Origin of the sequence: Sulfitobacter sp. 15WGC, assembly GCF_005068605.1 — a bacterium.
GTDB lineage: Bacteria > Pseudomonadota > Alphaproteobacteria > Rhodobacterales > Rhodobacteraceae > Sulfitobacter > Sulfitobacter faviae.
Window position 1 is genome coordinate 40,016 of sequence record NZ_SZNL01000003.1, and the last position, 55,215, is coordinate 95,230.

The window sequence follows — 55,215 nt, forward strand, 5'->3', positions numbered from 1 at the left end:
CGCCATGACGGCCTCCCACAGGGCGCCGGTGCCGAAAATCCGCGAGAAGAAGAGCAGCAGCACCACGCCGATATAGACGAAGGTGGCGGAGCGGGTTTGCAGGTGGTGCAGCATGGGCAGCAGCGTGGTGCCGCGATTGCGCCATGCGATAAAGCTGCCCACTGCCAGAGTCACGAGGGCGGGGTAGATCCAGAACCCATGTTGGATACGGTCGAGCGCGGCGTCATATTCGCGCAGGAACATGCAAGCGAAGAGCGTGGCCGCCAGCGTGAGATACCCCCGCATGCCCACGTGTTGATAAGCGCCCATCATGAAAACCCCAGCCGCGATGGCCAGCAGGGTGTTGTGCATATGTTCGGTCAGCGAGTCTTCGGTGACGCCCTCGCCCAGAACGGCCGTATCGAGGTAGACCGTCACAGGCACCAGCGCCACCAGCAGGCAAACCAGCGCGAATTCCGCGATCACCATGCCCAGAGACGGCAGCACGCCGCGGGCAGTTGTTGGTTTCGATGTGGTGGGGTGGTGATCTGGCATGAGGAAGGCCTTGCTTGAGCGGTTCGTTGGGGTGCGCGGGCGCGCGGTAAGGCGCGGTGTTACACGGCGCCTTGGGCGGTGAAAATAGCGCAAATGTGCGCGATGTCCAAACGCGGCAGGGCTGCCACGGTCGGGCTGAACAAGCGGCCTCGCCACTTTCCAAAGGCGTGAACCCTACATATAGTGCGGCTCAACAATATCCTGTCTTGAAGGGCAGGCGCGAAGGGACAGCAGTATGGCGCATATTATCGTCGTCGGTAACGAAAAAGGCGGCGCGGGCAAATCGACCGTTTCCATGCATGTGGCGACGGCCTTGGCGCGGCTTGGCCATAAGGTCAGCGGGCTGGACCTCGACCTGCGGCAACGGACCTTTGGGCGCTATATCGAGAACCGCAGTGCCTTCATGCGCGAGTCCGGCCTGACGCTGGCCAGTCCGACGCTGTGCGAATTGCCGGATGTGGAGGCCAGCAGCCTGCGCCCCGGCGAGAACATGTATGACCATCGTCTGAGCGCGGCGGTGGCGGCGCTGGAGCCAGACAATGATTTCATTCTGATCGACTGCCCCGGATCGCACACGCGGCTCAGTCAGGTGGCCCATTCGCTGGCGGACACATTGATCACGCCGCTGAACGACAGTTTCATCGACTTTGATCTTTTGGCCCATATCGATGCCAATGGCGAAAAGATCACCGGCCCCTCCGTCTATTCCGAGATGGTTTGGAACGCGCGGCAGCTCAGGGCGCAGGCCGGGCTGTCGGCGATCGATTGGATCGTGGTGCGCAACCGTTTGGGGGCGCAGCGCATGGTCAATAAGGAGAAGATGGAGCGCGCGATCAACAACCTCAGCAAGCGGATCGGCTTTCGCACCGCGCCGGGGTTCAATGAGCGGGTGATCTTTCGGGAGCTTTTCCCGCGCGGTCTGACCTTGCTGGACCTCAAGGATATCGGGGTGAAACAGCTCAATATCTCGAACATCGCCGCGCGGCAGGAGCTGCGTGATTTGATCAAGGCGTTGGAGTTGCCGGGCGTCAGCCCCGACTTTTGATCCTAGTGGCGCGGCAGCGGGGGAACGACCCGGCGGCGGCGCGACAGGGCGATGAGGTTCGACAGGAACAGCGCGCCCACGACGATCCCCCCGCCGATCAACGCATAGATCCCGGGGTCTTCGCCCAGCACCGCCCAGACCAGCAGCGGCGCCAGCACGGATTCCAACAAAACGAGCAGGCCCACTTCGGCGCTTGAGATATAGCGCGGGCCAAGCGCGATGAGCCCGGCGCTGGCGGCCATGAACGCCGCGTAGAGCAGAATCTGCGGCAGTTCTGCGGTGGGCATGTGCAGCGGCTGCGCCACGGGCAGCAGCACCGCCCCGGCCAGCAGATAGGCCAATGCCACCGCCGGCACCATCGACACCGCGCGCGCGTGGCGCGCCGCTGTCAGCGCTCCGGCGAAGATGGCCGAGATCGACAGGGCCAGCAGATCGCCTGTGCGCGAGGCATTCTCGGTCTCGCCCGAGCCGAAGGCGATCACGGCCAAGCCAGCGAGCACCGCCGCGATGGTAAAGAACATGCGCCGGCTGATCGGCTCGCCCAGAAAGACCCGGCTATAGATCGCAGCAAAGACCGGCAGCGAGGCGAGGATGAAGACCACATTCGCGACCGAGGTCAGGCGCACGGCCAGCACGAAGCCGACCCCGGCGCAGGCCACGCCGCCGATGTATATCGCGCTCGCCCATCCGGCGCGGCTGAGGGCGCGAAAGGGGGCGGTGCCTTGGGCCAGCAGCAGGCCCGCGCCAATCGCCATGCCCACGAGGGTCACCTTCCAAAAGGCGAGCGTCAGCATCGGCGCGTCGATGACGCGCACGAAAAGCGCTTCGGGAACGATGCACATCACCCCAAGAAAGGTGAGCAAGAGGCCTTTGGTCTGATCGGTCATGCGCCATCGGTGGCGGTTTCCACGGGCTAAGTAAAGCCCCCCTGCCCCACATCCGACAGCTTGAGCAGCGCCCGCCGCAGCACCGCCGCCTCGGCAGGGTCGAGCGCATCCATCAGCGCGGCATTGTAGCGCTGCGCCACGGCGCGCAGATCGTCATAGGCCGCTTGGCCCTGCCGGGTCAGCGACAGATGCTCCACCCGCCGATCCTCTGGGTCGCGGCTGCGGGTGACGAAGCGCCGCTCGGTCAGGCGGTGCACGGCGCGGCTGATCTTGGTCTTATGCATCCGCGCGCGCTGGCCGATTTCGCTCGCCGTGAGTTGCCCATAGAGCCCGAGGTGGAACAAGACCCGCCATTCGGTGCGCAGCATGCCATAGCGGCTTTTGTAGATCTGCTGAAACTCAAGCGATGACGCCTCCGCCGCTTGGTTCAGCAGGTAGGGCAGGAAATACTGAAGCTGAAAGTCACCGTCCGCCATGCTGCGCCGCTTGTTAGTTACAAATTCAACTATTACGCTTGTAACAGATTCTGCAAGGGGGCACAGATGACCAGCCAGTCCAAGCCATCGACGATGACAACCGCGGCCACCACATCGGGCACGCATCCGGGCTATATGCCGGGTTTCGGCAATGATTTCGAAACCGAAGCCCTGCCCGGCGCCCTGCCGCAGGGCATGAACTCCCCGCAGAAATGCAACTACGGCCTCTATGGCGAACAGCTTTCCGGCACGGCTTTTACCGCGCCCTCTCATCAGAACGAGCGTACGTGGTGCTACCGCATCCGGCCCTCGGTCAAACATTCGTCGCGCTACACGCGGATCGACCTGCCCTATTGGAAGTCCGCGCCGCATCAGCCGCAGGATGTGACTAGCCTTGGCCAATACCGTTGGGATCCGGTGCCGCATTCCGACACGCCGCTGACTTGGCTGACCGGCATGCGCACGATGACCACGGCGGGGGATGTGAACACCCAAGTCGGCATGGCGAGCCATATCTATCTGGTGACCGAGAGCATGGTGGACAGCTATTTCTACTCTGCCGACAGCGAGCTTTTGATCGTCCCGCAGGAGGGCTGCTTGCGCTTTTGCACCGAGCTGGGTGTCATGGACATCGCCCCGCAGGAGATCGCCATCATCCCGCGCGGGCTGGTCTACCGGGTGGAGGTGCTGGACGGCCCCGCGCGCGGCTTTGTCTGCGAGAACTACGGCCAGAAGTTCCACCTGCCAGCCCGCGGCCCGATCGGCGCCAACTGCATGGCGAACCCGCGTGACTTCAAGACCCCCGTGGCGGCTTTTGAGGACCGCGAGGTGCCCTCCACCGTCACCATCAAGTGGTGCGGCCAGTTCCACGAGACCCATATCGGGCATTCGCCGCTCGACGTTGTTGCATGGCATGGCAATTATGCGCCGGTGAAATACGACCTGAACACCTATTGCCCCGTGGGCGCGGTGCTGTTCGATCACCCGGACCCGTCGATCTTTACCGTGCTGACCGCGCCCTCGGGCGTGGAGGGGACGGCCAATATCGACTTCGTGCTGTTCCGCGACCGCTGGATGGTGGCCGAGGATACATTCCGCCCGCCGTGGTATCACAAGAACATCATGTCCGAGCTGATGGGCAATATCCACGGCCAGTATGACGCCAAGCCCAAGGGCTTCGTTCCCGGCGGCATGAGCCTGCACAACATGATGCTGCCGCATGGGCCGGACCGGAACGCATTCGAGGGCGCGTCGAATGCCGAGTTGGCACCCCATAAGCTCGACAACACAATGTCCTTCATGTTCGAGACCCGCTTTCCGCAGCATCTGACCGAATTCGCCGCCCGCGAGGCGCCGTTGCAGGACGATTACATCGACTGCTGGGAGAGCCTTGAGAAGAAATTCGACGGCACCCCGGGCAAGAAGTGACCGCTGTCCGCGAAAGGACCAAAATGACCCTGATGACCTCTTGGGTGGAAAGCGCCAATTCGGCCACCACCGATTTCCCGCTGAACAACCTCCCCTACGGCGTCTTTTCGACCAATCAGCTTGAGGCGCGCTGCGGCGTGGCCATAGGCGATCAGATCGTGGACATGGCCGCGCTTGAGGAAGAGGGGCTGATCACCCTCGCCGAAGAGCCGCTGTTCGATGTGCCCTATTGGAACGATGTGATGGACCTTGGCCCCACGGCTTGGGCTTCCTTGCGCTCCCGGCTGATCGAACTCCTCAGCGCCGATGCACCGGATCAGGCGGCTGTGGCGCCCCATCTGGTGCCGATGGGCGCAGCACAGTTGCACATGCCGATGATGGTTTCCGAATATACGGATTTCTACGCGGGCAAGCATCACGCCACGAATGTCGGCACCATGTTTCGCGGGGCCGAGAACGCCCTGCCGCCGAATTGGCTGCACATCCCCATCGGCTATAATGGCCGCGCCTCCACCGTCGTCGTCTCGGGGACCGAGATCACGCGGCCCAACGGCCAGCTAAAAGCCCCCGAGGCCGAAGCGCCGCATTTCGGCCCCTGCCAGAAGCTCGATATCGAGTTGGAGATGGGCGCGATCGTCGGCACCTCAACCGAAATGGGCCAGCCGATCCGCATCGACGCGGCGGATGAAATGATCTTTGGCTATGTCCTGCTGAACGACTGGTCGGCGCGGGACATTCAGGCGTGGGAATACCAACCGCTCGGCCCGTTTCAGGCCAAGGCATTCGCCACCTCGATCTCACCTTGGATCGTGACCCGCGACGCGTTGGAGCCCTTCCGAACCTCGACGCCCGCGCGGGAGAAAGACCTGCTGCCCTATCTGCGCGAGAGCAAACCCGGCCTTTTTGACATCGACCTGTCGGTGATGCTCCAGCCTGAGGGCGGCGAGGCCGAGGAAATCGCCCGCACCAATTATCGCGAGATGTATTACTCCGCCGCGCAGCAGTTGACGCATCATGCCTCTTCGGGCTGTGCGATGAACGCGGGCGATCTGCTGGGTTCCGGCACGATCTCCGGCCCCGAAAAATCGCAACGCGGGTCGCTGCTGGAACTGTCATGGGGCGGCAAGGAGCCGATCACCCTCGCAGACGGCAGCACCCGCAGCTTTGTCGAAGACGGCGACACGCTGACCCTCACCGGCCACGCGCAGGGCGATGGCTTTCGCGTGGGTTTCGGCGCCTGCACCGGCAAGGTCCGCCCGGCAATCGACTTTTCCTGAACAGACCGCGCATCCGCGCTGGCGAAGCAAGACAGAAGGACAACACATGGCCAAGCAATTCGCATCCCAAGGCGATATGACCGAAAAAGAGATCTCTTTTACCGAGGTGGGTGAGGGTCTCTACGCTTTCACCGCCGAGGGCGATCCGAACTCCGGCGTGATCATCGGCGACGACAGCGTGATGATCATCGAAGCGCAGGCGACACCGCGACTGGCGAATAAGGTCATCGAATGCGTCCGCTCGGTCACCGACAAGCCGATCAGCCATCTGGTGCTGACCCATTACCACGCCGTGCGCGTGCTCGGAGCCTCCGCCTTTGGTACCTCGCAGATCATCATGTCCGAGAAGGCCCGCGCCATGGTCGCCGAACGCGGGCAAGAGGATTGGGACAGCGAATTCGAGCGTTTCCCCCGCCTCTTCGAAGGTCACGAGAGCATCCCCGGCCTGACGTGGCCCACCACTACCTTCGACGGACGGATGAGCGTCTACCTCGGCAAACGCCGGGTCGATATCATGCAGCTGGGTCGCGCCCATACGGCCGGTGACGCGGTGATCTATGTGCCCGATCAGAACGTCATGTTCACCGGTGACATCGTGGAATATCACTCCGCCTGCTACTGCGGCGACGGGCATTTCCACGACTGGCCCGACACGCTGGAACGCATCCGCGCCTTCGACCTCGACGCCATCGCGCCGGGCCGGGGCGACGCGCTGGTGGGGCGCGAGATGGTTAATGCCGCGATCGACAGCACCGCCGATTTCGTCCGCTCCACCTACCGCCCGGCGGCCCGCGTGGCCCTGCGTGGCGGCACGCTGAAAGAGGCTTGGGACGCCGTGCGCGCCGAATGCGACCCCAAGTTCGGCGATTATGCAATCTATGAGCACTGCCTGCCCTTCAACGTCGCCCGTGCCTATGACGAAGCGCTCGACATCGACACGCCGCGCATCTGGACGGCGGCGCGCGACAAAGAGATGTGGGAGGCGCTGTCGGACTGATGTCCCTGACCGCGCTTCTTCCTGCCCTGATCGTGCTGGCGCTGGCACTCTGGTTCTATCTGGTCTTCGCGCTGGTGATGGAGCACCGCCGCCATGCGGCGCGCCGCAGCGGGCAGCCCTACGCCGGGCTGCGCGATGCGGCGCAGGTTTGGTCAAAGATGCTGCGCGCGCCCGAATATCGCGGTGCGCGCCGCCGGGTGGCGCTGGTGACACTGGCCTTGCTGGCCCTGCTGATCTTGCGCGCCCTTCTCTGAGGATACCGCCATGGCCTATGCCTACACCCCCTTCCCCTACAGCCCCCCACCCGGCCTGACCGCGCCCGAGCCGCGGCACCCGGTGGTGATCGTAGGCGCTGGCCCTATCGGCCTGTCGATGGCCGTGGACTTGGCCCTGCGCGGGGTCAGATCGGTCGTGCTGGATGACAACAACGTCGTCTCCCTCGGCTCCCGCGCGATCTGCTGGGCGAAACGGACGCTGGAGATTTTCGACAGGCTCGGCATCGGCGAGCGGATGTTGGAAAAGGGCGTGACGTGGAAAGTGGGCCGCCAGTTTCACGGGGAACAGGAGGTCTACAACTTCGACCTGCTGCCCGAGCCGGGGCATAAATATCCGGCCTTCGTGAACCTTCAGCAATATTACGTTGAAGAGTATCTCATTGAACGCGCGCAGGAGTTCCCCGATCTGATCGACCTGCGTTTTCTCAACAAGGTGACTGATCACAAGGGCCACGCCGATCATGTCGAGTTGACGGTCGAGACGCCGGATGGCCCCTACCGGCTTGAGACCGACTGGTACATCGCCTGCGATGGCGCAGGCTCGGCCACGCGCAAACGGATGAACCTGCCCTTCGAGGGGCAGACCTTTGACGAACATTTCCTCATCGCCGATGTAGAGATGGAGACCTCCCCCTTCGGCGACCATGACACGCCCGAGCGGTGGTTCTGGTTCGCCCCACCCTTTCACAACGGCCAATCCGCCCTGCTGCACAAACAGCCCGACAACATCTACCGCATCGACCTGCAACTGGGGCCAGAGACCGACCCAAAAGCCGAAGCGACCGAAGAGAAGGTCGTCCCCCGCCTGAAACAAATGCTGGGCGATGCGCCGTTCCGGCTGGATTGGATGAGCGTCTATAAGTTCCGCTGCGCGCGGCTGGAGGGGTTCGTGCATGACCGCGTCGTCTTTGTCGGCGACAGCGCCCATGTGGTCAGCCCCTTCGGGGCGCGGGGCGGCAATGGCGGGGTGCAGGATGTCGACAACCTCGGCTGGAAGCTGGCGGCTGTTGTGCAGGGCGAAGCGCCGCCAAGCCTGATCGAAAGCTATGACATCGAACGCGGCCATGGCGCGGATGAGAACATGCGCAACTCCGCCCGCGCGACCAATTTCATGACGCCGAAATCCCCCATCGAGACCCTGTTTCGCAACGAGGTGCTAAACCTCGCAGCAAAGCAACCTTTCGCGCGCAAACTGATCAACTCAGGCCGGTTGTCGCAGCCCTGCACGCAGGCCCATAGCCCGCTGCAAACCGCAGGCGACGCGCCCCTGCGCCCCGGCAGCGCATTGATCGACGCGCCATTGGTCGGGCCTGCGGGGGATTGCTGGCTGTTGGGCGCGGTTCAGGGCCAGTTCGCCCTCCTCGCCGTGGGCGAGATCACCGCCCCCGACCTCCCCGGCCTTGCCCGGATCGGCATCGATCAATCCCATGATGCTTACCCCTGTTTTCAGGGAAAGGACGGCCACGCGCAGCGGCGCTATGGCAGCGGGTTCCTCTATCTGCTGCGCCCCGATGGCCATGTCTGCGCCGTCTTCGACCGGCCCGACAGCGCCGCGATTGCCCGCGCCTATGACCGTGCGAAAGGAGCCACCGCATGATCCTCGAAGACAACCTCGGCGCCGAGGGCGACAGCGTCTATGCCGCCCTCATGGCCGCCCACGAAGGGCTGACCGAGGCGGAAAGCCACGCCCTCAACGCCCGATTGGTTCTGATGCTGGCCAATGAACTCGGCGATCCCTCCCGGCTTGCGGCGCTTTTCAAAGCCGCGCGCGATCTGGTCTAACCCGCCAGCTTCACAACACTTTTCCCCCACGCCCGCGCTTGCCGGGCCGCTTTCCTGCGCTAGCTTGCTGCTCAACTTCCCGCGACAGGCTTGACGCAACGCGCCTGATCGGCAGACTAAACACCCCGCGCCCACCTCAAGAGGCGACAAAAGCAGGTTAACTGCATCACCTGCCCCACCGTGAAAAGTGGGGATTCGCGATGGCCCGGCCAACGCACCAACAGAGAGGAAAATCATGGAATTTTTGACACGCACCGGAAAACCGCTGCCGCAATCCGTGCTGAAATCAGCCGAGAACGCCAAGAAAGACCCCGTCAGCAGACGCGAGTTTCTGGCGATTGCGAGCGCCTTCGGGGCCACGTCCGCCACAGCCTACGGGATGCTTGGCATGGCCGCGCCCGCGCGTGCGGCGGCCCATGCCAACCTCAAGGAAGGCGGCACCGTGCGGATGCAGATGGAGGTGCGTGCCCTGAAAGATCCGCGCACCTATGACTGGTCTCAGATCGCCAACTTCAGCCGCGGCTGGCTGGAATACCTCGCCATCTGGGAGAATGACGGCACCTTCACCCCCGGCCTGCTGGAAAGCTGGGAGATCAACGACGACGCCACCGAATACACGCTGAACGTCCGCAAGGGCGTGACATGGAACGACGGCACCGCCTTCACCGCGCAGGACGTGGCACGCAACATCGAAGGCTGGTGCGACAAGTCGCTCGAAGGCAACTCCATGGCGGGCCGTTTCGCCACACTGGTGGATGAGGAAACCGGCAAGGCCATCGAAGGCGCGATCGAGGTGGTGGATGACCACACCGTCAAGCTCACGCTCCCCAAATCCGACATCACGCTGATCCCCGGCATGGCCGACTACCCCGCCGCCATCACGCCCGAAGGGTTCGACCCCGACACGATGCTGGAAAACCCCAAAGGCACCGGCCCCTACCTGCCCGAGTCGCTCGAAGTTGGCGTGAAAAGCGTGCTGGTCAAGAACCCCGATCACACATGGTGGGGCACCGAGGTCTTCGGCGGGCCCTACATTGATCGTTTGGAATATATCGACTACGGCACCGATCCTTCCGCATGGATCGCCGCGGCCGAGGCCGAAGAGGTTGACGCATTCTACTCCATGGAAGGCGAATATATCGACGTGATGAGCACGCTGGACGGCTGGGTCGAGAACGAGATCGCCACGGCGGCGACCATCGTGATCCGCCCCAACCAATTAGCCGAAGTCGACGGCATGAAACCTTACGAGGACAAGCGCGTGCGCAACGCGCTGCAACTCGCGGTCGACAATGCCGTGCTGCTGGAACTGGGCTACGCCGGGCGCGGCCTCGTCGCCGAGAACCACCACGTCGGCCCGATGCATCCCGAATACGCCGAGATCGAGCCGCCCAAGACCGACCCCGAAGCCGCCCGCGCGCTGATGGAAGAGGCGGGGATGGCGGATTACGAGCATGAGCTCTTCTCGATCGACGATGCATGGCGCAAAGACACCACCGATGCCGTGGCAGCCCAACTGCGTGACGCGGGCATCAAGGTCAAACGCACCATCCTGCCCGGCTCCACCTTCTGGAACGACTGGGTGAAATATCCCTTCTCCTCCACCAACTGGAACGCGCGGCCTCTGGGCGTGCAAATCTGGGCGCTGGCCTATCGCTCGGGCGAGGCATGGAACGAGTTCGGCTATGCCAACCCTGAGTTCGACGCCCTGCTGTCAGAGGCGCTGGCCACGGCGGATGTCGAAGCACGGCGCGAGATCATGGCGAAGGGTGAGAAGATGCTGCAAGACGATGGCGTCACGATCCAGCCCTACTGGCGTTCGCTTTACAACCACACCCGCGAGGGGCTGGTGGGTGCCGCGCATCACATCGGGTTCGAATACCACCCGGCCCGGATGGCTTGGGCGGAAGAATGATCTGCCGCTAAGTAGACACGCGAAAGGGCCGCAGCGATGCGGCCCTTTTTCTTGGCGAGGCGGTGCGGTTAACCGCCGATCAACTCTTTCGCCATCATCATATGCACGCCCTTTTCACGGTTCACCGTCTGGGTGATCCGCAGATCACCGGCCAGCGAACAGAGCACATAGGCATCCTCGCGGCTGATCCCCGCGCGTGCTGAGACCAATGCGATCATCTCGCGCAGGGCCATCTCCGCGCAGCGGTCGAGGTCGGGGGCCATGCCCATGGTGATCACATGGGTCGGCGTTTCGGCCTGCGGATAGCTGACTGTGCGGTCCTTTAACACGGTCAGACGGAAGCGCCCCTGTAGCGCGGTCTCAATCGCCGTGACGCAGACCTCCCCATCGCCCTGCGCGCCATGCCCATCCCCGCAGGAAAACAGCGCCCCTTCGTTGAAGACCGGCAGGTAAAGCGTGCTGCCCGCCACCAGTTCCTTGTTATCCAGATTGCCCCCATGCTTGCGCGGCTCGATCGTCGCGATCCGGCCCCATTCGGGCGGCGGCGCCACGGCCATCACGCCAAAGAACGGGGCCAAGGGCAGTTCCAGCCCCCAAGGCAGCCGGGCGACGCCCCGCTCTGCATCCAGCGGGATATTGCTGTGATAGGTCTCGGGGAAATCCTGCGGCAGCGTGCCTGCCAAGGGGCGGATGAAGTTATACCCCCAGTCCTGCCGCAGCGCGACATCAAGGATTTCGACCTTCAGCACATCGCCGGGCATCGCGCCTTCGACGGCGACCGGCCCGGTCAGGATATGGCCAGGCATCGGCGGCGGACCTGCCTTGTGGATGTCGTAGAGTTCGGGGGGGACGTGGAAGCCCTCGGGCGGCAGGCAATTGGGCGCGCCAGAGACCGTGTTGATGATCACCTCTTCGCCGCTTTGGATCGTCAGCGCAGGCGGGCGGCTGGCCTCGAAATAGCCCCAATGGCAGGTCTCGGGCGAAGATTGCAGCGTGGCGGTCATGACTGCACCCCCCGGTTGGCCAAGATGCCTTCGATCAGTTCTTGCACCCGCAGCGCTTCCTCTGGCGTGGCCAGACGGCTGGGCTTGCCCGCCATCAACAGCGCCATGTCGTCAAGCTGCGCCTTGAGGCTGGCGGCGCGGGTGTCGGCGGGGGCGTCGCTGGTCGGCGCGAAATTCCCACCGGTCGAGACGGTGTCGATAGAGAATTCCGAGATGCGGCGGCTGGCCTTCGCGCCTTTCACCGTCACCTCCTGCCGGTCCGGCTGCGCGCCGCCGACAGAGCCGAGGATCGAAACCGGCAAGCCCTCCGAATTGACCAGCCGCGCCGCCACATGGGTCTCGCAGAGCTTGTCGTCGGGGTATTCCGCATGGGCCCATTGCAGGGTCAGCGGCCCCAACACCCGCTCGCTCAGGAACAGGAAATGCGAGATCACCTCGCGCGTCATACCCCCCTCAGCGGCAAAGCGCAGCCAATCGGCATCCACCTGCCACGCGCGGGGCCATGCCGGATAGGTCACGATGATGTCGATGCCGCAAAGATCGCCAAGCGCGCCCTCTTGGATCGACCGCGTCAGATCGGTCAGCGCCGCCCCCGCCGCTTGGGTAAAGTTGACCGCCGCCGGAACGCCTGCGGCCTGCAACTCGGCCACCAAGGCACGGCTCTCTGCAATGTCCACACCAAGCGGTTTTTCGAGAAAGATCGCCTTGCCCGCTGCCGCGGCCTCAAGCGCATAGGCTTTGCGCGGCACCGGGGGGCAGGCGAGGTAAACGAGATCGACATCGGCCATCGCCTCGGACGCGGTGGCGGAGACAACCGCTTCCGGCGCGACCTCCTGCGCGGCGGCGCAGGCCGCGGGGTCGGGATCCCACATAGTGGTGACCGTGAAGTCAGGGTGCAGCACCATGTTCTCGGCCATGCGCCGGCCCATGATCCCCAATCCGATTACCGCAGTCCTGATCGTCATCTTCGTCTCCCTCAATGTGCTGCGCGATAAGACGCTGCAATCGGGGGAACTTCAACTGCTCGCGGCGCAATTGCCTCAGGCGAGGTCGGCGCGGACCAAAGGTTTGATCACACGAGCCAATTCTTCGGGCGCGGATTGGCTTTTGAACACATCCGCGATGGTGAAGACGCAGGTGAAAGACCCTTCGAAACACAGCACCCCATTCTGCCGCGCCTTCATGCCGAAGGTGATGGATTTATTACCAAGCCGTGTTGGATAGGTTTCGCACATCAGCTTGTGCCGCGGGGTGACCGGGCTGCGAAAATCCATCGACAGGTTGACGAAAGGCGTGCCGATATTGCGGTCGATCTGAAGCTGAAACCAGCCGTCACCGTCAAAATGCGCCTCCCACCACGCGTTGATCGCATCCAGCGCGAAATAGGGCAGCCGCGCGGTATAGGCGATCTGCGCCGGGTCACAATCGCCCCAAGTGACGTTGATCTCGTGAACGAAGTTTTCCGTGGTCATAAGGCTGCTTTCATCTGCTCAAACCCGCGCGGGGCATGGGCTATCTTCTATCCCTTCCAGCCCCATGCGCAACCCAAGCGCGGCGCGCACGCAGCAGAGCTGACGCCGGATGTTCATCTGAAACAAAGGGGGGAGGATGGTGGCGTTACCTGGATTTGAACCAGGGACCTAACGATTATGAGTCGTTCGCTCTAACCAACTGAGCTATAACGCCGTGGCGCGTCGGATAAGGCAGCTTGGCATTGGGGTCAAGGGCGAAATCTGGATGATTTCACTTTTGCCGCAGAAAACTGCCGCCCGCCCTCAATGCGCGGGGGCCGAGACCACATCAAGCAGCGTGCGCCCGCCGTCGATGGTCATGATCTCGCCCGTCATGAAGCCCGAACTTTCAGCGGCGAGGAATTGCACCGCCTCGCAAAGCTCATTCGGCCCGGCGATCCGGCCAAGCGGCGTATGCGCGCGGATGTCGTCCCGCCAGTCGCGGTTTTCGGCCACGGCAGCGCGGAGGGACGCGCTCATCACCGAACCGAAAGAGATCGCATTCACCCGTATCCGATGCGGCGCCAGCACCAGCGCCAGAGAGCGGGTCATCTGCTGCACCGCCGCCGAGGCGATGGCATAGCCCATCATATCCGGCTGGTGGCGCTGTGCCGCGATAGAGCTGAGGTTGATGATCGACCCCACCTGCCCCTCGGTCTGGCCCTCGGCCTGTTTGATCATCCGCCGCGCCACCTGCTGTGACAGTTGCAGCGCCGTCATCAGGTTTTGCTGCAACAACGTCTCGACCGAGCCATCCTCCACATCCAACGGATCGGTCGGCATCACCTGCCGCGAGGCATTCACGAGGATATCGACCTGATCGTAAGCGTCGATCGTGGCCGAGACGAGGTTGGCGATGGTCAGCCGCTGGCGCAGATCACCGGCAAAGACGCGGATATTGCCGTCGTCCGGCGTGTCGCCCAACTCTTCCATCAGCTTTTTCTCGTTGGAGTCGGCGCACATCACATTTGCGCCCCGGTCGGCCAGATGCCGCGCGATGGCAAGGCCGATCCCGTCCGCCGCGCCGGTGATGATGGCTGTTTTACCTGAGATCGAGAATGACATCGGGATACCCCCTTAAGGCTCAGCGGCGCCGGGTCAGCGGGCGTGTAGCGTGGAACAGTTTGAACCGCGCATCGCCTCCAAGCTCGGCCACCTGAGCAAAGCGTTTCTTCAGTTCCGCCTCATAGGGCAGATGCCGGTTGGCCACCATCCACAGATCGCCCTGCCCCGAGAGGATCCGCGCGGCCGCGGCGACAAAGGCCTGACCGATCTGCGGCTCAGCAGCGCGGCCTGTGTGGAAAGGCGGGTTCATCACCACGGTATCCATCCGGTGCGGCGGCTGCCATTCGGTGGCATCCTCCCAATGGAACACGGCGCGGTCATCGGTCACGTTATGGCGCGCGCATTCCAGCGCCATATGCCCGGCCTCGACCAAATGCACCGTCTTCACCTTGGGCCGCGTCAGAACATGCGCTGAAAGGAACCCCCAGCCCGCCCCCAGATCGGCCACTTCGGCCCCGAGGTTATCGGGCAGCACATCCACCAAAAGCGCCGAGGCCAGATCGACCCCATCGGCAGAGAACACCCCCGGCGCGGTCCAAAAGCCGCCTTCCGTCTGGGCCGGACCAGCCTCCCAATCGGTGAAAAAATCGCTCGCGCCCGCGTCGATCCAGTAAAGCTTGCCATGCGCCTTGGAGATCGGCCCCTGCACCGTCACCCGCGCCCGCATCTCGCGCAGGATGGAATCTGCGCCATCGGTCTTTTGCCCGTCAACCACCACCGGCCCGTCGCTCACGGCGCAGGCTTGGGCCACCAAAGCGCGGGCCTCATGTTTGGCACGCGGCAGGCAGACGATGGCGGCAGCATAGCGCCCCTCGATCGAATGCGCCGCCTCATAGCCCCGCGCCGTCCACGCGTCATAGGCAGGTTTGAAATCGTGAATGATCTTGCAACGCTCGGGCGGAAGACCGGCCAGATCCGCATCCACAGGGGGCTGAAAAACAGCGATCACCCCAGTTTCGGGCAGGTCTAGCCCACCGCCGTTCAGGGCCAGTTCCAGGCGCGGATCAATCACGTGTTATTCTTCTTTTTCCATGGTGCATTGCAGCGGATGCTGGTGACGCCGGGCAAAATCCATCACCTGCGCCACTTTCGTCTCCGCGATCTCGTGGCTAAAGACGCCAACCACGGCGAGCCCCTTCTTGTGAACCGTCAACATGATCTCGAACGCCTGCGCGTGGTTCAGGCCGAAGAAACGTTCCAAGACATGCACCACGAATTCCATCGGGGTGAAATCGTCGTTCAGCAACATCACCTTGTAGAGCGGCGGGCGTTTGGTCTTGGGGCGGGTCTTGGTCAGCAACTCGCTGTCGTCGTCATCCTTGGGGCCGTCGGCCATCATCCACGCGCCCGGCGCGGACCGGCCTGCGGGCTGGATCGTCCAATCTGCTTTCACGTCGTCACGGTGCATTGCTGCTCCTGCGGCTGGGGGTAGAGCTTGTTCGTCGTGCAGCCGTCTATATAACCCCTGAACCAATTTAGGAAAGAGGCAGCACATATGGGCGGGGCACTCACCACCATCGGTTTCGATGCGGATGACACATTGTGGCATAATGAACGCTACTTTGCACTCTCTCACGACCGTTTTGCAGCCCTTCTCGCCGAACATAGTGAACGCGACCACCTGATGGCCCGGCTGCTGGAGGCCGAACGGCGCAATCTGCCGCATTACGGCTATGGGATCAAAGGCTTCACCCTGTCGATGATCGAGACCGCGATCGAGGTGACCGAGGGCAAAGTCCCCGCCGAGGTGATCAACGATCTGCTCGCCGCCGGGCGTGACATGCTGGACCACCCCATCGAACTGCTGCCCCATGTCGAAGACGTGCTGGAAAACCTGCGCGGCGCCTACCGGCTCATCGTGGTGACCAAAGGCGACCTGCTGGACCAAGAGCGCAAACTGGCGCAATCGGGCCTGCGCGACAGGTTCGACGCGGTCGAAATCGTCTCTCACAAGACCGAAGCCGCTTATCGCCACATTTTTGAGCAGCATGGCCAAGGTGCCGAACGGGGGCTGATGGTTGGCAACTCGATGGCCTCCGACGTGCGCCCGATGATCGCGGCAGGCGGCTGGGGCGTCTATGTGCCGCATGACCTCATATGGGCGATGGAACATGCCGAAGCACCAACCAATTCCCCCCGTTTTGCCGAGATCAGCGACCTCTCAGGCCTCCCAGAAACGATCGAAAAGATCGTGTCGGGGTGACTCGCCCCCGCGCCTGAGTCGTTCTGACACATCGCCAAAAATGCCGCACTGCGGGCCAATTTCCGCCCAATTCTTGCCTTATTCGCGCTTATAGTGGGTAGATGTGTGCAAGCCTCTACATATTGGAGGAGAGATCCGCCCCTTTTTCCCCTGTTCACTGGATTCGACGGCTTCCGCGATGCGGCGTCCTATGCTAGCCTCGAACCAATTAATAAATGGTCAGCCAGAAATCGGCGACCTGAGGCAGTAAAAGGCAGGCAAATATGAAGGCTCGGCGCATTCAGCCGGCCCGTTACGGGCTATTTCTATTCGCAGCACTCTGGGTTCTGGTTCTCCTGCCCCTCAGCGCGATCGCTGCCCCCTACGCCGCCTATGTCATCGACGCCCGCACCGGCAAAGAAATCCACGCCGAGAATGCCGACACCCGCCTGCACCCGGCTTCCCTGACCAAGATGATGACCCTCTATATCGCCTTCCAAGCGGTGGAACGGGGGGAAATCTCTCTCGATACCCAAGTGACGATCTCGAAAAACGCGGCCTCCGAGCCGCCCAGCAAATTGGGCATGCGCCCGGGCCAAAAGATCGCCCTACGCTATCTGATCCGCGCCGCCGCCGTAAAATCCGCCAATGACGCCGCCACCGCGATCGGCGAGGCCATCGGCGGTTCTGAGGCCGCCTTCGCCCGCCGGATGAACCGCACCGCCAAACAGCTTGGCATGACGCGCACCACGTTCAAAAACATGCACGGGCTGACCGAAAGCGGCCACCTCTCCACCGCCCGCGACATGACCCGCATGGGCCGACACCTGCTCTATGATTACCCGCAATACTACAACCTCTTCTCGCGCATCACCGCCGATGCGGGCGTGCGCAAGGTCTCCCATACGAATCGCCGGTTTCTGGGGTCCTACAAAGGGGCGGACGGCATCAAGACCGGCTACACCCGCGCCGCTGGCTTCAACCTCACCGCCTCGGCCGAACGGGGCAATGAGCGCATCATCGTGACCGTCTTCGGCGGCAAATCCACCGCCTCGCGCAACGCCAAAGTGGCCGAGCTTATGGACCTCGGCTTCCGCCGCGCGCCCTCCTCCGCGCCGCTGAGCAAACCGGTCCCGCCCGTCTATGCCGATGTGGAAACCGCCCCCGGCGCCGCAGGCAAAACGATCCGCCTCGTCGGCGCCGTCACCACCTCCAAACGCCCGCAACTGCGCCCCCGCAGCGATGTCGTGGTCGTGGCCACCGCCGCCGCGCCCGAAGCAACGAGCGTGGTCTCCAACAGCGATATCACCGCAGCGCTGCGCGAAGCGGTTGAGACGGCACCAACCCCGCCCGCCGCCGCGCCCACCCCAGAGGCCAAGGAGGCCGAGCTCGTCATCGCCACCGCCAAAGCCTCCCCCCGCCCCGAACCGCGCCCCAAGGACGTGACGCTGGCGGTACAACAGGCGGTAGAGCAAGAGATCGTGACCCGCGTCTCCACCTCCGGCGGGCGCCACTGGGGCGTGAACGTGGGCCGTTTCCCCAGCCGCTACGCCGCCGAGAAGGTCCTGCTGAAAACCGCACTGGCCGAAATGTCGACCCTTGACGGCACGCTGCGCAAAGTCGTGCGCCGCCCACAAGGCTTTGACGCGAACTTCCTCGGCATGTCCCGCGAAAGCGCCGACCTCGCCTGCCGCCGTCTGGCCGCGCGCAATGTCAGCTGCTTCATGATCGGCCCCAGCGAAGGCTAAACCACCACCGGGCGGCCAAAGCGCCACCAAATCAACTTCATCCTTTAAAAAATACCGCGGGGGAATCGCGCCCCCGGCGCGATGGGGGCAGCGCCCCCCCTACCCTCTCCGCAAATGCAACGCCCGCTTACCCTGCCGCCTGCAACAGGTTCCGTGTGTATTCCGTCTGCGGATTGTCATAAAGCGCGTCGACATCCCCATATTCCACCACGTCACCGCGTTTCATCACCATCACCTTGTGCGACATCGCCCGCACCACTTTCAGGTCGTGGCTGATGAAGAGATAGGCCAGCCCGTATTTCGCCTGCAAATCCCGCAAAAGATCAACAATCTGCACCTGCACGGTCATGTCCAATGCCGAGGTCGGCTCGTCCAGAACCAGCAGTTTCGGGCGCAGCACCATGGCGCGGGCGATGGCGATGCGCTGGCGTTGACCGCCGGAAAACTCATGCGGGTAGCGGTCCATCGTCGCGGGGTCGAGGCCGACTTCGGTCATGACCTCGGCGACCAACTCGCGCTTGTCGCGCCCCTTGTCGATGTTGTGGATCGCGAGCCCCTCACTGATGATTTGGAAACAGGTCATCCGCGGGCTGAGCGAGCCGAAGGGGTCTTGGAAAACGATCTGCATGTCGGCGCGCAGCCGGCGCAGCTTCTTGGTCGACCATTTGCGCAGGTCCTCGCCGCGGAAGGTCACCTCGCCTTCCGAGCCGATGAGCCGCATGATCGCCAGCGCCGCCGTGGTCTTGCCCGAGCCGCTTTCGCCCACGATGCCCAAGGTCTCGCCCGCACGGATCGACAAGCTGGTGTCGTTGACGGCCTTCACATGGCCCACGGTCCGGCGCAGCAGGCCCTTCTGGATCGGGAACCAGACCTTGAGGTTGTCGGTGCGCAGCACTTCGGGCGCATCCTCGGCCACGGGCGCGGGCGCACCGGTGGGCTCGGCGCCGAGCAGTTTGCGGGTGTAGGGGTGCTGCGGGTTGTCGAAAATCTTCGCCGTCGGGCCTTCCTCGACCACCAGCCCCTTTTGCATGACGAAGACCCGGTCGGCGACGCGCCGCACGATGCCGAGGTCATGGGTGATGAACAAAAGCCCCATGCCCATCTCGTCTTTCAGATCCTTCAACAGGTCGAGGATCTGGGCCTGAATGGTCACGTCGAGCGCCGTCGTCGGCTCGTCCGCAATCAGGATGTCGGGCTTGTTGGCCAGCGCCATGGCGATCATCACGCGCTGCCGCTGCCCGCCTGACAACTGGTGCGGATAGGCGCCCATGCGGCTTTCCGCGTCGTTGATGCCGACCTGCTGGAGCAGTTCCAGCACCCGCGCCCGCGCCGCTTCTCCTTGCAGCCCCTGATGCAGCGCGAGCGATTCCGCCAATTGCTTCTCGATCGTGTGCAGCGGGTTGAGCGAGGTCATCGGCTCTTGGAAGATGAAGGAGATGTCGTTGCCACGCACGTCGCGCAACAGCTTGTCGTCGGCCCCGATCATTTGCTGGCCGTTGTAGGTCACCGACCCGCTCACCTCAGCGCTTTCGCCCAGAAGCGACACGGTCGACAGCGCCGAGACCGACTTGCCCGAGCCGCTTTCGCCCACCAGCGCCACCGTCTCGCCGCGGTTGACGGCAAAGCTCACCCCGCGCACCGCCGGGATCAGCTGCCCGTCCTGCCGGAAGGAGACTTGCAGGTCTTTGACGTCCAACAATGCAGTCACGAGAAGGTCTTTCTGGGGTCGAATGCGTCGCGGATGCCCTCGAAGATGAAGACCAGAAGCGACAGCATGATGGCAAAGGTGAAGAAGGCCGCGAAAGCAAGCCACGGCGCCTGCAGGTTCTGCTTGGCCTGCAGCGTCAACTCGCCCAGCGACGGGGCCGAGGACGGCAGGCCGAAGCCGAGGAAGTCGAGCGTCGCCAGCGTGGAGATCGTGCCAGTGATGATGAAGGGCAGCATGGTCAGCGTCGCCACCATGGCATTGGGCAGCATGTGGCGCAGCATGATGGTCCCGTTGCCCACGCCGAGCGCCCGGGCCGCGCGGACGTATTCGAGGTTGCGCGCGCGCAGGAACTCAGCCCGCACCACGCCCACCAATGCAGTCCATGAGAACAGCACCAGCAGCACGACCAGAAGCCAGAAACTTCGGCCCAGAATGGCGAACATGATGATGATCACGTAGAGCGACGGGGTCGAAGACCAGATCTCGATGATGCGCTGGAAAATGAGGTCGAGCCAGCCGCCGAAGAAGCCTTGCACCGCGCCCGCGAGGATGCCGATGAGCGAGGCCGCCCCGGTCACGATCAGGGTGAAGACCACCGACAGGCGGAAGCCGTGGATCACGCGGGCCATGACGTCGCGCTTGGTGCCGTCGGTCCCGAGCCAGTTCTGCCCATTGGGCGGCAGGGGTGCGGCGCCGGGTCGGTCCACCGCGGTGTCGTAGGAATAGGGGATGACAGGCCAGAGTGCCCAGCCCTTCTCGATCGCCTCGCCCTCGATCTCGCCATCCTCGGCGTCGAGGATGTAGCCCTCCGGATCGTCGAAACAGAGGTCCAGCCCGCCGGTGGCGATGAGGCATTGCACCTCCGGATCGCGGTAGGCGGCCTCGGTCTGGAAATCGCCGCCGAAGGCGGTCTCGGGGTAGAAGTTGAAGATCGGCGTGTAATATTCGCCGCGGTAGCTGACGAGGATCGGTTTGTCGTTCGCCACGAACTCGGCCAGCAGCGAAATCCCGAACAGGATGGCGAAGATCCACAGCGACCAATAGGCGCGCCGGTTCGCGGTGAAATTGCGCCAGCGGCGCTGGTTCAGCGGAGAGAGCGCCATCAGCCTTCCCTCTTCTCGAAGTCGATGCGCGGGTCGACGAGCACATACATCAGGTCCGACAGGATGCCGACGACAAGGCCGATGAGGCCGAAGATGAAGAGCGTGCCGAAGACAATCGGATAGTCCCGCGCCACCGCCGCCTCAAAGCCCAAGCGCCCCAACCCGTCGAGGCTGAAGATCGTCTCGATGATGATCGACCCGCCGAAGAAAACCGAGATGAAGACCGCCGGGAAGCTCGCGATCACGATCAGCATCGCGTTGCGGAAGACATGGCCGTAGAGGACCTTGCTCTCGGACAGGCCCTTGGCGCGGGCGGTGATGACATATTGCTTTTTAATTTCGTCCAGAAAGCTGTTCTTGGTCAGCAGCGTCAGCGTGGCAAAGGCCGAGATCGTGGAGGCCAGCACCGGCAGGGTGATGTGCCAGAAGTAATCGGCCACCTTGCCCAGAGGGCTGAGGCTGTCGAAATTATCCGAGGTCAGGCCGCGCAGGGGGAAGATCTGCCAGTAGGAGCCACCGGCAAAGAGCACCAACAACAAGATGGCGAACAGGAACCCGGGGATCGCATAGGCCGCGATGATCGCGCCCGAGGTCCATGTGTCGAACCGGCTGCCGTCGCGCACCGCCTTGCGGATGCCCAAGGGGATCGAGACCAAGTGTGCGATCAGCGTCGACCAGAGACCTAGCGTGATCGAGACCGGCAGCTTTTCCTTGATCAAGTCGATCACGCTGATGGCGCGGAAATAGCTCTCGCCAAAATCCAGCCGCATGTAGTTCCACAGCATGTGAAAGAACCGCTCCACCGGGGGTTTGTCGAAGCCGAATTCCTTCTCCAATTCCTCGATCAACTCGGGCGGCAAGCCGCGTGCGCCGACATAGGTGCTGTCGGACCCGCGGGCCATGGTATCGACCCCGGCATCGTTGTTGCCCCCGGCGAAACCGCCGAAGACGTCACCGCCGCCCTGAATCCGGGCGATGGCCTGCTCCACCGGGCCACCGGGCACGAATTGCACCAGTGCGAAGTTGACCAGCATGATGCCGAACAACGTCGGGATCACCAGCAAAAGCCGTCTGAGGATATAGGCACCCATTTGGTCGCCTTACCGTAAGGCGCCCGAGGCGCGCAACTGCTGGGCGGCCTCTTCGTCGTACCACCAGAAATCGAGGTATCCCAAAGCATAGGGCGGGATCTCGGGGTGGTCGTATTGGTCGTAATAGGCCACCCAGTAGCTGTCGTTGTACCACGTCGGGATCATGAAGAACTCGTGCCGCAGCGCCCGGTCGAGGGCCATGAGGGCGGCGTCTTCCTCTTCAGCCGTTTCGGCATCGAGCGATGCCTCGATGATCGCGTCCACCAAGGGGCTAGCGAGGCCTGCCGGGTTGAAGAGTGAAAACTCCGCCGCCTCCGAGCCATAGCGCTGTGCCAGACCGGTGCCGGTGCCGAGGAAGGCCGCATAGGCGTCATAGATCATGTCGTAGTCGCGGTCGCGCTCGCGGGCGGTGTATTGCGAACTGTCCACCTTCTCGAGCCGCGCGTCGATGCCGATGGACGTGAGGTTGCCGACGAAGTTCTCGATCACTGCCGAGATCGTCGGCGACCCGGCGGAATTCATCAGGAAGTTCAGCCGCAAGGGCTCGCCCGCCTCGTTGACGCGCATGCCGTTCTGCACGGTCCAGCCCGCCTCTTCCAGCAGCTTGGAGGCGCGGCGCGCGTTGCGGCGGTCCAACAGGCGCGCGGGGTCGGAGCTATGCGGCACCACGGCGGGCTCGGTCAGCAACGCGTCCGGCACCAGATCGCCGAGGCTCTCCAGAAGCGCCAGCTCGGCCCCCTCGGGCGTGCCCTGCGCCATCAGCGGCGTGTCCTGCGTGAAGGAGGCGCGGTGGTTGAACAGCCCGTATTGCAGCGACTCGTTGGTCCATTCAAAGTTGAACATCAGCGCCACGGCCTCGCGCACGCGGCGGTCCTGCAGCGTCTCGCGACCAAGGTTGAAGATGATGCCCGAGGGCGTGGGCGGCGAGCCGTCGGGCAGTTCGGCCTTCACGATGGCACCGTCGCTCACCTTGGAGAAGTCATAGCCCGTGGCCCATTTCTTGGAATCCCCCTCGGCGCGGAAGGTGTATTCGCCGGCCTTGAAGGCCTCGAAAGCCGAGGTGTCGTCGCTGAAGATTTCCAACCGGATACGGTCGAAGTTCATGCGGCCACGGTTGATCGGCAGGTCCTTACCCCAGTAGTCCGGGTTACGTTTCAGCACGATGCGCTTGGTCAGATCGACGCTTTCGACCATATAGGCGCCCGATCCGGGGGGTGGGTCCATCCAGCTGTCTTTGAGGGTATTGCCGGTCTCTTCGAACCAATGTTTCGGCCATGCGGGCACGCCGCCCACCGTCTCGATCAGGCTGCGGCGCGAGATGCCGTCGGCGAAGTAGAACTTCACCGTGTGATCATCCAGCGCCTCAACCTTCGGGATGCGCTTGCGCACCGCGTCGGCGTAGGACTTCAGCCCCTCGTCCAGCAGCAGGTTGTGCGAAAACACGATATCATGCGCCGTTACCGGCGTGCCGTCCGAGAAGCGCGCCTCGGGACGCATGTGGAAGGTGACCCAGGATTTGTCCTCGGGGTATTCGAGGCTCTCGCAGAGCAGGCAGTAGCTCTCGCCATAGACATCCGCCGGCAGCGGCTCGCCCGAAGGGGCCTCGCCCAGCAGGCTCTCAAAGCCGAAGATCGAGAACAGATGCGCGCGGCCCTTGCCGGAATAGGGGTTCATCGAATCCAGCGTGCCGACGAAGGGGATCGAGATCTCCCCGCCCTTGGGCGCATCGGGGTTCACATAGTCGAAATGCTTGAAATCTTCCGGATAGGTCAGATCGCCGTAAAAGGAATAACCGTGGCTTTTGATGATCTTCTGCTCCTGCGCCGCGGCGGCACCGGCCAGCAGGGCCGCCACCATCAGCGTCAGCGTCGCGAGCCAGAGCGGCAGGTCATCAATGACCGAAGGACGGGTCGCGGCGCGGGTCTGGGCACGGGGCATAGGTCACTCCTTGGCGTGGCGTAGTCCGGATAGGCGTCATCTAGGCTAACGCTGTGCGACGCCAAGATACAAGTTGCGAATATGTAAGGTTGCCCCGCACGGGCGGTCCACCGCAAAACAGGCCCCGTGGATTGGCGGTTTCCCCCGCCCCGCTCGCGACAAAGTGTAGCCCGCTGCCCCTGTATCTTCGCGGCCCAGCCCGTTTCTCGCCCTAAAGTTAACAGATTCTTCACTCAGGTTAACGATGCGTAAACTGGAGCTGAGCATGAGAACCTACCCGATTCCCTTTAACGAAGAAGCCCGTCTGCGCGCCGTTTTCGATGTGCCCGGCCTCACCGCCGAGAACGAAGCACTGTTCGACACCATTTGCGAGGCCACGCGCCGCCTGCTTGACTGTCCGATCGCACATATCAGTGTCGTGGAGGCAGATACCCAGTGGTACAAATCCGTGGTCGGCTACCCGCTGGGGCCGATGCCGAAAGATACCGGGTTTTGCAGCCATACAATCATGTCCGACGCGCCGCTGGTGGTACCAGACCTCAGCAAAGACCCCCGGTTCGCACGACACCCCATGGTCGCCGAGGGCGGCCCCGAGGCGCGCTATTACTGCGGTGTGCCGCTGATCCTGTCGTCGGGCCACCGCTTCGGCAGCCTGTGCGCGCTGGACCTGCAACCGCATGAAGCGCCCTCTGAGAAGCAGATCGCCCTATTGGAAGATATGGGCCGCATGGTAGTCGCGGCCCTTGAACGCTCCCAGCCGGACGCGTCCGGGCAGGAGGCCGACAACAGCGCCGAAGCCACTTTCCTGACGCTGGTGGGCCACGAACTCCGCACCCCGCTGACGGTTCTTTTCGGCAGTCTGCGCATGTTGGAGGCCAAAGCCGAACAGGGGGTCAATCCGCTGCTGATCCGCTCGGCCCGTCGGTCTGTCGACCATCTGAGCGCCCTGATCGAGACGATCATTTCCTACAGCAATGTCAGCACCGGCGAGCTGCGCCTGAACGAGCGGAAATGCAACCTGAGCGACCTTCTGCAATCGGTCTCCGCCCTGCATTTCGCCACCACGGATGCGACGGCCAAAACCATCACGCTGCGCGACAGTCTCCCGCTCGAAGAAATGCACATCGACGGCGACCAGATCGAATTGGCGGTCACGGCACTTGTGTTGAACTCCGTCCTGCATGGCGGCAGCGAGATCGCCTTGGAGACGTTCAAGGACGCCGAGGGCAATATCGAGATTTCGATCATCGACAACGGCTCATTCGACGGTCACGTCGATCTGGCCGAGCTTTACAAACCCTTTGTCGTCGGCGGCATGATGGAGCACCGCAGCACGAAGGGCGGGCTCGGCCTTGGGCTGCCGCTGACCCGTAAGCTGATCGAAATGCACGGTGGGGATTTCGAGGTGCATGTGGAAGCGGGCCAAAGCCGCGCCGTCATCCGCCTGCCCGCTTGGCGCTGCGACATCGGCGGGATCGCCGCCGCGAATGCCACCGCCCCGGTGATCGCCGCTCAGTAAAGTCGAAACGGGGCGCGCGCTATGTTGCGCCCCGCGTCCAATCACTGCCCGTCGACCGTACGGATCAGCGCGTTGATCTCATCCGCCAGCACGCCGGGGTGATCCTCCGGCGTGAAGTGTTTGCCCCCTTCGATCCGGCGCAGAGGCGCATTCAGGTCTTTCGCCAATCGCTCGCCATATTCGATCTTCTGGAAGTCATCCGCAGCGCCCCAGACGATCCGCGCGGGGATGTTAAGCGTGGGCAGCTTGTCCGCGATGGCTTTCGTGTCTTCCACGTCCAGCGACTGCGCCTGCCGGACAAAGGCTTCGGCCTCTCCGTGCTGCGCGTAATGCGGCGCGTGGGCGTCAAAGGCCGCCTCGGCGGCAGCGTCGGTCTCATGCCCTTTCGAGAACATCATCTTCAGCAACTGGTGGAATGAGCCATCGGGCGCATGTTTCGCCACGCCGCCGGTCTTGGCCACCGCGCTGACCAGCGGAACGGGCCACGAATCATAGCTGATTGCATTGGTCAAAAGCAGCCCGCTGACCATCTCAGGGTGACGCACCGCCGCAATCTGCGCGACCCCGCCGCCGAGGTCATGCGCCGCGAGGATCGCGCGGGTAATGCCCTGATCGCGCATCCAAGCGACCAGATAATCCGCCTGTTTGGCGACCGAGATATCGCGGCCCTCGCCCTGCGGGATTGAGGCCCCATAGCCCGGCATCTCCCAAGCGAGCACCCGACGGCCCGTAATCTTGGGCGCGACATCCCGCCAAAGCGCGGGACAGGTGGGAATGCCGTGAAGCAGGATCACGGGATCCCCCGCCCCCGTCTCTTCCCACCGCATTTCGATTCCATCGACCGTGGTTTTGTGGCTTTGCATGGCGCGTCTCCTTTCGGTGTGGACGTTTCATGGCCCAACACCTGCACGGATAAGACGTTCCACCCCGCCCAAACGCAAAAGCCGCCCCCGAGGGGCGGCTTTCTCTCATGCGATGGCGCGGGGTATCAGTTGGAAACGCTTTGCAGGTAAGCGATCACGTCGGCGCGATCTTCGACCTTACGCAGACCGGCGAAGCCCATGGTGGTGCCGGGCGCGTAGCCTTTGGGGCTTTCCAAGAAAGCGCTCAGCTCTTCCGGGGTCCAATCCCCTTCGAGCGAGGTCAGCGCGCCGGAATAGCCAAAACCATCAACCGCCGCGATGTCACGGCCAACGACACCGTCAAGGTGCGGACCAACGGCGTTGGTGCCGTCAACCTTGTGGCAAGCGGCGCATTTGCGGAACACTTTCGACCCGCTGTCGGCATCGGCTTCGGCCATCACGGCTGCAAAATCGATCTCTTCGCCGCCATCGTCACCACCGGCGTCGGCCACTTCGATGACATAGGACGCTTCCCCATGTGCATCGGCGTGGTAAATCTCTTCACCCGCCCATTTGCCCAGCAGAAGTACCAACCAGGCGCCGAATACGCCGGCTGCGATTTTGGTCAGGGTCATTGTATCGAACATGCGTCAGGGTCCATCACTTGGTATTGGCACCATGGGCGGGCCATGGTTCTTGGCATCGTTGCCCGCGTATCTATTGCTTTCCCTTGGCGCAGGCAAGGTGTAGTTACCGCGACCAATTGCCCTTCTCCGCTCCTTTTGCAGCAGGATACGATCCATGACCGCCCAGACCACGCCGCGCATCGCCTTCCAAGGGGCCCTTGGCGCCTATAGTCACGAGGCCTGCCTTCAGGCCTGCCCCGACATGGAACCGGTGCCCTGCCAATCGTTCGAAGGCGTGATCCGGGCCGTGAACGAGGGCCGCGCCGAACTGGCCATGCTGCCGGTCGAGAATACGACCTATGGCCGGGTGGCCGACATTCACCGCCTGCTACCGGAAAGCGGGCTGCATATCATCGGCGAAGCCTTCGTGCGGGTGCGCATCGCCCTGATGGCCCGCCCCGGCGTGGCATTGGAAGACATCAAACATGTCCGCGCGCATCTGGTGCTTTTGCCGCAGGCACGCAGCTTTTTGCAGCAACATGGCATCACCTCTGAACCCGCCGCCGATTCCGCCGGGGCCGCCGCCGAACTGGCCGCGACCGAGGGCAGCGCCGATGGCGTGCTGGCAGGCGAGGTCGCGGCAGAGATCAACGGCCTCACCGTGTTGGCCCGCGACATCGAGGATATGGACCATAACACCACCCGCTTTCTGCTGATGGCGCCCAAGATCGACCTTTCGCGCCGGGCCGAGCGGATGCTGACCACCTTCGTCTTCGAGGTGCGCAACATTCCCGCTGCGCTTTACAAGGCGATGGGGGGCTTTGCGACCAATGGCGTCAACATGACCAAACTGGAAAGCTATATGGTCGGCGGCTCCTTCACCGCGACGCAGTTCTACGCCGATATCGAAGGCCATCCCGAAGACCCGGCGGTGAAACGCGCGCTGGATGAACTGGGGTATTTCACCAACAAGCTGGAAATTCTCGGCGCCTACCCCGCCCATCCTGGCCGGGGCGCGCCGACCGGGATGTGAGGCGGGGCGCGCAGGCTCAGACCTTGACGCCGCTGGCGTAGCGTTCTTCCATCCCGCGGGCATATTCCGCCACGCGGTCTTTGTATTTCTGGGTCAGCGTGGTCTTGGCCAGTTTGAGCGATTGCACCCAAAGCCGCGCCGACAGGGTCAGCGGCTTGACCTCAAGCGCCACCAAGACACGCGTGCTGTTGCGCGACAGGGGCATCAATTCAAAGGACATCTGCCCCGCCAACCCCTGCGACATGCTGTCGATCACCATCTCGTTGGGCCGGTCGAAGGTCACCATCTCTAGCGTCAACTCGCGCCGCTTTCCGCGCAGGGGAAAGACCGCCTTCCATGTCATCCCGACGCCGGGCTGATGCAGGGCATCGGCGCGCTGCACCTCGGCCCCGCGCCGCATCGCTGCCCGCTCAAAGCTCTCAAAATCGCACAACATGTCAAAGACCGCCTCAATCGGCGCTTCGACGTCTTCTTTGGTGGAGAATTTCATTCGGTCCGTTCCAATTCTTCTGCTCGCATTTGCCACCCGCGCCGCTTTGTCCGGGCCCGTCAGCGCGGTGTGTCAGGTCAGTCTATCCGCAAGCCAGTTTTCCAGCAAGAAATGCGCGATGGCACCGCGGCGGGCGGGCAGAAGCCGCGGATGGCTTCCGGCAAAGGCCTCCATCATCTCTTCGCGGGTAACCCAAAGCGCGTCTTCGATCTCAACCGGGTCGATGGTCAACTCCCGGCTCAGCGCCTGTCCCGCACAGCCCAGCATGAGGGACGCCGGAAAGGGCCATGGCTGGCTGGAGAGGTAGCTCACCGCGCCGACCTGCACGCCCGCCTCCTCAAAAACCTCGCGCCGCACGGCGGCCTCTACCGTCTCACCCGGCTCGACAAAGCCCGCCAGCAGGGAATACATCCCCTCGGGCCAACCGGGGGAGCGGCCCATGAGGACCGAGTTGCCGTGGGTGATCAGCATGATGACCACCGGATCGGTGCGCGGGAAATGGGCGCCGCCGCAATCGGGGCAGACCCGTTGCCAGCCACCCTGCGCCAGATCGGTGGCGCCGCCGCAGCGCGCGCAATGGCGGTGGGTCTCGTGCCAGCCGAGGATCGCCTTGCCGCTGGCCGCCAGTTCGGCACCGCGCGGATCAAGCCATGTCATTACCCGCCGCAATTCGGCAAAGGCCATGTCATCGCCCAAAAGCGGATGGCGCTGTTCGCTGGGGTCAAGGAACGCGCCCAGTTGCGATTGATCCAGATCGGCGGGTTCCCAGCTCGAGATATCCACGGCAAAGCGCGGCGCCCCATCCTCACGCCCCAGCAAGATCGCCGTGCCTTCGGCCTCTTGCAAGACGGGGTGATCCATCGCCAATCGCGCCAAAGCGGCGGGGCGTTCGGGCGCGATCAGCGGCTTACCGCGCCAAAAGACCACCGCCCGGGCCGCCGGGTCGGCGCGCAACTGCGCCAAGGCTTCCGGATTGCCGCGTATCTCCCCCGCCCGATCAAGGGCCGAGCCTCCAAAGGTTACCGTCTCCGCGTGACGCATGGCGCTCTCCCGATACAGGCCCGATACAGGCTTTTGGCGTTTTGCCCAGCCATGCCACGGCGCATGCGAGATTGGCAATCCCAAGCCCCCTTGCCAGATCGGTTGAAATCTGGTCATATCAAAACATCTTTAAGTTGCAAAATTTAACGAGTACTTACCTTTTCGGTGAACAGGCGCAGCACATATGCCTCGACCGGTGTCGTTCCCCCTGAGGGTGGCATCCCGGCCGAGGCACGTCTGCGCATACTGGCCACGACGGATCTGCATATGCAGATCGTGGGGCATGACTATGTGGGCGACCGTTCGGTGGGCCATCACGGTCTGGCCGGAATTGCCACCTTGATCCGCACCGCCCGGGCAGAGGCGGCGGAACAGGGGGCCGCCTGTATCCTGCTCGACAATGGCGATTTGTTGCAGGGCAATGCCTTGGGCGACCAACTGGCGCAGATGCCGGTCACCCATACGCATCCGCTCGTCGCCTGTGTGAACCATCTGCATTATGACGGTCTGGGATTGGGCAATCACGACCTTGACCATGGGCTGCCCTATCTGCGCGCCGTGGCCGGGGCGCTGGACATGCCGCTGATCTCGACCAATCTGCATTTGACCGAACCCGGCCCGCTGCGCCGTTGGGCCGTCGTCTCGTGTCTGCTGCCTGCCGTTGCGGGGCATCCCTCTTCCCGGCTGCGGGTGGGCCTGGTTTCCGTCCTGCCGGGCCGAACCGCGATCTGGAACCGCGAGGTTTTGGAGAATGAGGCCGAGATCATCTGCCCGCTCGAAAGCCTGCGCAGCGCCGCACTGACGTTGCGGGCAGAGGGCGCCGATCTGACCGTGCTGCTGGCCCATATGGGTATCGCCCATGAAGGTGAAATTACCACCGAAGAAGACATCTGCACTTTGGCCAAGATCGACGGGATCGACGCGGTGATCACCGGCCACACCCATCTTCGTTTTCCCGGAGAGGACCACGGCCCGCGCGAGGGGGTCGACACGCAGGCCGGCACGCTGTCCGGCCGTCCGGCGGCGATGCCGGGCTTTGGCGGGTCCGATTTGGCGGTGCTGGATCTGGCCCTTGAACGGGATGCGCAGGGGCGCTGGACGGTCTCGGGCCATCAAAGCCACCTGCGCGACAACAGCACAAAAACGCTGGCCGATCCCACGGTGCTGAGCGCGGCCCGGGTGAGCCACATTGGCGTGCGCAGGCATCTGGAGGAGGTGGTCGGCCATACCGACATCGCGCTGCACAACTACTTTGCGCTCGCCATGCCCACCCCCATCGACGCGCTGAGCGCCCGCGCGCAGGCCGAGGTGATCCGCCAAGGGGTCGCAGGCACGGCGGATAGCAAGCTCCCGATCCTCGCCGCCACGGCGGCACATACGGCAGGCGGGCGCGGCGGGCCGGGGCATTTCCTGCATATCCCGCCGGGCGCGGTGCAACGCCGCCATATCGCCGGGCTGCTTCCCTATCAAAACGCGGTCTGGGCGTTGCGCCTCACCGGTGCCGACCTGCGGCGCCGTTTGGAAAAAGCGGCAGAGGTGTTTGCCCCGCTCGGCAGCACCCCGGGCCCGCTACTCGACCCCTGCCGCCCGCCGTTCCACTGCGACACGATTTTTGGCGTCACCTATGCCATCGACCCCTGCCGCCCCCGCGGCAGACGGATCACTGCGCTGTCATGGCAAGGGGCACCGGTGAGGCCGGACCAGAAGTTTCTACTCGCGACCAACCAGTTCCGCGCGGCGGGCGGCGGCGGGTTTGACCGCGCGGCGAAGGATGACGTAGCTCTGCGCAGCCCGCTTTCGCTGTCCGACGCGCTGATTGCCGCTCTCGCTACGCTGCAGGCGTGTCCATGGGCCGACGCGCCGCCGTGGCGCTTCGATGCGGCGGGGGCGCAGGCGGTTCTCTATACCTCGCCCGAGGCCCTGCCCTTCTTGCAAGACATCGCCCATCTGTCGCCCACCCCGCGAGGGATGACCGCCTCGGGCTTCGCCCAAATCACGATCCGCTTGTGAGGCTTGCACTTCGCTCCATGCCCTCCTATATGGGCCTTGAGAGGTTGGTGCGGGCAAGCGCCTCGCCAACCCGGTCAGATCCGGAAGGAAGCAGCCGTAACGAGCCCCGCTTGGGTCGTTATCAGCCTCTCACCACCGTTGCATTGCGCAGCAATGCAACGCCCCGACAGTCGCTTCGCAGAAGCGATGAGAGGGGTAGCAGACATTTTTGAATTATACCGACATTCTGGGATGCGCCCGCCCGTGGGCACCACGGGCATCGCCCTCCCTCCCCCCGGAGGGCGATTTTGCAGCGCTTCAAATGATTACACTGTAAGCGTTTGCAGGACCGAACCGGCAGCCAGACCCGGAGCATCGCCCCCCAGGGAGGGCGCTGCCCTTTGCGTCTTATAGCCGATCCGCCTCAAACGTATCACAAGCCGCGATCTGACCACTCTCAAATCCCCGCTCAAACCACCGCGCGCGCTGCTCTGACGTACCATGGGTGAAAGTATGCGGCTGCGGCACCTGACCGGCCTGCCGCTGCAAATGATCATCCCCGATCATCCGCGCCGCATTGAGCGCTTCCTGAAGGTCGCCCTTATCCATCAGCCCTTCGACATTCGAGGCCCAAATCCCCGAAAAACAATCGGCCATCAGTTCAAGCCGTACGGTCAGGGCATTCGCCTCAACCTCGGAAGACTGCTGCCGCATCCGGGCGACCTGCGGCAGAACGCCGATCTCGTTCTGGACATGGTGCGCGACCTCATGGGCAATCACATAGGCCGCCGCGAAATCGCCCCCGGCACCAAGACGCTGGTCCAACGTGCGGAAAAACGCGGTGTCGAGATAGGCCATATTGTCCGCCGGGCAGTAAAACGGTCCCGTCGCGCCCGAAGCCCCGCCGCAGGCGCTTTGGGTCACATTCTCAAAAACCACAAGCTTGGGCGGCGTATAGGTTTCACCCAATTGCTCTTGAAAAATCCGGCTCCAGACCTGTTCGGTCGTAGTCAGCACGCGGGCGGCGAAATCGACCTGCGGATCCTCGCTGTCGCTTAGCGGGCGGGACTGCTGGACCTGACCGCCGCCCTGGCCGGTCAACAGCGGCGTCACATCGATCCCGGTGAAATAGCCAATCGCCATGACTGCCAGAACGCCGACCAATCCAAGACCCCCGGCCTTGCCGGCCCGTCCGCTGCGGCGGATGACATTCTTGCTCCGCCCAATTCCACCCAACCGCATGAACCGTCCCTCGTTATGTCAAAGCCTATTGCCACATGAACGCGCAAGGCGCAGTTTGGTTCAATGAGTGATAAGAATGACCTGGCCGAAGACCGCACCGACTGGGCCGAGGATCGCACGATCCTTGCCAATGAACGCACCTTTGCGGGCTGGATGCGCACCGGCATGGCCGCCGTCGCCGTGGCCATCGGTCTGCGCGCCGTTTTCGGTGAGTTCGAGCCGACATGGGTGGCGAAAGCCGTGGCCTCGGTCTTCATTTTAGCCGCGCTTTACGTCTATTGGGCCGCGCAAGCCTCGGCGGCGAAAACCCAAAAGCGGCTGAGCGACCATCACGCCCATGCCCAGCCCAACAGCCGCATGAAGGTTCTGGCGGCGATCCTCGCCTTCGCCTCAGCCGGGGTCGGGGCGATCCTTTGGATGCTCTGAGCCTTCCGCAAGCACGGTAGACGCCACGGCGCGGAGCGCATAGTTTACGGCCTTGACCGAATCCGACTTGGGGCACCATGACAGATACATCCGCCTACCGCGTTCTGGCCCGCAAATACCGGCCCGAAACCTTTGCCGATCTCGTTGGCCAAGACGCCATGGTGCGCACGCTGAAAAATGCTTTTGCCGCCGACCGGATCGCGCAGGCCTTTGTGATGACCGGCATCCGCGGCACCGGCAAGACGACGACGGCGCGGATCATCGCCAAGGGGATGAACTGCATCGGGCCGGACGGCAACGGCGGGCCGACGACCGATCCCTGCGGCGTTTGCGAACATTGCACCGCCATCATGGAAGGCCGCCATGTCGACGTGATGGAGATGGACGCGGCCTCGAACACCGGCGTCGCCAACATCCGCGAGATCATCGATTCGGTGCATTATCGCGCCGCCTCGGCCCGGTACAAAGTCTATATCATCGACGAAGTGCACATGCTCTCGACCGGCGCCTTCAACGCGCTCCTCAAGACGCTGGAAGAGCCGCCGGAACACGTCAAATTCATCTTCGCCACCACCGAGATCCGCAAGGTGCCGGTGACGGTGCTGTCGCGCTGTCAACGGTTCGACCTGCGCCGGATTGAGCCAGAGGTGATGATCGCGCTCCTGCGCAAGATCGCCACCGCCGAGAGTGCCGAAATCACCGATGACGCGCTGGCGCTGATCACCCGCGCCGCCGAAGGCTCGGCCCGCGATGCCACCTCGCTCTTGGATCAGGCAATCAGCCACGGCGCGGGCGAGACCGGGGCCGAACAGGTGCGCGCCATGCTGGGGCTGGCCGACCGTGGCCGGGTGCTGGACCTCTTTGACATGGTGCTGCGCGGCGATGCAGGTGCCGCGCTGACCGAACTTTCGGCGCAATATGCCGATGGGGCCGACCCGATGGCGGTGCTGCGCGATCTGGCCGAGATCACCCATTGGGTCTCGGTCGTGAAGATCACGCCCGATGCCGCCGAAGACCCCACCATCGCGCCTGAGGAACGCGCCCGCGGCCAGCAGATGGCCGAGACCCTGCCGATGCGGGTGCTGACGCGGCTCTGGCAGATGCTGCTGAAGGCGCTGGACGAGGTCGCAGCCGCGCCCAACGCGATGATGGCCGCTGAAATGGCCGTGATCCGCCTCACCCATGTGGCCGATCTGCCCTCGCCCGAGGAACTGGTGCGCAAGCTGCAAAACAGCAGCCCGCCCCCGCCCCCCGGCCCCGTTGGCGGTGGCGGCAGCGGCGGTGGCAATGGGGCGGCACAGGGCAGCACCGGCGCGCAGGCCGTGCAACAGGCGCAGCAGCGCATGGCGTCCAACCCCGGCCCGCAGGGGCAGACCACAGCACTGGCGCAAGACCTCAACGCTGCGCTGGCCCGCTTTCCGACATTCGAACATGTCGTCGAGTTGGTCCGCGTGAACCGCGACGTGAAGCTGCTGGTAGAGGTCGAGACCTGCGTGCAACTCGCCGCCTACCAGCCCGGCCGCATCGAGTTTGTCCCCACCGACGACGCGCCGCGCGATCTGGCGCAGCGGCTGGGACAGAAACTGCAACTCTGGACCGGCAACCGCTGGGCCGTCTCACTGGTGAACGAGGGCGGGGCCGAGACCATCGCGCAGGTCCGCGATGCGCGTGAACTGGCGCTGAAGAAACAGGCCGAGGACCACCCGATGATGCAGGCGGTGCTGGCGCAGTTTCCCAAGGCCCGGATCACCGCGATCCGCACCCCCGAAGACATCGCCGCCGCCGCTACGGCAGAGGCGCTGCCCGAAGTCGAAGACGAATGGGATCCGTTCGAGGACGGTTGATCCCCCGGCCCCCGCGCCACATATAAACGACAACGCAACAAGGAGACCCAGATGCTCAAGGGATTAGGCGGCCTCGGCGATATGGCCGGGATGATGAAAAAAGCGCAGGAAATGCAGGGCAAGATGGCCGAACTGCAAGAGGAGATGCACAACATCACCGTCGAAGGTGAATCCGGTGCGGGCCTCGTCAAAGCGACCTGTAGCGCCAAGGGTGAGTTGAAGGGGCTGGATATCGACCCGTCGATCTTCAACAAAGACGAAAAGGAAGTGGTCGAAGACCTGATCCTCGCCGCCATCAAAGATGCGCAGAGCAAAGCCTCGGAACGCGCACAGGCCGAGATGAGCAAGCTGACCGAAGGCATGGGCCTTCCCGCGGGCATGAAACTGCCCTTCTGATCCCGGTGGGGCGGGCCGGTCCCGCCCCTCTTTCAACGCCCATAGGTGCCATTCTTGAGCTCTACCCGCGATATTGACGCCCTGATCGAGCTGATGGCGAAACTGCCCGGCCTTGGCCCCCGCTCGGCCCGGCGCGCGGTGCTGCACTTGATCCGCAAACGGGCGCTTTTGCTGACGCCCCTGTCCGACTTGATGCAGACCGTCGCCGCCACGGCACGCGAATGTCTGAACTGCGGCAACGTCGGCACCGCCGACATCTGCGACATCTGCACCTCGGAAAAACGCGCGAACGGAGAGCTTTGCGTGGTCGAAGACGTGGCCGACCTCTGGGCGATGGAACGCTCTGGCGTGTTCAAAGGGCGCTATCATGTGCTGGGCGGCACGCTCTCGGCGCTCGACGCCATTGGCCCGCAGGAATTGCGCATCCCGCGCCTTGTGGACCGGATTGATACCGAAGGGGTGACAGAGGTGATCCTCGCACTCAACGCCACGATCGATGGGCAGACCACGGCACATTACATCGCGGATCAATTGGAAGACCGCGTGCGGCTGACGTCGCTCGCCCAAGGCGTGCCGATCGGCGGGGAGTTGGACTACCTCGACGACGGGACGATCACCGCCGCGATGCAGGCCCGCAAGTCTCTTTAACCCCCAGAATCAAAGCGGGCCGCCCGCTCCTCCCAAAGCAGACGGCCCTTTTCCGGGGCGACGCAGATCGTGCTGTCAGAGCACGATCACATCAAGCGGCGGAAATCCGTTAAACCCAACCGAACTGTACGAGCTTGTGTAGGCTCCGCAAGCACGAATCATCACTTTATCGCCATCGCGCAGAGCCAAAGGTAGGTGGATCGGGCGTTTTTCGTAGAGAATATCCGCCGAATCGCAGGACGGACCGGCCAGAACGCAGGGTCCGGTCTCTTCCCCGTCATGCGGTGTGACGATCTGATAGCGAATCGCTTCGCCCTCAGTTTCGGCCAGACCCGAGAAACGACCGATATCCAGATAGACCCAGCGGTGCAGATCATCCGCGGATTTGCGGCTGACCAGCATGACTTCGGCAGCGATATGCCCGGCTTCGGCCACCAGACCACGGCCCGGCTCCGCCATCACCTGCGGGACATCGCCAAAGCGGGCTTTGACCGCGCGCATCACAGCGGCAGCATAAGCGCGGGGCGCTTCGATGCTTTCGCCGTAAAAGGCCGGGAAGCCGCCGCCGAGGTTCAGCAGTTGCAGGTCATGGCCATCCGCACGGGCGGCGTGCCACAGTGGCGCCACCTGATCCAGCACCGGGTTCCAAAACTCTGCCTTGCGGGTTTGCGAGCCGACGTGGAACGACAGGCCGAAGGGCACGAGGCCCACCGCAACCGCGTGGTTCAGCAGCGCTGGCAGCGCCGAACCGGCACAGCCGAATTTCCGGCTGAGCGGCCAGTCGGCCATGGAGTTTTCGACGATCAACCGCAGATAGACCCGCGCGCCCGGCGCATGGGCGGCGATCTTGTCCAGCTCGGCTTCGCTGTCGGCTGCGAACAGGGTCACCCCCGCCGAATGGGCGAAAGCGATGTCAGAGGCGCGTTTGATGGTGTTGCCGAAAGAGATATTCCCGGGCTTCGCCCCTTGGCTCAGGCACAGCTCGATCTCGGCCCGCGAGGCCGCGTCGAAGCCGGAGCCTTTCTTAACCAGCAGACGAATGATCTCCGGCGCCGGGTTCGCCTTCACCGCGTAGTGGATATGCGCCGCGCCCAAGCCCTTGTGCAGCGCGTCATATTGCGCGGCCACACGGTCACGGCTGATCACCAGTGTCGGCTTGTCAAAGCTGTTGGCGGCGATATAGGCCGCAGCCGGGTCGGCGTGAAAGGACGGTGCGGCGCGCAGGGCGCCGGGGACTGTAGCATTCATGGTCATCTCCAAAGAGCAGGTGGGGCTGGTTCCCCGCGTGTCGTTTCAAGAGACGTTACCGTCGCTACATAAACGCGGGTCAGTCAGAGTGGGAACTGACCGGCCAGAGGCGCGTGCGTTGGCGTCTGTAACGCGCCACATACGCCGTTTTTGGATTCGTACAAGGGGTAAAATTGCCCCTAGGGCAAATTGTTAGTTTTCCTCGTCTTCCCAATCGCTGCCGATGGGGTCGCGGTCTCTTTTCCGTTCTTCTTTGATCATATTCTTGGCCTCCCGCTCTTCTTCGGGGTCGGTTTCTTCGGGGTCGCTCTCGGCGGCTTCGGTCTCGGCCATGGCGAGGACGAACCACATCGGGAAGTGGTCCGACCCGATCTTGTCCAAGCGGTCCATCTCTAGCAGACGAAACTGCGGATCGTGGAAAAGGTGGTCCAAAGGCCAGCGCATCCAAGGCATCGTCGCGCTGAATGTGTTGTACATGCCGCGCCCCACCCGCGGGTCCAAAAGGCCCGAGAGCCGCTGAAAGCGCCGGGTCGTGGTCGACCAAGCCACATCGTTCAGATCCCCCGAGACCACGGCGGGCAGCGGGTCCTTCTCAGCCTCGATACCGACCAAGGCGATCTCGCTGTCGCGCCCTTTGGTGTCATGTTCGATCACGGGCGGTTCGGGGTGGACGACGTAGAGGCGGAAATCCTCCCCCACCGGCAGGTGCACACGGGCGCGGATGGAGGGCACCTCTTCCGTGACCAACTCGCGCACCTCGACCTCCGACAGCGGCAGTTTCGACATGAGGCAAAGCCCATAGCCATTGTCGAGCGGCACGTCGACGCGATGCTCGTAGTTCTTGCCCAGACCGTCATCCAGTGCGTCGATCCAAGCCTGATCCACCTCGATCGCCATGAAGATATCTGGCACCCGCGCCTCGGCCAGTGCAATCAGCTTGCCATAGTCACGGTTGGACATTTTGACATTGGCGGCCAGCAGGCTGAAATGCCGGTCCGTCGCGCGGCGCAACTCGGGCGAGGCCGCCAAAGATTGCTTGCGCCACAGCGGGGTAAACTTGGTGATGTAAAGTGCGTGAAGCGCTGCGACCCCCAGCATCAACGCGATCCCGGCCATGCCCGAGGGTGTCATCACCCCCTGCGACAGGGCGAACCCGATTGCCAGCAACAGTGCCAAGCCGAGGAATTGTTCCCGAGGAAAGGCCAGCCCGCGGATCGCCCCGAAGGGCAATTTGCTCAGCGGCAGCAGGCTGCCCAGTATCAGCACCCCCGCCAGTCCCCAGATCACCAAGTCCAATGCCGTTTCCAAATCCATCCCCCGGCGCGCCGCGCCTTTTTTACAAAGCAAAACAGGGCGCCGGAAAACCCGACGCCCTGTCATTCTAACACATCTTTACGGCGAAAGTTCCTTTCGCCACACCGCCTTGAGGGGGCTTAGCCCTTGGCTTTGTCTTCGTCCTCATCGTCTTCATCGGTGCTGTCGGGCAGCGAGAAGAAGCTGTCGGCGTCGGAGTAATCGCCCTTGGTGTGGCTCTCTTCTTCCTCGTCATCCGTGCTGTTGCCGGAGAGGGTGAAGGTTTCCAGCCCTTCGATGGCCGTGGGGATTTTCGGCTCGCTCTCCATGCCGAGGCTCTGCTCGGTCGAGACGAGTTTGCGGCGCTCATCGTCGTTCATCACCTCGCCCGCGGCAGCCTTTTTCGCGGCAGCTTTTTGCACGGCGGCATCAAGCTCGGACTGTTTGCACAGGCCCAGTGCGACCGGGTCGATCGGTTGGATGTTGGCGATGTTCCAGTGCGTGCGCTCGCGAATCGCTTGGATCGTCGGCTTGGTGGTGCCCACCAGTTTGCTGACCTGACCGTCGGACAGTTCGGGGTGGAACTTGACCAGCCACAGGATCGACGCCGGGCGGTCCTGACGTTTGCTGAGCGGGGTGTAGCGCGGGCCGCGGCGTTTCTCTTCGCCTTCGGCGGCGGCGTTGAACTTGAGCTTCAGCTTGTGCAGCGGGTTGTCCTGCGCCGCGTCGATCTCTTCCTGCGTCAGCTGGTTGTTGGCAACCGGATCAAACCCCTTCACCCCCTGCGCCACGTCGCCATCGGCGATGCCCTGCACTTCCAACTCATGCATGCCGACGAAATCGGCGATCTGCTTGAAGCTGATGGTGGTGTTGTCCACGAGCCAGACGGCGGTGGCTTTGGCCATAATCGGTTTTGCCATGTCACTCTCCTAAAAACGCAATTTTCCCGTCGCCTGAAAGGCTGTCCTGCTTGGCAGAACGGTCTCCATTGTCGGGGAAGTTGGCGGCTGTATACTGGCTTAAACGTCATAAGGGAAGACCCAATGCGGCCACTGCGCGCCTGTCTGCTGATCCTCGGGCTGATCGCCCCCACCGCCACGCTGGCCGAAGGGGAGCGTTCGGGCGAATTCGACTACTACGTCATGTCCCTGTCATGGTCGCCCAATTGGTGCGAATTGACCGGCGACGCGCGGCAATCTCCGCAATGCGACGCCGCGAAAGACCACGGTTGGACCCTGCATGGCCTCTGGCCCCAGTTCACACGGGGATACCCGTCCTATTGCCAAAGTGGCCGTCGCCCGCCCAGCCGTGCCCAGACCGGGGCGATGGCCGATATCATGGGCACCGGTGGCTTGGCATGGCACCAGTGGAAGAAACACGGGTCTTGCAGCGGGTTGGACCCGGCGGATTATTTCGCCCTCTCGCGGGAGGCCTACGCCCGCATCAAGCGCCCCGAGGTCTTTCGCAAGCTCGACCGTACCGTGTCCCTCCCCGCCGCGGTGGTGGAAGAGGCCTTCCTCAAAGCGAACCCGGACCTGACCGCGCGGGGGATCACCATCACCTGCAAGCAAGGGCACATCCAAGAGGCGCGCATCTGCCTGTCCCGCGACCTTGAGTTCATCCCCTGCGGACCGGACGTTCGGCGGGACTGCACGCTTGATAACGCGCTGTTCACCCCTCTGCGCTAGACCCATCCGAGCCGATAGTCTGGCGAAAGCGGGAGAGGCGTAATTTCCTCCCCCGCATTCAATGCCTTTCGGCTCTCTCTCCAACACGGGTGGTCAGCGTCCCGGCCACCCGTGCCTTCAGTAAACGAATTACTGGTTAACAATTCGTTACTGTCTCAAGTTTTACTGATCTTCTTCACCCTGCAGTTCACCGCCCACCTTCAGGACGATCTTGCCGATATGGCCGCTGGCTTCCATCCGGCGGTGCGCGTCATTCGCCTCGGACAGATCATAGGTGCTGTCCATCACCGGCGCGACGCGGCCCTGCTCCAACAGGGGCCAGACATTCTGCAAAAGCTCCTCTGCAATCCGGGCCTTGGCCAGATCGCTCTGCGGGCGCAGGGTTGATCCGGTCATGGTCAGGCGGCGGGTCATCAGCGTGACAAAGTTCACCTCTTGCTTGGCCCCTTGCAGAAACGCGATTTGCACCAGCCTGCCGTCCTCGGCCAAGGCCTTGAGGTTGCGGTTGATATAGCTGCCGCCCACCATGTCGAGGATCACATCCGCGCCGCCCTCGGCCTGCACAACATCGACGAAATCCGTGTCCCGGTAGTTGATCGCCACCTCGGCCCCCAGCTTCATACAGGCCGCGCATTTGCTATCGGTGCCCGCGGTCACGAAGACCCGCGCGCCCAAAATGCGCGCCAGTTGAATCGCCGTGGTGCCGATCCCGGAAGAGCCGCCGTGGATCAGCACTTTCTCCCCGGCCTTCAGCCCACCGCGCATGAAAAGGTTCGACCAGACGGTAAAGAAGGTCTCAGGCAGGCAAGCGGCATCTTTCAGCCCCATGCCTTCGGGAATGGGCAGGCAATGCGCCGCGGGGGTGGCGACATATTCGGCATAGCCGCCGCCGGGCAGCAGGGCGCAGACCAGATCGCCCGGGGCCAGTGTCGTTACCCCCGGCCCGACTTCGACCACCTCGCCCGAGGCCTCCAACCCCGGCAGATCGCTGGCGGTGGCAGGCGGCGCGTAGCGGCCCGCGCGTTGCAGCGCATCGGGGCGGTTCACCCCGGCATAGGCGACCTTGATGATGACCTGACCGTGTTTCGGCTGGGGCCGCGGGCGGGTGGTGCCTTGCAGAACGTCCGGACCGCCGGGTTCGGTGATTTCGATTGCACGCATGGTCTCTGTCATGTCTGAAGTATCCTCGGGTCTGGTTTCGCCGCAGCCTAACGGGCGGCCCCGGGGCGTGCACCCGGAATTTGAGAGCCGACGGAAGAGGGAGAGGCGGATGCGCGGGCAAGACAGGTTCAAATGGCATGAGGCCGCGCGGCTTTATGCAGGGGAGCGCGAATTGCCCCGCGCACCCGAAGGCCAGCACAACAGCTTCCGCGCCCTGCCCGCCACTCCGGCCTTCGACGCGCTGGCGGCCCTAACCACAGCGATCACCCAGCAGGCCCCCTTTTGCCTCAGCGACCGGCCCCTGCCCGATGACATCGCCTGCCCGCCCGCTGCCTTTCTCACCCTCACCGGCGGCGCGTCGGGGCGGCCCAAGGCGGTCCGACGCAGCCAAGCCTCTTGGATCGCCAGTTTTGAGGTCAATGCTGACCGTTTCGCCTTTACCCCCCGCGACAGCGTCGCCGTGTTGGGGCAGCTCAGCCATTCGCTATCGCTCTATGCGGTGCTGGAAGCGCTGCATCTTGGCCTCGACGCGCATGTGCTGGCGGATCACGCCCCCCGACGGCAGGCAGAGCGGATCGCCGAGGCCGGGGCGACGACCCTCTATGCCACGCCGACCCAGCTGCGCCTGCTTGCCCGCGCTGCCGCCACCCCGCTGCCATCGCTGCGCTTGGTCCTTTGCGGCGGTGGCGCGCTCGATACGGCAACCCGGGCGGTGCTGGGGCGGCTCTGCCCCCAGGCGGCGGTGCATGTTTTCTACGGCGCGGCGGAGACGAGTTTTATCACGCTGGCCGATGCCAATACGCCCGAAGGCGCGGTGGGCCGCCCCTACCCCGGTGTCGAGCTGCGTTTGATGAATGCGGAGGGTGAACCCGCTACTGATGTTGGTGAGATCTGGGTGCGCAGCCCCTACCTCTTCGATGGCTACGCCCTGGGCCACAGCGATGAGACCCGCTGGCAGGAGGGCTTCGTGACCGTGGGTGAGATGGGCGCGCTGGATGCCAAGGGCAACCTCTGGATCAGGGGGCGGCGGCAGCGCATGGTGCAGATCGCCGACCAGATGGTTTTCCCCGAAACGGTAGAGGCCGTGATCAGCGCCGAAACCGGTCTGCCCTGCGCGGTTCTGCCCCGAGACGATGCGCTGCGAGGGCAGCATCTGGTCGCGGTAGTCGAAGCCACGGCAGGGGAGCCGCGCGCCGAAGAGATCATTGCCCATTGCCGCGCGACGCTCGGGCCCCTCACCTCCCCCCGGCGCGTCTACTTCTGCCCCGACCTGCCCCTGCTGCCCTCGGGCAAGCCCGACCTGCGCGCCCTCTCGGACTGGGTGGAGGGCCAAAGGTGACCCGCGCCTATATCGTCTCGGCCTGCCGCAGCCCGGTCGCCCCGCGCGGCGGTGCGTTGGCACATCTTTCCCTACCCGAGCTTGCCGCGCCGGTCCTTTCTGCTGCCCTTAGCCGCGCGGGGCTGGACCCTGCGCAGGTCGACGAGGTGATTTGCAGCACCGCCCTCGGCCCCGGCGGCAACCCCGCGCGCAGCATCGCTTTGGCCGCGGGGCTGCCCGAACAGGTGGCAGGCTTGAGCATCGACCGGCAATGCGCGGGGGGATTGGATGCGCTGGCGCTGGCCCGACAGATGGTCCTTTCCGGTGCCGCCGATATCGTCGTGGCGGGCGGGGCCGAGAGCTACTCTCGCCAGCCGCTGCGCTACCGCACTTTCGCCGATGGCCGCCCGGCTGAGGCCTATACCCAAGCGCCCTTTACCCCATGGCCCGAACGCGACCCCGACATGGCGGAGGCCGCCGCGGCGCTTGGCCGGTCCCAAGGCATTTCCCGCGCAGAACAGGATGACTGGGCCGTGGAAAGCCACGCGAAAGCCCGCGCACAGCCCCCAACCGAAGCGGAACTGGTGCCGCTCGCAGGCGTCTCAACCGATGCCTTCACCCGCCGGCTCACCCCCGCGCTTTGCAGCCGGGCCAAGGTGCTTTCCGGCGACATCACCGCCGCCAATGCCGCCGTCGCCGCCGATGCCGCGGCCTTTTGCATCGTCGTGTCAGAGCGGGTGGCAGCGGACCTCGCCCTGCCGAAAGTCGAACTTATCTCAGCGGCGACGAAAGGCAGCATACCCGAAGAACCGGGACTGGCCCCATTGGTGGCCATCGGAGAAGTCTTTCGTCAAAGCGGATTGAAAGCCAGCGGCCTGCACCGCGCCGAGATCATGGAGGCCTATGCCGTGCAGGCCATCGCCTGCGTCACCGGCGCGGAGATCGCGCCGCGGATCGTCAACAGGGGTGGCGGCGCCTTGGCGCGCGGGCATCCGATTGGCGCCTCGGGCGCGATCAATGCGGTGCGGCTTTGGCATGAGTTGGTGGCGCGGGGATCAGGCACCGGCTTGGCGGCGATTGCCGCCGCCGGGGGGATCGGCTCTGCCGCGCTGATGCGGCTGTAGCGGCCCGCCCCTTGGGGAGCGGGCCAATCGTTTAGCTTAGCTGCGCGACAGCAGGCTTGCCGGGCGCGCTTTGGCCAGACCGGAGGTGATGAACCCCGCCAGCACAGCCTTGATCAGGTCACCGGGAATGAAGGCTTGAACCAGCAGGGTCGCCTCGACCATCGTTTTGTTCAGCGTCATCATCATGCCGAAGATGCCGAAGGCATAGACCACAAGGATGCCGCCCAAGACCGCCGAAACCCCAGCCGCGAGGCCCACCGGCGCGCTGCGCCACTGGTCCATGATAAAGCCGGTCACGAAAGCCCCGATCGGGAAGCCGACGAGGAAACCCACGGTCGGCGAGGCAAAGACGCCCAGACCGCCACGGCCCCCGGCCAGAAGCGGCAGGCCCAGCGCCACCAGCGCCACGAACAAAAGCGCCGCAAGGCCACCGCGCCATGCGCCCAGCACCGTGCCGCAGAGCATGACGCCCAGCGACTGCGCTGTGATTGGCACGCCGAAGCCAAGCGTGAATTTCGGAATCAGGCCCAGCGCCGCGATCAACGCGGCAAAGAGGGCGATCATGGTCAGATTGCGTTCCATTGGAAGGATCCTTGGGTTGAATTTTCCATTGCCTAGGCCACCCCCCTGCCCCGGTCAAGCATTACAGCCCGCCCCGCGCGCGCAGCGCCTCGGCCACATGTTCGGCGTCGTCGATGGCCAGAACCGTGAAGGGCATCACCACGCGCCAGCCCGCCCGCCTGCGCGACCGCGCCCGCCACGCCAGCGACAGCATCTGCCCCTTGGCCGCCAGCACCGGGGTGAAACGCACCACCAGCGCCACGGCCAACTCAAGGCTGCGCGTGCGCAGCCCGAAACGGCGCAGCGGGGCGGCGAGCCAATGCACCACCCCCATCATATCGCTGAGCTTGGTGGTCATGGTGACGAGGTTCGCAAGCCCCACGGCGGTGACCATCCGTAGCGCGATCACAAGCCCCGCCTCCGCATCGTCGGTCAGGACATGCCACAGCAGGATCAGCCCGACGAAAGGCCAAAGCATCCACAGACGCCCCAACCCGGCCCGCAGGAAGGCCCGCCCCGGCAGGGCATAGAGCAGCAGCATCCCAGCGCAGAAGAGGATTTGCCAAACCGGCTCCTCCACCCCGAAGAGCAGCAGCGTGGCCACGCAGAGCGCCCCCAGTTTGGCCCCGGCGGGCCAGCCATGGGCGCGGGTTTCAACCGGCGAGGTCAGAGAGATCATCGCTCGCCCCCAATTCCTTCATCCGCGTCTCAAAGGCGCGCAGCACCGGGCGGGCGCTGCCTTGCTGAACGACCTCGCCGCGCTCCAGCCAGAGAACGTGATCGTATGCCGCCACCGCCGCCGGATCGTGGGTGATATGGACCAGCGTCAGGTCCAGCCCCGCCAAAACCCGTTCGAGGTGCAACCGCGTGGGGATGTCGAGCCCGGCAAAGGGTTCGTCCAACACCACCACCCGCGGCTGCATCGCCAAGACTGCCATCAGGCAAACCAACTGCCGCTGCCCTTGGGAGAGTTGGTGAATCGACGCCTGCGCCCAATGGCGCTTGTCGAATTGACCAAGGATCGCCGCCACGCCCCGCGCGGCCTCGGCCTTGGATTGGCCCATCTGCCGCAGACCAAAGGCGATTTCCTCTTCCACGGTGGGAAAGATGATCTGATGGTCCGGGTTCTGAAACAGGATGCCCACCGCCCCGATCGCGCGGCGGCGGTCACGGGCCACATCGACCCCGGCAATCCGCACCTGCCCTTCATCGGCAGCCACCAGCCCCGACAGAACCCGCGCGAAAGAGGTCTTGCCCGAGCCGTTGCGGCCCACGATGCCGATCCGCGCGGCATCTGAGCTCAGGCTCACGCCCCGCAGCACCGGCGCGCCGCCGGGGGTGTAGCTGATGCTGTCAATATCGATGAGCGGAAGGGTCGGGTTGGTCATCGGGTGCCTGTGGTAAAACCGGGTGCCCCGCCCTACCACCTGCCGCGCGGGCGGGGAAGCCCGCAGCGCGCCTTAGCTCGGCGGCGTCCAACGGCCCGGCAGATCGGGGTCACCTTGCCCGCGCGGGGCCTTGATATGGCTCAACAGCCAGTTCGGCCCGGCCATGAGACGGCTCAGCGTCGGGCTTTCGCGCACATGGGATTTGAGCTTTTCGATCTGCATCACATCGTCGATGCGCCGGTCGAGGAACGACCATGTCGCCTGATGCCCCTCACTGGCATCCCCCAGCCAGTAAAGCAGCGTGGCCGAATAGACCCCCGACAGCGTGGCCCGTTTGCTGTACCAGTTCACATCCTCCGAGGTATCGCCAAGCGCGGTCCAAATCTTATCGCTGGTCTCCCAGATCAGCCCGGCCCCTTCGGGGGCGTGATGCGGCAGAGCAAACAGTGTGCTGCCCCGGCGGATCGCCTCACGATCCCCCGCTTCGAGCCGCAAGCGCACGGCCTTGGCGATACGGTCCCTGAAGCGCAGCGCCGACAGATCGGCCTGCGTCAAACCTTCGACCATTTTGGCATCGCCGCGCCGGTGATAGGCCACCGCGAGATCGACCGCCCCGCGCGGGCAGACCGCACGGGCCAGCGCCGGGTCCAGACCGCTGTCCTTGATCGCGGCGTTGAAGGTCGCGGGCGACCAGCCGTCAAACGGCACATGCATCAATGCGGCATCCAGCAATTGGTCCTTTGGGTCGGCCTTGGGCGGTGTCATGGCGGGCTCCTATCGGGGCGTGATGGGGTAGACAAACGTGATATAGGCTGTTATAGGCCCATTTCCTGCAATTCCTTGCAACTTTATCCTAGAAAGGTGGTGACAACCACATGCAGGTTAGTGTTCGCGACAACAACGTCGATCAGGCCCTCCGGGCTCTGAAGAAAAAGCTCCAGCGCGAAGGCGTTTTCCGTGAAATGAAGCTCAAGCAACATTTCGAGAAACCGTCCGAGAAAAAAGCGCGCGAGAAAGCTGAAGCGATCCGCCGTGCCCGTAAACTGGCACGCAAAAAAGCGCAACGCGAAGGTATGATGTAAATCATCCCCGCGACACGCGACAGATATAGAACCCCCGGTGCCCATGGCAGCGGGGGTTTTGTTTTGTGGGGGAGCGCAGCGGAGCCGGGCGGCGCCAGACCGCGGGAAGGCGCTCGAAATCCCTTCGATTGGGCAGTTTATGGTAGCTGCGCTTGAGAAATACTTCAGGACGGCACGACCTCAGCAAAAGCGCCAGCCCGTCCGGGCGGTCTGGCGCTGCCCGGCGGCCTTCGGCCTTGATTCCGGGCTTTCCAACTACACCGGCAGCGCGGTGGTCTTGCACACCGTCCTGAGCGCAAAACTCGACTGCATCTGTGCCACCCCCGGCAGCCGCGCCAAATGCTGGCGGTGAATACGGGCGAAATCTTCGGTATTTTCGGCCACGATCTTCAACAGGTAATCCGCCGTCCCGGCCATCAGGTGACACTCCAACACATCGGGAATGCGCGAGACCGACTTCTCGAAGGCCTCCAACACCTCTTCGGCCTGCGCCTGTAGAGTGATCTCCACAAAGACCGTCGTCGGCATATCCAGCTTGCGCGGGTCCAAAAGGGCCACATAATCGCGGATATACCCTTCCTTCTCCAACCGCTGTACACGGCGATGACAGGCCGAGGGTGACAGATGCACCACCTCTGACAGTTCGGCATTGGACATCCGCCCATTGCGCTGCAAAGCCCGCAAAACACGCCGATCAATCTCATCCAAGCCCATATGCGCAATACTTTCGCGTGAGGAAGCAATCCAGCGCGATTATATTCGAAGGATGCGCCCCTTGGCGACCCCAATTTCGCAGCGATATGCACGGCAGATATGATAGCCCTGTCCCACTACGGAGGAGGAGGAACCCCCATGAAAATCGGATGCCCGACAGAAATCAAACCGCAGGAATTCCGCGTCGGCCTGACGCCCAATGCCGCACAAGAAGCCATCGCCCATGGGCATGAGGTTATCGTGCAGGCGGGGGCCGGGGTCGGCGCGGGCTTCGAAGATGCGGATTACACCGCCGCCGGGGCGCGCATCATCGACACGGCCGAGGAGATCTTTGCCACAGCCGACATGATCGTCAAGGTGAAGGAGCCGCAGGCGGGCGAACGCAAGATGCTGCGCGAAGGGCAATTGCTCTTTACCTATCTGCACCTCGCGCCCGACCCGGATCAAACCCACGACCTGCTGGCCTCGGGCTGTACGGCGATTGCCTATGAAACCGTGACCGACCGCAATGGCGGCCTGCCCCTGCTGGCCCCAATGTCCGAGGTCGCGGGCCGTCTGGCCCCGCAGGTCGGCGCATGGACGCTGCAAAAGGCCAATGGCGGGCGCGGCGTGCTGATGGGCGGCGTGCCCGGTGTCGGCCCGGCTAAGGTCATGGTCATCGGCGGCGGCGTCGTCGGCACCCATGCGGCCCGCATCGCCGCGGGCATGGGCGCGGATGTGACCGTGCTCGACCGCTCCTTGCCCCGGATGCGCTATCTCGATGACATCTATGGCGGCACCTTCAAAACCGCCTATGCCAGCGCGGGCAACACCATCGAACTGGCGCGTGAGGCCGATATGATCATCGGCGCGGTGCTGATCCCCGGGGCCGCGGCCCCCAAACTGATCAGCCGCGCGCAACTGTCGGAACTCAAACCCGGCGCGGCGCTGGTTGACGTGGCCATCGACCAAGGCGGCTGCTTCGAGACTTCCAAGGCGACGACGCACCAAGACCCGGTTTATGAGGTCGACGGCATCATGCACTACTGCGTGGCCAATATGCCCGGCGCCGTGGCGCGCACCTCGACCATCGCGCTTGGCAACGCCACCATGCCCTTCATGCTGGCACTGGCCGACAAGGGCTGGAAACAGGCCTGCGCGGATGACCCGCACCTCAAGGCCGGGCTGAACGTCCACGCGGGCAAGCTGACCTATGCCGCCGTGGGCGAAGCGCTTGGGATCGACAGCATCACCGCGGATCAGGCCATCGCGGGCTGAACGTCAGCGGCCAAACAAAAGGCCCGCCAGATTGGCGGGCCTTTCCATTTCGAAAGCAGCGCTCAGCGCGCCTTCAAAGCGTCTCGAATTTCCAGCAATACATCGAGCTGCGATGGGCCGGTCTTGACCTCTGGTGCCACCTCATCCGGCTTTTCCGCTGCCGCCTTCACCCGGTTCACCATCTTCACCAAGATGAAGACCACGAAGGCGATGATGAAAAAGTTGATCACGGCCATCAGGAACGAGCCATAGGCAAAGACCGACGCCCCCGCCTCCCGCGCCTGCTCTAGCGAAGCGGTCGCAGGCACATCGCCCGACAGCACGGCATAGTTATTGGTGAAATCCACCCCGCCGGTGAAAAGCCCGATGATCGGGTTGATCAGATCGGCCACCAGTGACGACACGATCGCTGTGAAGGCCGCGCCGATGATGATACCAACGGCCATGTCCATGACATTCCCCTTGGCGATGAAATCCTTGAATTCTTGAATCACAGTTCTGTCCCTATTCTAAGGCGCGCCGATAACCCCGCCATCACGGTCGATAGTGCGGACTGGCACATAGAACGGTCAATAAAGTTTTACGGTAAATCGCGCGTTTTACGGCCCGCGCCCGTTCAATCCCGAAAACAGACCCGCAAAAGCGCGCCCTCGGGGCTGAAATCGGTCGTCAGACGCCCGTTCAACTGCTCGGCTGCCGTGGCCATCAACATCCGCCCCAGCCCCGTGCTATCGGCCCCCGAGACGGCACTGGCATGGCCGCAGCCATTGTCGCGGCATTCCAGAAGCCAGCCCTCGGCCCCCTCCTGCCGCCGTAGGGAGATTCTGATCTCCCCCGCCCGGTCCCCGGCAAAGGCGTGTTTGATCGAATTGGCCACGAATTCGCTCACGATCATGCCGAGCGCCGAGGCCTGCACGGCCTGCAACTCGCCCGGCTCAGCCGCGCAAAAGATGGTCACGTGGTCCGGCGCGCTGGCAGCGAGGAGCTTGTTCAGCTGTTCGAGGTAGGAGGTGGTTTGCACCTTGCTTCGGCCACCCTGCCCCATCAACTCGCTGTGCAGCGATGCCACCGCGCCGAAACGGCGCTCGACAAGGGCAAGCACATCCTTGGCGTCGGGGTCTTGCACCTTGCGTGTCGCCATGCGCAGCAATGAGGCGATGGTCTGGAACGAGTTCTTAACCCGGTGGTCCATCTCGGCGCGCAGCGCCGCTTCGATGCGGATTTTCTTGCGCAGTTCCAACTGCATCATCACATGGCGCGACAGGGTTTGCAGCGCTTGGCGTTGGAAATCATTCAGGGTCCGCGGCTTGGTATCCAGCACGCAAAGCGTGCCAATCGGCTGGCCGTTCGGCGCGACAAGATTGGCACCGGCATAGAATTTCACCCGAGGGTCGCCAACATAAAGCGGATTGTCCGAGGTGCGCGGATCCGCCCCCATATCCGCGATCTCAGTATAGCCCTCGTCGAGAATGGCATGAGAGCAGACCGATTGATCAAGGGCCGTCTCATGCGGCTCGAACCCGACGCGCGCCTTGAACCATTGGCGCTTTTCATCAACCAGACTGATCAGAGAGACGGGCGTTTCGCAGATTTTGGACGCAAGCTCGACGATATCGTCGAAATCCGCTTCGGCTTCGGTATCAAGAACATCATAGGAATAGAGCGTCTCTAGACGCTCGTCCTGCTCTGCGGGCGTGTCGGCTAAAATGGACCTTCTCCTTCCAAAGTTAACCCGCCGCGCGACTATGGCACGACAGCGGGGGACGGATATGGCCTGCCTTTCGGGGGGCAGATCACGGCTGATGAACCTCCAGCTAGTGAAGGTTTAGTCCGCAAAGCAGCGGCGTCCAGCACGCTACCGAATCGATTCGCGCTTAAACCCTTGATAGATGTTAAATTTTAACGCGGCTAGCCCCGCTGCCGCGTCACCCCGGCAGCGTACCGGTCAAGACATAGCGCAGAATCTCCACCACTTGCGCAGGCTCGGAGGCCACGGCGAGCGCCGCGGCATCGACCTCTTTCAGCGCGTGGGCGTGGTCGGGGCCGTGCAGGATGATCAGCGATTTACCAAGTGCTGCGGCATAGCCCGCGTCGAAGGCCGCGTTCCACTGCTTGTACTGGTCACCAAAACGCACCACGACGACATCCGCCTCGGCAATCGCCTTGCGGGTGCGGATCGCGTTGATCTGTGCGCCCTTACGGTCGTGCCAGAACTTGTCGTCCTCCGCGCCGAGGATCGCCACGCCGCAATCGTCGCTGGCGGCGTGGTCGGTGACGGGCGCGGTAAATGTCACCTCAAGGCTACGCGCCCCCTCGGTGATCTGTTCGCGCCAATCGGTGTGGATTTCACCGGAGAGATAGACTTTCATCGCTTCCGTCCTTCCTTGGTTCAGCCGCGCAGCACGCCGCCGGTGGCCTTGGTCACCTTCTCGACCACCTTAGCACCCACCGCTTCGATGTCTGCGTCTTTCAGCGTCTTGTCGCTGGGTTGCAGGCGCACGGTGATGGCGAGGGATTTCTTGCCTTCGCCAAGGCTGCCGCCGATGAACTCGTCGAAAACGCGCACATCTTCGATCAGGGTCTTGTCGGCACCCTTGGCGGCATTGACCAGCGCCAGTGCTTCCACATCGGCATCGACGACAAAGGCGAAGTCACGCTCGACCGCCTGCAGGTCGCTGATCTGAAGCGCGGGGCGAGTGGCGCCGGATTTGCGCGGCAGCGGCACTTCGGCGGGGTAGAGGGTGAAGGCCATCGCCGGGCCTTTCACGTCCATCGCCGCCAGCACCCGCGGGTGCACTTCGCCAAAGACACCGAGCACCTTCTTGGGGCCGAGGCAGATCTTGCCGTGACGGCCCGGATGCCACCACTCATCAGCGCCGCGCAGGATCTGCACCTTGGCGGGCGCGCCGATGGCGGCCAGCACCGCCTCGGCATCGGCCTTCACGTCATAGACATCCACCGCACGCGCGGCGCCATGCACGTCGCGTGGGCCGGTGCGGCCAACCAGAAGACCGGAGACCATGACCTGCTCCTCGCCCGGCTCGCCGCCGGAGAAGGCAGGGCCAACCTCGAAAAGCGCCATGTCGGCAAAGCCGCGCGCCTGATTGCGGGCGGCAGCTTGCAGCAGGCCGGGCAGCAGGTCGGGCCGCATGTGGCTCATGTCCGAGGAGATCGGGTTCTCCAGCCGCGTCGCATCGGTGCCACCGCCGAACAGCGCCGCCGAGGCTTGGTCGATGAAGCTGTAGCTCACGCATTCGTTGTAGCCGAGCGCTGCGGCGGTGCGCCGGGCGGTCACCACGCGGCGCTGCATGGGCGAGAGCACCGGGCGCGGCACGCCCGTGGTCAGACGCGGCAGCGGCTTGCCTTCGAGCTGCGTCAACGAAGCGATGCGCGCGACTTCCTCGACCAGATCGGCCTCGCCCTGCACGTCCGGGCGCCAGCTCGGCACCTGTGCCATGTCACCGTCGAGCTGGAAGCCGAGCGCGGTCAGCGTCTCGCGCTGGTCGCTTTCGGGGATCGTCATGCCGACGAGCGACTGCACCCGCGCGGCATCAAGCTTGTAGGCGCGCGACGTGTCCGGCACCTGCCCCGCGACCACGACCTCGGAGGCCTCGCCGCCGGCGTGATCGAGGATCATATGCGTGGCAAGCTCCAGCCCCTCGGGCGTGAAAGCCGGATCAACCCCGCGCTCGAAACGGTAGCGCGCGTCCGAGTTGATCTTCAGCGCGCGGCCCGTGTAGGCGATCTGAACCGGGTCCCAATAGGCGCTCTCGACAAAGACGTTCACCGTCTCTTCGGTCACGCCGGTGGCCTCGCCGCCCATGATGCCTGCGATGCTTTCCACGCCGCTGTCGTCGGAGATGACCATCTGGCCTTCCTGCAGGGTGTAGCTCTTCTCGTCGAGCGCCGCGATCTCCTCGCCGCCCTTGGCGCGGTGTACCCGCAGGTTGCCCGCGACCTTGTCGGCGTCGAAGACATGCAGCGGGCGGTTGCGGTCGAAGGTGAAGAAGTTGGTCACGTCCACGAGGAACGAAATCGGGCGCAGCCCGATGGCGCGGAGCCGGTCCTGCAGCCACTTCGGGCTGGGGCCGTTCTTCACGCCTTTGATCAAGCGGCCATAGAACACCGGGCAGCCGTCAAGCGTATCCTCGTCGATGCTGACGGAGATCGGCGAGGCAAAGCTGCCCTCGACCGCATCGCAATCGCGCGGCTTGAGCTTGCCCAGACCCCGCGCGGCGAGGTCACGCGCAATGCCGCGCACGCCAAGCGCATCGGGGCGGTTCGGAGTGATGGCGATCTCGATCACCGGGTCGACTTTGGCGGGATCGTTCTCGGCCAGCCAGTCGATGAAACGGTCACCGGGCTTGCCCGAGGGCAGCTCGATGATGCCGTCATGTTCCTCGCTGAGTTCCATCTCGCGCTCGGAGGCCATCATGCCGAAGCTCTCCACGCCGCGGATCTTGCCGACGCCGATGGTCGTGTCGATGCCCGGCACATAGACGCCCGGCTTGGCCACGACGACGGTGATGCCGCGCGGGCATTGGGCGCGCCACAGATGATCTGCATGACGCCTTCGTCGGTTTCCACCTGACAGACGTTCAGCCGGTCGGCATCGGGATGTTTCTCGGCCGATTGCACATAGCCGAGGGTGAAGTCGGCAAGCTTCGCCGCCGGGTTCTCGACGCCTTCGACTTCGAGGCCAAGGTCGGTCAGGGCATAGGTGATCTCATCAATCGACGCCGTGGTGTCGAGATGGTCCTTGAGCCAGGAGAGGGTGAATTTCATTTATTTAGTTCCTCAACATCGGTGAGATTGCCGTTGATGCCCGTACCTTGAACAATGTCTTTTCTCATTTCCTTTATCAGCTCCCTACGTGCTTCTCTAAAAGGAATACTCATAGCCATAAAAGCGTCGTACTCCTCCTGCGTGGGCGTTCGACCGAGTTTGTGTAGATGTTGAACCCGCTTACCATTCTGCCAATAGTGGTCGCCGATGTTCGAGTTGAGAAGCTTAAGTGACGCAACCGCGACGTCATCTGGTGCCATTAGGGCCACCTGATCTTGAAAAGGCGATAATTTTTCCATTAGCGCCAAACCAGCAGAAGCTGGATCATCATAGTCTGCGCTCTTATGCTCCTGAAGAACAGCGAGGTATTTCCGATATACAGTAAGACGCTCTCTCCGCAACTCATCTGCCCGCTGTTGAGACGCCTTAATGAAGAAAAGCCATATACCACCGGCGAGTGCTACAAATGGCGAAACTAGTGTAGCAGCAAATCTTGCCCAATCGATAATTTGGAAAACTTCACCGGTCTCATTCACCTACTCAACCCACCATGCAAATTCGGCTGATCCAAGCTCGCAAACCCATAGTGCCGCAGCCAGCGCAGGTCTGAATCAAAGAATGCCCGCAAGTCCGGAATACCGTATTTCAGCATCGCGATCCGGTCGATCCCCATGCCAAAGGCAAAGCCCTGCCATTTCTCGGGGTCGATCCCGCCGGCGGAGAGCACCTTGGGGTGCACCATGCCGGAGCCGAGCACCTCCATCCAGCCGTCACCCTCGCCGATGCGCAGCTGGCCGTCGACCCAGGAACATTGGATGTCGACCTCGGCCGAAGGCTCGGTGAAGGGGAAATGCGAGGCGCGGAAGCGGGTCTTGATGCCGTCGATTTCGAAGAAGGCCGAGAAGAACTCCTCCAGCACCCATTTCAGGTTCGCCATCGACAGGTCCTTGTCGATCGCCAGACCTTCGACCTGATGGAACATCGGCGTGTGGGTCTGGTCATAGTCCGCGCGGTAGACGCCGCCGGGGCAGATGATGCGCAAAGGCGCGCCCTCGGCCTCCATGGTGCGGATCTGCACCGGGGAGGTATGGGTGCGCAGCACATGGGGCGCGCGTTCGTCCCCCTCGGCCCGGTGCATATAGAAGGTGTCCATTTCGGCCCGCGCGGGGTGGTGGCCGGGGATGTTTAGCGCGTCGAAGTTGTACCAATCGGTGTCGATGCGCGGGCCTTCGGCAACGGCAAAACCCATCTCGGCGAAGATCGCGGTCAGCTCTTCGGTGACTTGGCTCACCGGGTGGATGCTGCCTTGACGCTGGTGCCGCGTGGGCAGGGTCACGTCGAGCCATTCGCTGCGCAGGCGCTCGTCCAGCGCGGCATCGGCAAGGGCCGCCTTCTTGGCCGAGAGCGCCGAGTTGATCTCATCCTTCAGCGCGTTCAGCGCGGGGCCCGCGACCTGACGCTCCTCGGGGGTCATCTTGCCCAGCTCGCGCATTTTCAGCGCGACTTCGCCCTTTTTGCCCACGGCGGCCAGCCG

At 63.6% G+C, this 55,215-nt stretch carries 55 protein-coding genes, 1 tRNA gene, 1 other RNA gene and 1 pseudogene (1 of these 58 running past the window's edge); 24 read left to right on the plus strand and 34 right to left on the minus strand.

Annotation, left to right across the window (positions count from 1 at the left end):
* The coding region (locus FCK22_RS18840) for a hypothetical protein (protein ID WP_169306053.1) at positions 1-534 on the minus strand (534 nt) is incomplete at its 3' end.
* Between the two features lie 235 nt (positions 535-769).
* On the opposite strand from FCK22_RS18840, the gene FCK22_RS03115 reads away from it, so the two are divergent.
* Positions 770-1,579, plus strand: coding sequence for a division plane positioning ATPase MipZ (locus FCK22_RS03115; RefSeq protein WP_067268640.1), 810 nt, complete (start codon positions 770-772; stop codon positions 1,577-1,579).
* A 2-nt stretch (positions 1,580-1,581) separates the two neighbouring features.
* Here FCK22_RS03115 and FCK22_RS03120 read toward each other — a convergent pair whose 3' ends face one another.
* On the minus strand, positions 1,582-2,466 hold the full coding sequence (locus FCK22_RS03120) for a DMT family transporter (protein ID WP_067268638.1): 885 nt from the start codon (positions 2,464-2,466) through the stop codon (positions 1,582-1,584).
* A 26-nt stretch (positions 2,467-2,492) separates the two neighbouring features.
* The gene (locus tag FCK22_RS03125) at positions 2,493-2,942 is read right to left on the minus strand and encodes a MarR family transcriptional regulator (RefSeq protein WP_067268636.1); all 450 of its coding nucleotides are present in this window, start codon (positions 2,940-2,942) and stop codon (positions 2,493-2,495) included.
* Between the two features lie 93 nt (positions 2,943-3,035).
* Between FCK22_RS03125 and hmgA the strand changes: the two genes are divergently transcribed.
* The 7 genes from hmgA to FCK22_RS03160 all read left to right on the plus strand — a co-directional run bounded on the left by hmgA (position 3,036) and on the right by FCK22_RS03160 (position 10,616).
* Positions 3,036-4,370 carry a homogentisate 1,2-dioxygenase gene (hmgA, locus tag FCK22_RS03130; protein ID WP_231886463.1) on the plus strand — a complete coding sequence of 445 codons (1,335 nt, stop codon included), beginning with the start codon at positions 3,036-3,038 and terminating at the stop codon, positions 4,368-4,370.
* A 23-nt stretch (positions 4,371-4,393) separates the two neighbouring features.
* Positions 4,394-5,647 (plus strand): fumarylacetoacetase, encoded by a 1,254-nt coding sequence (fahA, locus tag FCK22_RS03135; RefSeq protein WP_067268632.1) that lies wholly within the window; start codon positions 4,394-4,396, stop codon positions 5,645-5,647.
* Positions 5,648-5,693: 46 nt separating this feature from the next.
* Complete coding sequence (locus tag FCK22_RS03140) at positions 5,694-6,644, plus strand: MBL fold metallo-hydrolase (RefSeq protein ID WP_067268630.1); 951 nt, start codon at positions 5,694-5,696, stop codon at positions 6,642-6,644.
* Positions 6,644-6,898 carry a hypothetical protein gene (locus FCK22_RS03145; protein WP_067268629.1) on the plus strand — a complete coding sequence of 85 codons (255 nt, stop codon included), beginning with the start codon at positions 6,644-6,646 and terminating at the stop codon, positions 6,896-6,898. The genes FCK22_RS03140 and FCK22_RS03145 overlap by 1 nt, the downstream gene beginning before the upstream one ends.
* Positions 6,899-6,908: 10 nt before the next feature.
* Complete coding sequence (locus FCK22_RS03150) at positions 6,909-8,516, plus strand: FAD-dependent oxidoreductase (RefSeq protein WP_067268627.1); 1,608 nt, start codon at positions 6,909-6,911, stop codon at positions 8,514-8,516.
* Complete coding sequence (locus tag FCK22_RS03155) at positions 8,513-8,701, plus strand: DUF2783 domain-containing protein (protein WP_067268625.1); 189 nt, start codon at positions 8,513-8,515, stop codon at positions 8,699-8,701. Before FCK22_RS03150 ends, FCK22_RS03155 begins: the two co-directional genes overlap by 4 nt.
* 235 nt (positions 8,702-8,936) lie before the next feature.
* Complete coding sequence (locus FCK22_RS03160; protein WP_067268623.1) at positions 8,937-10,616, plus strand: ABC transporter substrate-binding protein; 1,680 nt, start codon at positions 8,937-8,939, stop codon at positions 10,614-10,616.
* Between the two features lie 68 nt (positions 10,617-10,684).
* Here the strand turns inward: FCK22_RS03160 and FCK22_RS03165 are convergent, their stop codons facing one another.
* The 7 genes from FCK22_RS03165 to clpS form a co-directional block, all read right to left on the minus strand.
* The gene (locus FCK22_RS03165) at positions 10,685-11,620 is read right to left on the minus strand and encodes an acetamidase/formamidase family protein (RefSeq protein WP_067268621.1); all 936 of its coding nucleotides are present in this window, start codon (positions 11,618-11,620) and stop codon (positions 10,685-10,687) included.
* Positions 11,617-12,585, minus strand: a complete 969-nt coding sequence (locus FCK22_RS03170; RefSeq protein WP_136720214.1) for a Gfo/Idh/MocA family oxidoreductase — start codon at positions 12,583-12,585, stop codon at positions 11,617-11,619. Before FCK22_RS03170 ends, FCK22_RS03165 begins: the two co-directional genes overlap by 4 nt.
* 75 nt (positions 12,586-12,660) lie before the next feature.
* Positions 12,661-13,092, minus strand: a complete 432-nt coding sequence (locus FCK22_RS03175) for a thioesterase family protein (protein WP_067268618.1) — start codon at positions 13,090-13,092, stop codon at positions 12,661-12,663.
* Positions 13,093-13,229: 137 nt separating this feature from the next.
* Positions 13,230-13,306: transfer RNA gene (locus FCK22_RS03180), tRNA-Met, on the minus strand.
* An 89-nt stretch (positions 13,307-13,395) separates the two neighbouring features.
* Positions 13,396-14,196, minus strand: a complete 801-nt coding sequence (locus FCK22_RS03185; RefSeq protein WP_067268615.1) for an SDR family oxidoreductase — start codon at positions 14,194-14,196, stop codon at positions 13,396-13,398.
* 19 nt (positions 14,197-14,215) lie between these two features.
* Positions 14,216-15,208, minus strand: coding sequence for a class I SAM-dependent methyltransferase (locus FCK22_RS03190; protein ID WP_067268613.1), 993 nt, complete (start codon positions 15,206-15,208; stop codon positions 14,216-14,218).
* Positions 15,209-15,211: 3 nt separating this feature from the next.
* A complete protein-coding gene (gene clpS, locus FCK22_RS03195) occupies positions 15,212-15,535 on the minus strand; it encodes an ATP-dependent Clp protease adapter ClpS (protein ID WP_067268646.1) in 324 nt (107 codons plus the stop codon).
* Positions 15,536-15,691: 156 nt separating this feature from the next.
* Here clpS and FCK22_RS03200 point away from each other — a divergent pair, with 156 nt between their 5' ends.
* Together FCK22_RS03200 and FCK22_RS03205 are read left to right on the plus strand one after the other, a co-directional pair.
* A complete protein-coding gene (locus tag FCK22_RS03200; protein WP_067268611.1) occupies positions 15,692-16,399 on the plus strand; it encodes an HAD family hydrolase in 708 nt (235 codons plus the stop codon).
* 263 nt (positions 16,400-16,662) lie between these two features.
* Complete coding sequence (locus tag FCK22_RS03205; RefSeq protein WP_067268610.1) at positions 16,663-18,126, plus strand: D-alanyl-D-alanine carboxypeptidase family protein; 1,464 nt, start codon at positions 16,663-16,665, stop codon at positions 18,124-18,126.
* A 127-nt stretch (positions 18,127-18,253) separates the two neighbouring features.
* Here the strand turns inward: FCK22_RS03205 and FCK22_RS03210 are convergent, their stop codons facing one another.
* The 4 genes from FCK22_RS03210 to FCK22_RS03225 are packed head-to-tail and all read right to left on the minus strand — an operon-like array spanning position 18,254 to position 23,885.
* Entirely contained in the window at positions 18,254-19,834 is a 1,581-nt protein-coding gene (locus tag FCK22_RS03210; RefSeq protein WP_067268607.1) for an ABC transporter ATP-binding protein, read from the minus strand.
* Positions 19,831-20,937: an ABC transporter permease gene (locus FCK22_RS03215; protein WP_067268605.1), complete on the minus strand. Its 1,107-nt coding sequence runs from the start codon at positions 20,935-20,937 to the stop codon at positions 19,831-19,833. Before FCK22_RS03215 ends, FCK22_RS03210 begins: the two co-directional genes overlap by 4 nt.
* A complete protein-coding gene (locus FCK22_RS03220) occupies positions 20,937-22,028 on the minus strand; it encodes a microcin C ABC transporter permease YejB (protein WP_067268603.1) in 1,092 nt (363 codons plus the stop codon). The genes FCK22_RS03215 and FCK22_RS03220 overlap by 1 nt, the downstream gene beginning before the upstream one ends.
* A 9-nt stretch (positions 22,029-22,037) precedes the next feature.
* On the minus strand, positions 22,038-23,885 hold the full coding sequence (locus FCK22_RS03225) for an extracellular solute-binding protein (protein WP_231886462.1): 1,848 nt from the start codon (positions 23,883-23,885) through the stop codon (positions 22,038-22,040).
* 346 nt (positions 23,886-24,231) lie between these two features.
* On the opposite strand from FCK22_RS03225, the gene FCK22_RS03230 reads away from it, so the two are divergent.
* The gene (locus FCK22_RS03230; protein ID WP_067268645.1) at positions 24,232-25,485 is read left to right on the plus strand and encodes a GAF domain-containing sensor histidine kinase; all 1,254 of its coding nucleotides are present in this window, start codon (positions 24,232-24,234) and stop codon (positions 25,483-25,485) included.
* 41 nt (positions 25,486-25,526) lie between these two features.
* On the opposite strand, the gene FCK22_RS03235 is transcribed toward FCK22_RS03230, so the two are convergent.
* Positions 25,527-26,348, minus strand: a complete 822-nt coding sequence (locus FCK22_RS03235; RefSeq protein ID WP_067268600.1) for an alpha/beta hydrolase — start codon at positions 26,346-26,348, stop codon at positions 25,527-25,529.
* A gap of 125 nt (positions 26,349-26,473) precedes the next feature.
* Entirely contained in the window at positions 26,474-26,974 is a 501-nt protein-coding gene (locus tag FCK22_RS03240; protein WP_067268598.1) for a cytochrome c family protein, read from the minus strand.
* A gap of 154 nt (positions 26,975-27,128) precedes the next feature.
* On the opposite strand from FCK22_RS03240, the gene FCK22_RS03245 reads away from it, so the two are divergent.
* Positions 27,129-27,986 carry a prephenate dehydratase gene (locus FCK22_RS03245; protein ID WP_067268596.1) on the plus strand — a complete coding sequence of 286 codons (858 nt, stop codon included), beginning with the start codon at positions 27,129-27,131 and terminating at the stop codon, positions 27,984-27,986.
* 16 nt (positions 27,987-28,002) lie between these two features.
* On the opposite strand, the gene FCK22_RS03250 is transcribed toward FCK22_RS03245, so the two are convergent.
* Positions 28,003-28,476: an SRPBCC family protein gene (locus FCK22_RS03250; RefSeq protein ID WP_067268594.1), complete on the minus strand. Its 474-nt coding sequence runs from the start codon at positions 28,474-28,476 to the stop codon at positions 28,003-28,005.
* A gap of 72 nt (positions 28,477-28,548) precedes the next feature.
* A complete protein-coding gene (nudC, locus tag FCK22_RS03255) occupies positions 28,549-29,517 on the minus strand; it encodes an NAD(+) diphosphatase (protein WP_067268588.1) in 969 nt (322 codons plus the stop codon).
* A 165-nt stretch (positions 29,518-29,682) separates the two neighbouring features.
* On the opposite strand from nudC, the gene FCK22_RS03260 reads away from it, so the two are divergent.
* Positions 29,683-31,527: a 5'-nucleotidase C-terminal domain-containing protein gene (locus tag FCK22_RS03260; protein WP_136720216.1), complete on the plus strand. Its 1,845-nt coding sequence runs from the start codon at positions 29,683-29,685 to the stop codon at positions 31,525-31,527.
* A gap of 37 nt (positions 31,528-31,564) precedes the next feature.
* An RNA gene (gene ffs, locus FCK22_RS03265) (signal recognition particle sRNA small type) lies at positions 31,565-31,662 on the plus strand.
* A 252-nt stretch (positions 31,663-31,914) separates the two neighbouring features.
* Here ffs and FCK22_RS03270 read toward each other — a convergent pair.
* The gene (locus FCK22_RS03270) at positions 31,915-32,748 is read right to left on the minus strand and encodes a neutral zinc metallopeptidase (RefSeq protein ID WP_067268586.1); all 834 of its coding nucleotides are present in this window, start codon (positions 32,746-32,748) and stop codon (positions 31,915-31,917) included.
* A 63-nt stretch (positions 32,749-32,811) separates the two neighbouring features.
* On the opposite strand from FCK22_RS03270, the gene FCK22_RS03275 reads away from it, so the two are divergent.
* From FCK22_RS03275 to recR, 4 genes are all read left to right on the plus strand, one after another.
* A complete protein-coding gene (locus tag FCK22_RS03275) occupies positions 32,812-33,174 on the plus strand; it encodes a DUF202 domain-containing protein (RefSeq protein WP_067268578.1) in 363 nt (120 codons plus the stop codon).
* Positions 33,175-33,251: 77 nt separating this feature from the next.
* Positions 33,252-35,018, plus strand: a complete 1,767-nt coding sequence (locus FCK22_RS03280) for a DNA polymerase III subunit gamma/tau (protein ID WP_067268576.1) — start codon at positions 33,252-33,254, stop codon at positions 35,016-35,018.
* A 51-nt stretch (positions 35,019-35,069) separates the two neighbouring features.
* Positions 35,070-35,414: a YbaB/EbfC family nucleoid-associated protein gene (locus tag FCK22_RS03285; protein ID WP_007118099.1), complete on the plus strand. Its 345-nt coding sequence runs from the start codon at positions 35,070-35,072 to the stop codon at positions 35,412-35,414.
* A gap of 54 nt (positions 35,415-35,468) precedes the next feature.
* A complete protein-coding gene (recR, locus tag FCK22_RS03290) occupies positions 35,469-36,062 on the plus strand; it encodes a recombination mediator RecR (RefSeq protein ID WP_067268574.1) in 594 nt (197 codons plus the stop codon).
* A 75-nt stretch (positions 36,063-36,137) separates the two neighbouring features.
* Here recR and FCK22_RS03295 read toward each other — a convergent pair whose 3' ends face one another.
* The 3 genes from FCK22_RS03295 to FCK22_RS03305 all read right to left on the minus strand — a co-directional run bounded on the left by FCK22_RS03295 (position 36,138) and on the right by FCK22_RS03305 (position 39,523).
* Complete coding sequence (locus FCK22_RS03295; RefSeq protein WP_067268573.1) at positions 36,138-37,316, minus strand: type III PLP-dependent enzyme; 1,179 nt, start codon at positions 37,314-37,316, stop codon at positions 36,138-36,140.
* Positions 37,317-37,502: 186 nt separating this feature from the next.
* Positions 37,503-38,624, minus strand: coding sequence for an endonuclease/exonuclease/phosphatase family protein (locus FCK22_RS03300; RefSeq protein WP_067268571.1), 1,122 nt, complete (start codon positions 38,622-38,624; stop codon positions 37,503-37,505).
* A gap of 119 nt (positions 38,625-38,743) precedes the next feature.
* A complete protein-coding gene (locus FCK22_RS03305; protein ID WP_067268570.1) occupies positions 38,744-39,523 on the minus strand; it encodes a cell cycle transcriptional regulator TrcR in 780 nt (259 codons plus the stop codon).
* 123 nt (positions 39,524-39,646) lie between these two features.
* On the opposite strand from FCK22_RS03305, the gene FCK22_RS03310 reads away from it, so the two are divergent.
* Positions 39,647-40,291 carry a ribonuclease T2 gene (locus tag FCK22_RS03310; protein WP_067268568.1) on the plus strand — a complete coding sequence of 215 codons (645 nt, stop codon included), beginning with the start codon at positions 39,647-39,649 and terminating at the stop codon, positions 40,289-40,291.
* Between the two features lie 162 nt (positions 40,292-40,453).
* On the opposite strand, the gene FCK22_RS03315 is transcribed toward FCK22_RS03310, so the two are convergent.
* Complete coding sequence (locus FCK22_RS03315) at positions 40,454-41,464, minus strand: NAD(P)H-quinone oxidoreductase (RefSeq protein ID WP_067268567.1); 1,011 nt, start codon at positions 41,462-41,464, stop codon at positions 40,454-40,456.
* 97 nt (positions 41,465-41,561) lie between these two features.
* Here FCK22_RS03315 and FCK22_RS03320 point away from each other — a divergent pair, with 97 nt between their 5' ends.
* The gene (locus tag FCK22_RS03320) at positions 41,562-42,791 is read left to right on the plus strand and encodes a fatty acid--CoA ligase family protein (protein WP_169306054.1); all 1,230 of its coding nucleotides are present in this window, start codon (positions 41,562-41,564) and stop codon (positions 42,789-42,791) included.
* A complete protein-coding gene (locus FCK22_RS03325) occupies positions 42,788-43,894 on the plus strand; it encodes a thiolase family protein (protein WP_067268565.1) in 1,107 nt (368 codons plus the stop codon). Before FCK22_RS03320 ends, FCK22_RS03325 begins: the two co-directional genes overlap by 4 nt.
* A 36-nt stretch (positions 43,895-43,930) precedes the next feature.
* On the opposite strand, the gene FCK22_RS03330 is transcribed toward FCK22_RS03325, so the two are convergent.
* The 4 genes from FCK22_RS03330 to FCK22_RS03345 form a co-directional block, all read right to left on the minus strand.
* Positions 43,931-44,476: a biotin transporter BioY gene (locus FCK22_RS03330; protein ID WP_067268563.1), complete on the minus strand. Its 546-nt coding sequence runs from the start codon at positions 44,474-44,476 to the stop codon at positions 43,931-43,933.
* Positions 44,477-44,537: 61 nt separating this feature from the next.
* Positions 44,538-45,134, minus strand: coding sequence for an energy-coupling factor transporter transmembrane component T (locus FCK22_RS03335; RefSeq protein WP_067268562.1), 597 nt, complete (start codon positions 45,132-45,134; stop codon positions 44,538-44,540).
* A complete protein-coding gene (locus FCK22_RS03340; RefSeq protein WP_067268560.1) occupies positions 45,109-45,843 on the minus strand; it encodes an ABC transporter ATP-binding protein in 735 nt (244 codons plus the stop codon). The genes FCK22_RS03335 and FCK22_RS03340 overlap by 26 nt, the downstream gene beginning before the upstream one ends.
* A gap of 72 nt (positions 45,844-45,915) precedes the next feature.
* On the minus strand, positions 45,916-46,608 hold the full coding sequence (locus tag FCK22_RS03345) for a COQ9 family protein (protein ID WP_067268558.1): 693 nt from the start codon (positions 46,606-46,608) through the stop codon (positions 45,916-45,918).
* A gap of 110 nt (positions 46,609-46,718) precedes the next feature.
* Here FCK22_RS03345 and rpsU point away from each other — a divergent pair, with 110 nt between their 5' ends.
* Positions 46,719-46,925, plus strand: a complete 207-nt coding sequence (rpsU, locus tag FCK22_RS03350; RefSeq protein WP_007118112.1) for a 30S ribosomal protein S21 — start codon at positions 46,719-46,721, stop codon at positions 46,923-46,925.
* Between the two features lie 255 nt (positions 46,926-47,180).
* On the opposite strand, the gene FCK22_RS03355 is transcribed toward rpsU, so the two are convergent.
* Positions 47,181-47,639, minus strand: a complete 459-nt coding sequence (locus FCK22_RS03355) for an Lrp/AsnC family transcriptional regulator (protein WP_067268556.1) — start codon at positions 47,637-47,639, stop codon at positions 47,181-47,183.
* Positions 47,640-47,777: 138 nt separating this feature from the next.
* Between FCK22_RS03355 and ald the strand changes: the two genes are divergently transcribed.
* Positions 47,778-48,896 (plus strand): alanine dehydrogenase, encoded by a 1,119-nt coding sequence (gene ald, locus FCK22_RS03360; RefSeq protein WP_067268554.1) that lies wholly within the window; start codon positions 47,778-47,780, stop codon positions 48,894-48,896.
* A 62-nt stretch (positions 48,897-48,958) separates the two neighbouring features.
* On the opposite strand, the gene mscL is transcribed toward ald, so the two are convergent.
* On the minus strand, positions 48,959-49,390 hold the full coding sequence (gene mscL / locus FCK22_RS03365; protein ID WP_067268553.1) for a large conductance mechanosensitive channel protein MscL: 432 nt from the start codon (positions 49,388-49,390) through the stop codon (positions 48,959-48,961).
* 122 nt (positions 49,391-49,512) lie between these two features.
* A complete protein-coding gene (locus FCK22_RS03370) occupies positions 49,513-50,466 on the minus strand; it encodes a histidine kinase dimerization/phosphoacceptor domain -containing protein (RefSeq protein ID WP_346348324.1) in 954 nt (317 codons plus the stop codon).
* Between FCK22_RS03370 and FCK22_RS18845 the strand changes: the two genes are divergently transcribed.
* Positions 50,404-50,568 (plus strand): hypothetical protein, encoded by a 165-nt coding sequence (locus tag FCK22_RS18845; protein WP_156505690.1) that lies wholly within the window; start codon positions 50,404-50,406, stop codon positions 50,566-50,568. The genes FCK22_RS03370 and FCK22_RS18845 overlap by 63 nt on opposite strands.
* A gap of 253 nt (positions 50,569-50,821) precedes the next feature.
* Here the strand turns inward: FCK22_RS18845 and FCK22_RS03375 are convergent, their stop codons facing one another.
* From FCK22_RS03375 to pheS, 4 genes and pseudogenes are all read right to left on the minus strand, one after another.
* Positions 50,822-51,265 carry a YtoQ family protein gene (locus FCK22_RS03375; protein WP_067264490.1) on the minus strand — a complete coding sequence of 148 codons (444 nt, stop codon included), beginning with the start codon at positions 51,263-51,265 and terminating at the stop codon, positions 50,822-50,824.
* Positions 51,266-51,285: 20 nt separating this feature from the next.
* Positions 51,286-53,681, minus strand: a pseudogene (pheT, locus tag FCK22_RS03380) (phenylalanine--tRNA ligase subunit beta).
* A complete protein-coding gene (locus tag FCK22_RS03385; RefSeq protein ID WP_136720221.1) occupies positions 53,678-54,217 on the minus strand; it encodes a hypothetical protein in 540 nt (179 codons plus the stop codon). The pseudogene pheT and the gene FCK22_RS03385 overlap by 4 nt, the downstream one beginning before the upstream one ends.
* On the minus strand, positions 54,214-55,215 hold the 3' portion of the coding sequence (pheS, locus tag FCK22_RS03390; RefSeq protein ID WP_067264498.1) for a phenylalanine--tRNA ligase subunit alpha. Its footprint extends 72 nt past the window's final position; 1,002 of the gene's 1,074 nt are visible here — the last part of the coding sequence; the start codon falls outside the window, past its right edge; its stop codon occupies positions 54,214-54,216. The genes FCK22_RS03385 and pheS overlap by 4 nt, the downstream gene beginning before the upstream one ends.

Bases quoted from the DNA above. Each gene is read 5' to 3' on its own strand.
- FCK22_RS03115 (WP_067268640.1), top strand. From the start codon at position 770: ATGGCGCATATTATCGTCGTCGGTAACGAAAAAGGCGGCGCGGGCAAA.
- FCK22_RS03120 (WP_067268638.1), bottom strand. From the start codon at position 2,466: ATGACCGATCAGACCAAAGGCCTCTTGCTCACCTTTCTTGGGGTGATG.
- FCK22_RS03125 (WP_067268636.1), bottom strand. From the start codon at position 2,942: ATGGCGGACGGTGACTTTCAGCTTCAGTATTTCCTGCCCTACCTGCTG.
- hmgA (WP_231886463.1), top strand. From the start codon at position 3,036: ATGACAACCGCGGCCACCACATCGGGCACGCATCCGGGCTATATGCCG.
- fahA (WP_067268632.1), top strand. From the start codon at position 4,394: ATGACCCTGATGACCTCTTGGGTGGAAAGCGCCAATTCGGCCACCACC.
- FCK22_RS03140 (WP_067268630.1), top strand. From the start codon at position 5,694: ATGGCCAAGCAATTCGCATCCCAAGGCGATATGACCGAAAAAGAGATC.
- FCK22_RS03145 (WP_067268629.1), top strand. From the start codon at position 6,644: ATGTCCCTGACCGCGCTTCTTCCTGCCCTGATCGTGCTGGCGCTGGCA.
- FCK22_RS03150 (WP_067268627.1), top strand. From the start codon at position 6,909: ATGGCCTATGCCTACACCCCCTTCCCCTACAGCCCCCCACCCGGCCTG.
- FCK22_RS03155 (WP_067268625.1), top strand. From the start codon at position 8,513: ATGATCCTCGAAGACAACCTCGGCGCCGAGGGCGACAGCGTCTATGCC.
- FCK22_RS03160 (WP_067268623.1), top strand. From the start codon at position 8,937: ATGGAATTTTTGACACGCACCGGAAAACCGCTGCCGCAATCCGTGCTG.
- FCK22_RS03165 (WP_067268621.1), bottom strand. From the start codon at position 11,620: ATGACCGCCACGCTGCAATCTTCGCCCGAGACCTGCCATTGGGGCTAT.
- FCK22_RS03170 (WP_136720214.1), bottom strand. From the start codon at position 12,585: ATGACGATCAGGACTGCGGTAATCGGATTGGGGATCATGGGCCGGCGC.
- FCK22_RS03175 (WP_067268618.1), bottom strand. From the start codon at position 13,092: ATGACCACGGAAAACTTCGTTCACGAGATCAACGTCACTTGGGGCGAT.
- FCK22_RS03185 (WP_067268615.1), bottom strand. From the start codon at position 14,196: ATGTCATTCTCGATCTCAGGTAAAACAGCCATCATCACCGGCGCGGCG.
- clpS (WP_067268646.1), bottom strand. From the start codon at position 15,535: ATGATGGCCGACGGCCCCAAGGATGACGACGACAGCGAGTTGCTGACC.
- FCK22_RS03200 (WP_067268611.1), top strand. From the start codon at position 15,692: ATGGGCGGGGCACTCACCACCATCGGTTTCGATGCGGATGACACATTG.
- FCK22_RS03205 (WP_067268610.1), top strand. From the start codon at position 16,663: ATGAAGGCTCGGCGCATTCAGCCGGCCCGTTACGGGCTATTTCTATTC.
- FCK22_RS03215 (WP_067268605.1), bottom strand. From the start codon at position 20,937: ATGGCGCTCTCTCCGCTGAACCAGCGCCGCTGGCGCAATTTCACCGCG.
- FCK22_RS03220 (WP_067268603.1), bottom strand. From the start codon at position 22,028: ATGGGTGCCTATATCCTCAGACGGCTTTTGCTGGTGATCCCGACGTTG.
- FCK22_RS03225 (WP_231886462.1), bottom strand. From the start codon at position 23,885: ATGGTGGCGGCCCTGCTGGCCGGTGCCGCCGCGGCGCAGGAGCAGAAG.
- FCK22_RS03230 (WP_067268645.1), top strand. From the start codon at position 24,232: ATGAGAACCTACCCGATTCCCTTTAACGAAGAAGCCCGTCTGCGCGCC.
- FCK22_RS03235 (WP_067268600.1), bottom strand. From the start codon at position 26,348: ATGCAAAGCCACAAAACCACGGTCGATGGAATCGAAATGCGGTGGGAA.
- FCK22_RS03240 (WP_067268598.1), bottom strand. From the start codon at position 26,974: ATGTTCGATACAATGACCCTGACCAAAATCGCAGCCGGCGTATTCGGC.
- FCK22_RS03245 (WP_067268596.1), top strand. From the start codon at position 27,129: ATGACCGCCCAGACCACGCCGCGCATCGCCTTCCAAGGGGCCCTTGGC.
- FCK22_RS03250 (WP_067268594.1), bottom strand. From the start codon at position 28,476: ATGAAATTCTCCACCAAAGAAGACGTCGAAGCGCCGATTGAGGCGGTC.
- nudC (WP_067268588.1), bottom strand. From the start codon at position 29,517: ATGCGTCACGCGGAGACGGTAACCTTTGGAGGCTCGGCCCTTGATCGG.
- FCK22_RS03270 (WP_067268586.1), bottom strand. From the start codon at position 32,748: ATGCGGTTGGGTGGAATTGGGCGGAGCAAGAATGTCATCCGCCGCAGC.
- FCK22_RS03275 (WP_067268578.1), top strand. From the start codon at position 32,812: ATGAGTGATAAGAATGACCTGGCCGAAGACCGCACCGACTGGGCCGAG.
- FCK22_RS03280 (WP_067268576.1), top strand. From the start codon at position 33,252: ATGACAGATACATCCGCCTACCGCGTTCTGGCCCGCAAATACCGGCCC.
- FCK22_RS03285 (WP_007118099.1), top strand. From the start codon at position 35,070: ATGCTCAAGGGATTAGGCGGCCTCGGCGATATGGCCGGGATGATGAAA.
- FCK22_RS03295 (WP_067268573.1), bottom strand. From the start codon at position 37,316: ATGACCATGAATGCTACAGTCCCCGGCGCCCTGCGCGCCGCACCGTCC.
- FCK22_RS03300 (WP_067268571.1), bottom strand. From the start codon at position 38,624: ATGGATTTGGAAACGGCATTGGACTTGGTGATCTGGGGACTGGCGGGG.
- FCK22_RS03305 (WP_067268570.1), bottom strand. From the start codon at position 39,523: ATGGCAAAACCGATTATGGCCAAAGCCACCGCCGTCTGGCTCGTGGAC.
- FCK22_RS03310 (WP_067268568.1), top strand. From the start codon at position 39,647: ATGCGGCCACTGCGCGCCTGTCTGCTGATCCTCGGGCTGATCGCCCCC.
- FCK22_RS03315 (WP_067268567.1), bottom strand. From the start codon at position 41,464: ATGACAGAGACCATGCGTGCAATCGAAATCACCGAACCCGGCGGTCCG.
- FCK22_RS03320 (WP_169306054.1), top strand. From the start codon at position 41,562: ATGCGCGGGCAAGACAGGTTCAAATGGCATGAGGCCGCGCGGCTTTAT.
- FCK22_RS03330 (WP_067268563.1), bottom strand. From the start codon at position 44,476: ATGGAACGCAATCTGACCATGATCGCCCTCTTTGCCGCGTTGATCGCG.
- FCK22_RS03335 (WP_067268562.1), bottom strand. From the start codon at position 45,134: ATGATCTCTCTGACCTCGCCGGTTGAAACCCGCGCCCATGGCTGGCCC.
- FCK22_RS03340 (WP_067268560.1), bottom strand. From the start codon at position 45,843: ATGACCAACCCGACCCTTCCGCTCATCGATATTGACAGCATCAGCTAC.
- FCK22_RS03345 (WP_067268558.1), bottom strand. From the start codon at position 46,608: ATGACACCGCCCAAGGCCGACCCAAAGGACCAATTGCTGGATGCCGCA.
- rpsU (WP_007118112.1), top strand. From the start codon at position 46,719: ATGCAGGTTAGTGTTCGCGACAACAACGTCGATCAGGCCCTCCGGGCT.
- FCK22_RS03355 (WP_067268556.1), bottom strand. From the start codon at position 47,639: ATGGGCTTGGATGAGATTGATCGGCGTGTTTTGCGGGCTTTGCAGCGC.
- ald (WP_067268554.1), top strand. From the start codon at position 47,778: ATGAAAATCGGATGCCCGACAGAAATCAAACCGCAGGAATTCCGCGTC.
- FCK22_RS18845 (WP_156505690.1), top strand. From the start codon at position 50,404: ATGCGGCTCGAACCCGACGCGCGCCTTGAACCATTGGCGCTTTTCATC.
- FCK22_RS03375 (WP_067264490.1), bottom strand. From the start codon at position 51,265: ATGAAAGTCTATCTCTCCGGTGAAATCCACACCGATTGGCGCGAACAG.